At 52.7% G+C, this 57,671-nt stretch carries 50 protein-coding genes (1 of these 50 running past the window's edge); 35 read left to right on the forward strand and 15 right to left on the reverse strand.

What is annotated here, in order from left to right:
- The coding region (locus OGX94_RS07965; protein WP_031493805.1) for an IS5/IS1182 family transposase at window positions 1-241 on the forward strand (241 nt) is incomplete at its 5' end.
- Window positions 242-417: 176 nt separating this feature from the next.
- Here OGX94_RS07965 and OGX94_RS07970 read toward each other — a convergent pair.
- From OGX94_RS07970 to OGX94_RS07980, 3 genes are all read right to left on the reverse strand, one after another.
- Window positions 418-804, reverse strand: a complete 387-nt coding sequence (locus tag OGX94_RS07970) for a hypothetical protein (RefSeq protein ID WP_161623269.1) — start codon at window positions 802-804, stop codon at window positions 418-420.
- A 27-nt stretch (window positions 805-831) separates the two neighbouring features.
- On the reverse strand, window positions 832-2,046 hold the full coding sequence (locus OGX94_RS07975) for a site-specific integrase (protein ID WP_161623270.1): 1,215 nt from the start codon (window positions 2,044-2,046) through the stop codon (window positions 832-834).
- A gap of 138 nt (window positions 2,047-2,184) precedes the next feature.
- Window positions 2,185-2,721 carry a GNAT family N-acetyltransferase gene (locus OGX94_RS07980; RefSeq protein ID WP_257662071.1) on the reverse strand — a complete coding sequence of 179 codons (537 nt, stop codon included), beginning with the start codon at window positions 2,719-2,721 and terminating at the stop codon, window positions 2,185-2,187.
- An 816-nt stretch (window positions 2,722-3,537) separates the two neighbouring features.
- Here OGX94_RS07980 and pgaA point away from each other — a divergent pair.
- From pgaA to OGX94_RS08010, 6 genes are all read left to right on the forward strand, one after another.
- The gene (gene pgaA, locus OGX94_RS07985) at window positions 3,538-6,000 is read left to right on the forward strand and encodes a poly-beta-1,6 N-acetyl-D-glucosamine export porin PgaA (RefSeq protein WP_003825533.1); all 2,463 of its coding nucleotides are present in this window, start codon (window positions 3,538-3,540) and stop codon (window positions 5,998-6,000) included.
- A 9-nt stretch (window positions 6,001-6,009) separates the two neighbouring features.
- Window positions 6,010-8,031 (forward strand): poly-beta-1,6-N-acetyl-D-glucosamine N-deacetylase PgaB, encoded by a 2,022-nt coding sequence (gene pgaB / locus OGX94_RS07990; RefSeq protein WP_003825535.1) that lies wholly within the window; start codon window positions 6,010-6,012, stop codon window positions 8,029-8,031.
- Window positions 8,028-9,362, forward strand: coding sequence for a poly-beta-1,6-N-acetyl-D-glucosamine synthase (gene pgaC / locus OGX94_RS07995; protein ID WP_257662070.1), 1,335 nt, complete (start codon window positions 8,028-8,030; stop codon window positions 9,360-9,362). Before pgaB ends, pgaC begins: the two co-directional genes overlap by 4 nt.
- Window positions 9,359-9,865 carry a poly-beta-1,6-N-acetyl-D-glucosamine biosynthesis protein PgaD gene (pgaD, locus tag OGX94_RS08000; RefSeq protein ID WP_257662069.1) on the forward strand — a complete coding sequence of 169 codons (507 nt, stop codon included), beginning with the start codon at window positions 9,359-9,361 and terminating at the stop codon, window positions 9,863-9,865. The genes pgaC and pgaD overlap by 4 nt, the downstream gene beginning before the upstream one ends.
- A gap of 82 nt (window positions 9,866-9,947) precedes the next feature.
- Window positions 9,948-10,178, forward strand: a complete 231-nt coding sequence (gene yjdI, locus OGX94_RS08005) for a 4Fe-4S mono-cluster protein YjdI (RefSeq protein ID WP_003825544.1) — start codon at window positions 9,948-9,950, stop codon at window positions 10,176-10,178.
- Window positions 10,179-10,189: 11 nt separating this feature from the next.
- The gene (locus OGX94_RS08010) at window positions 10,190-10,462 is read left to right on the forward strand and encodes a GNAT family N-acetyltransferase (protein ID WP_003033869.1); all 273 of its coding nucleotides are present in this window, start codon (window positions 10,190-10,192) and stop codon (window positions 10,460-10,462) included.
- Window positions 10,463-10,504: 42 nt separating this feature from the next.
- On the opposite strand, the gene OGX94_RS08015 is transcribed toward OGX94_RS08010, so the two are convergent.
- On the reverse strand, window positions 10,505-11,434 hold the full coding sequence (locus tag OGX94_RS08015) for a LysR substrate-binding domain-containing protein (protein WP_003825551.1): 930 nt from the start codon (window positions 11,432-11,434) through the stop codon (window positions 10,505-10,507).
- 390 nt (window positions 11,435-11,824) lie between these two features.
- Between OGX94_RS08015 and OGX94_RS08020 the strand changes: the two genes are divergently transcribed.
- The 7 genes from OGX94_RS08020 to OGX94_RS08050 all read left to right on the forward strand — a co-directional run bounded on the left by OGX94_RS08020 (window position 11,825) and on the right by OGX94_RS08050 (window position 20,331).
- Window positions 11,825-12,430, forward strand: a complete 606-nt coding sequence (locus OGX94_RS08020; RefSeq protein ID WP_003825553.1) for an ankyrin repeat domain-containing protein — start codon at window positions 11,825-11,827, stop codon at window positions 12,428-12,430.
- A gap of 15 nt (window positions 12,431-12,445) precedes the next feature.
- Window positions 12,446-13,345, forward strand: a complete 900-nt coding sequence (locus OGX94_RS08025) for an oxamate carbamoyltransferase subunit AllH family protein (protein WP_082190868.1) — start codon at window positions 12,446-12,448, stop codon at window positions 13,343-13,345.
- The gene (gene fdrA / locus OGX94_RS08030; RefSeq protein ID WP_257662068.1) at window positions 13,323-14,870 is read left to right on the forward strand and encodes an acyl-CoA synthetase FdrA; all 1,548 of its coding nucleotides are present in this window, start codon (window positions 13,323-13,325) and stop codon (window positions 14,868-14,870) included. Before OGX94_RS08025 ends, fdrA begins: the two co-directional genes overlap by 23 nt.
- Window positions 14,870-16,288: a YlbE family protein gene (locus tag OGX94_RS08035; protein WP_257662067.1), complete on the forward strand. Its 1,419-nt coding sequence runs from the start codon at window positions 14,870-14,872 to the stop codon at window positions 16,286-16,288. Before fdrA ends, OGX94_RS08035 begins: the two co-directional genes overlap by 1 nt.
- Before the next feature lie 117 nt (window positions 16,289-16,405).
- Window positions 16,406-17,956, forward strand: coding sequence for a hypothetical protein (locus OGX94_RS08040; RefSeq protein ID WP_003825560.1), 1,551 nt, complete (start codon window positions 16,406-16,408; stop codon window positions 17,954-17,956).
- 26 nt (window positions 17,957-17,982) lie between these two features.
- Window positions 17,983-18,933, forward strand: coding sequence for a carbamate kinase family protein (locus tag OGX94_RS08045; RefSeq protein ID WP_197385530.1), 951 nt, complete (start codon window positions 17,983-17,985; stop codon window positions 18,931-18,933).
- Window positions 18,934-18,945: 12 nt separating this feature from the next.
- Entirely contained in the window at window positions 18,946-20,331 is a 1,386-nt protein-coding gene (locus OGX94_RS08050) for an amidohydrolase family protein (protein WP_149334908.1), read from the forward strand.
- A 45-nt stretch (window positions 20,332-20,376) separates the two neighbouring features.
- On the opposite strand, the gene OGX94_RS08055 is transcribed toward OGX94_RS08050, so the two are convergent.
- Window positions 20,377-21,261, reverse strand: a complete 885-nt coding sequence (locus OGX94_RS08055; protein WP_286569016.1) for a nickel/cobalt efflux protein RcnA — start codon at window positions 21,259-21,261, stop codon at window positions 20,377-20,379.
- 120 nt (window positions 21,262-21,381) lie between these two features.
- Between OGX94_RS08055 and rcnR the strand changes: the two genes are divergently transcribed.
- Entirely contained in the window at window positions 21,382-21,654 is a 273-nt protein-coding gene (gene rcnR / locus OGX94_RS08060; protein WP_003825567.1) for a Ni(II)/Co(II)-binding transcriptional repressor RcnR, read from the forward strand.
- A 52-nt stretch (window positions 21,655-21,706) separates the two neighbouring features.
- On the opposite strand, the gene OGX94_RS08065 is transcribed toward rcnR, so the two are convergent.
- Both OGX94_RS08065 and OGX94_RS08070 read right to left on the reverse strand, forming a co-directional pair.
- Complete coding sequence (locus OGX94_RS08065) at window positions 21,707-22,936, reverse strand: amino acid permease (protein WP_008785724.1); 1,230 nt, start codon at window positions 22,934-22,936, stop codon at window positions 21,707-21,709.
- Between the two features lie 142 nt (window positions 22,937-23,078).
- Entirely contained in the window at window positions 23,079-23,534 is a 456-nt protein-coding gene (locus tag OGX94_RS08070) for a multidrug/biocide efflux PACE transporter (RefSeq protein WP_008785723.1), read from the reverse strand.
- 101 nt (window positions 23,535-23,635) lie between these two features.
- Between OGX94_RS08070 and OGX94_RS08075 the strand changes: the two genes are divergently transcribed.
- From OGX94_RS08075 to araE, 5 genes are all read left to right on the forward strand, one after another.
- Entirely contained in the window at window positions 23,636-24,520 is an 885-nt protein-coding gene (locus OGX94_RS08075; protein WP_003825574.1) for a LysR family transcriptional regulator, read from the forward strand.
- A 102-nt stretch (window positions 24,521-24,622) separates the two neighbouring features.
- Complete coding sequence (locus OGX94_RS08080) at window positions 24,623-25,801, forward strand: acetyl-CoA C-acetyltransferase (protein WP_003825576.1); 1,179 nt, start codon at window positions 24,623-24,625, stop codon at window positions 25,799-25,801.
- A gap of 484 nt (window positions 25,802-26,285) precedes the next feature.
- Window positions 26,286-27,122 (forward strand): 5-dehydro-4-deoxy-D-glucuronate isomerase, encoded by an 837-nt coding sequence (gene kduI, locus OGX94_RS08085; RefSeq protein WP_003825578.1) that lies wholly within the window; start codon window positions 26,286-26,288, stop codon window positions 27,120-27,122.
- Window positions 27,123-27,179: 57 nt separating this feature from the next.
- Window positions 27,180-27,941, forward strand: a complete 762-nt coding sequence (gene kduD / locus OGX94_RS08090; RefSeq protein ID WP_257662063.1) for a 2-dehydro-3-deoxy-D-gluconate 5-dehydrogenase KduD — start codon at window positions 27,180-27,182, stop codon at window positions 27,939-27,941.
- Between the two features lie 315 nt (window positions 27,942-28,256).
- Window positions 28,257-29,675 (forward strand): arabinose-proton symporter AraE, encoded by a 1,419-nt coding sequence (gene araE / locus OGX94_RS08095; RefSeq protein WP_003033926.1) that lies wholly within the window; start codon window positions 28,257-28,259, stop codon window positions 29,673-29,675.
- 106 nt (window positions 29,676-29,781) lie between these two features.
- Here araE and OGX94_RS08100 read toward each other — a convergent pair whose 3' ends face one another.
- Window positions 29,782-30,108, reverse strand: a complete 327-nt coding sequence (locus OGX94_RS08100; protein ID WP_191222192.1) for a cupin domain-containing protein — start codon at window positions 30,106-30,108, stop codon at window positions 29,782-29,784.
- Between the two features lie 141 nt (window positions 30,109-30,249).
- Here OGX94_RS08100 and OGX94_RS08105 point away from each other — a divergent pair, with 141 nt between their 5' ends.
- Entirely contained in the window at window positions 30,250-30,957 is a 708-nt protein-coding gene (locus tag OGX94_RS08105) for an aspartate/glutamate racemase (RefSeq protein ID WP_191236323.1), read from the forward strand.
- Here the strand turns inward: OGX94_RS08105 and OGX94_RS08110 are convergent.
- Window positions 30,929-31,864 (reverse strand): LysR family transcriptional regulator, encoded by a 936-nt coding sequence (locus OGX94_RS08110; RefSeq protein ID WP_008785717.1) that lies wholly within the window; start codon window positions 31,862-31,864, stop codon window positions 30,929-30,931. The two genes, OGX94_RS08105 and OGX94_RS08110, sit on opposite strands and share 29 nt — an antisense overlap.
- Window positions 31,865-31,982: 118 nt before the next feature.
- Between OGX94_RS08110 and lysA the strand changes: the two genes are divergently transcribed.
- The gene (gene lysA / locus OGX94_RS08115; RefSeq protein ID WP_126956633.1) at window positions 31,983-33,239 is read left to right on the forward strand and encodes a diaminopimelate decarboxylase; all 1,257 of its coding nucleotides are present in this window, start codon (window positions 31,983-31,985) and stop codon (window positions 33,237-33,239) included.
- A gap of 107 nt (window positions 33,240-33,346) precedes the next feature.
- On the opposite strand, the gene OGX94_RS08120 is transcribed toward lysA, so the two are convergent.
- Together OGX94_RS08120 and galR are read right to left on the reverse strand one after the other, a co-directional pair.
- A complete protein-coding gene (locus OGX94_RS08120; RefSeq protein WP_198579454.1) occupies window positions 33,347-34,357 on the reverse strand; it encodes a LacI family DNA-binding transcriptional regulator in 1,011 nt (336 codons plus the stop codon).
- 13 nt (window positions 34,358-34,370) lie between these two features.
- On the reverse strand, window positions 34,371-35,399 hold the full coding sequence (gene galR / locus OGX94_RS08125) for an HTH-type transcriptional regulator GalR (RefSeq protein WP_003033945.1): 1,029 nt from the start codon (window positions 35,397-35,399) through the stop codon (window positions 34,371-34,373).
- Between the two features lie 597 nt (window positions 35,400-35,996).
- Between galR and aas the strand changes: the two genes are divergently transcribed.
- Both aas and lplT read left to right on the forward strand, forming a co-directional pair.
- Window positions 35,997-38,156 (forward strand): bifunctional acyl-ACP--phospholipid O-acyltransferase/long-chain-fatty-acid--ACP ligase, encoded by a 2,160-nt coding sequence (gene aas, locus OGX94_RS08130; RefSeq protein WP_191222194.1) that lies wholly within the window; start codon window positions 35,997-35,999, stop codon window positions 38,154-38,156.
- Window positions 38,149-39,342 carry a lysophospholipid transporter LplT gene (gene lplT, locus OGX94_RS08135; RefSeq protein WP_257662062.1) on the forward strand — a complete coding sequence of 398 codons (1,194 nt, stop codon included), beginning with the start codon at window positions 38,149-38,151 and terminating at the stop codon, window positions 39,340-39,342. The genes aas and lplT overlap by 8 nt, the downstream gene beginning before the upstream one ends.
- Before the next feature lie 83 nt (window positions 39,343-39,425).
- Here the strand turns inward: lplT and OGX94_RS08140 are convergent, their stop codons facing one another.
- The 4 genes from OGX94_RS08140 to mutH all read right to left on the reverse strand — a co-directional run bounded on the left by OGX94_RS08140 (window position 39,426) and on the right by mutH (window position 42,420).
- Complete coding sequence (locus OGX94_RS08140; protein ID WP_003825597.1) at window positions 39,426-40,466, reverse strand: NADP(H)-dependent aldo-keto reductase; 1,041 nt, start codon at window positions 40,464-40,466, stop codon at window positions 39,426-39,428.
- A 106-nt stretch (window positions 40,467-40,572) separates the two neighbouring features.
- The gene (gene ygdR / locus OGX94_RS08145; RefSeq protein WP_000758660.1) at window positions 40,573-40,791 is read right to left on the reverse strand and encodes a lipoprotein YgdR; all 219 of its coding nucleotides are present in this window, start codon (window positions 40,789-40,791) and stop codon (window positions 40,573-40,575) included.
- A 144-nt stretch (window positions 40,792-40,935) separates the two neighbouring features.
- Entirely contained in the window at window positions 40,936-41,649 is a 714-nt protein-coding gene (locus OGX94_RS08150; protein WP_003033961.1) for a TerC family protein, read from the reverse strand.
- A gap of 75 nt (window positions 41,650-41,724) precedes the next feature.
- Complete coding sequence (mutH, locus tag OGX94_RS08155; protein WP_286569024.1) at window positions 41,725-42,420, reverse strand: DNA mismatch repair endonuclease MutH; 696 nt, start codon at window positions 42,418-42,420, stop codon at window positions 41,725-41,727.
- A 684-nt stretch (window positions 42,421-43,104) separates the two neighbouring features.
- Here mutH and rppH point away from each other — a divergent pair.
- The 11 genes from rppH to recB all read left to right on the forward strand — a co-directional run.
- Complete coding sequence (rppH, locus tag OGX94_RS08160) at window positions 43,105-43,635, forward strand: RNA pyrophosphohydrolase (RefSeq protein WP_257662061.1); 531 nt, start codon at window positions 43,105-43,107, stop codon at window positions 43,633-43,635.
- Window positions 43,636-43,647: 12 nt separating this feature from the next.
- A complete protein-coding gene (gene ptsP, locus OGX94_RS08165; protein ID WP_003825604.1) occupies window positions 43,648-45,894 on the forward strand; it encodes a phosphoenolpyruvate--protein phosphotransferase in 2,247 nt (748 codons plus the stop codon).
- A 190-nt stretch (window positions 45,895-46,084) separates the two neighbouring features.
- Window positions 46,085-46,960: a prolipoprotein diacylglyceryl transferase gene (gene lgt, locus OGX94_RS08170; RefSeq protein WP_003825606.1), complete on the forward strand. Its 876-nt coding sequence runs from the start codon at window positions 46,085-46,087 to the stop codon at window positions 46,958-46,960.
- Between the two features lie 6 nt (window positions 46,961-46,966).
- Complete coding sequence (gene thyA, locus OGX94_RS08175) at window positions 46,967-47,761, forward strand: thymidylate synthase (protein WP_003033990.1); 795 nt, start codon at window positions 46,967-46,969, stop codon at window positions 47,759-47,761.
- Window positions 47,762-47,944: 183 nt separating this feature from the next.
- Window positions 47,945-48,415, forward strand: coding sequence for a prepilin peptidase-dependent protein (locus OGX94_RS08180; RefSeq protein WP_126956637.1), 471 nt, complete (start codon window positions 47,945-47,947; stop codon window positions 48,413-48,415).
- The gene (locus OGX94_RS08185) at window positions 48,406-48,969 is read left to right on the forward strand and encodes a prepilin peptidase-dependent protein (protein ID WP_003825611.1); all 564 of its coding nucleotides are present in this window, start codon (window positions 48,406-48,408) and stop codon (window positions 48,967-48,969) included. Before OGX94_RS08180 ends, OGX94_RS08185 begins: the two co-directional genes overlap by 10 nt.
- Window positions 48,966-49,373 carry a DUF2509 family protein gene (locus tag OGX94_RS08190; RefSeq protein ID WP_003825615.1) on the forward strand — a complete coding sequence of 136 codons (408 nt, stop codon included), beginning with the start codon at window positions 48,966-48,968 and terminating at the stop codon, window positions 49,371-49,373. The genes OGX94_RS08185 and OGX94_RS08190 overlap by 4 nt, the downstream gene beginning before the upstream one ends.
- The gene (locus OGX94_RS08195) at window positions 49,358-49,681 is read left to right on the forward strand and encodes a prepilin-type N-terminal cleavage/methylation domain-containing protein (RefSeq protein WP_003825617.1); all 324 of its coding nucleotides are present in this window, start codon (window positions 49,358-49,360) and stop codon (window positions 49,679-49,681) included. Before OGX94_RS08190 ends, OGX94_RS08195 begins: the two co-directional genes overlap by 16 nt.
- 12 nt (window positions 49,682-49,693) lie before the next feature.
- Entirely contained in the window at window positions 49,694-53,062 is a 3,369-nt protein-coding gene (gene recC / locus OGX94_RS08200; RefSeq protein WP_191222199.1) for an exodeoxyribonuclease V subunit gamma, read from the forward strand.
- A gap of 179 nt (window positions 53,063-53,241) precedes the next feature.
- Complete coding sequence (gene ptrA / locus OGX94_RS08205) at window positions 53,242-56,130, forward strand: pitrilysin (RefSeq protein ID WP_257662060.1); 2,889 nt, start codon at window positions 53,242-53,244, stop codon at window positions 56,128-56,130.
- Window positions 56,123-57,671, forward strand: partial view of an exodeoxyribonuclease V subunit beta gene (gene recB, locus OGX94_RS08210; protein ID WP_003825623.1) — the 5' end (the start) only. It continues 1,997 nt past the right edge of the window; the window shows 1,549 of its 3,546 coding nt (coding positions 1-1,549); it begins with the start codon at window positions 56,123-56,125; its stop codon lies beyond the right edge, outside the window. Before ptrA ends, recB begins: the two co-directional genes overlap by 8 nt.

Raw genomic sequence — 57,671 nt, forward strand, 5'->3', positions numbered from 1 at the left:
GGTAAAAACCTTGAAGCAGCATCCGCGCAAGAACAAAACGGCCATCAACATCGAATACATGAAAGCCAGCATCCGTGCCAGGGTGGAGCACCCGTTTCGCATCATCAAGCGGCAGTTCGGCTTCGTGAAAGCCAGATACAAGGGGCTGCTGAAAAACGATAACCAACTGGCGATGTTATTCACCCTGGCCAACCTGTTTCGGGTGGACCAAATGATACGTCAGTGGGAGAGATCTCAGTAAAAACCGGAAATAACGCCAGAAATGGTGGAAAAAATAGCCTAAATAGGCTGATTCGATGTGTTTGCGGGAAAAAAATCGGCCCAGATCCGCGAAATTTTAATCAGCGAGTCAGCTTGGGAAGAAATGACCTGCTTATTCGCACCTTCCCTAGGCGGCAACCACTGTGCATTAATAATTTATCCTCCCCAGCGTATTCCATTTTCTTCGACAGCGTACGGGATGTTTGGATGCGCTGCTTCCCATACTTTTAGAAATAGGCCTATGTGTTTTGAGCAAGTGCCGGGATAAGCAGATAACCCGTCCGTTGTTTCTATGACACAGGCGTTTGAGTTCTCCTCGGTCAGGTTCTTTGCTGCGGGATAAACAGCGAAAGTATCTATAAAGCGGATTGTTACGGCACCTAGATCGTTGGCATTTACAGGCGGTGCGCCATACAACACGCTAAAAACTAAAATACTCAGCCTAAATATTCTCATACAGATTCCCTTTTCATGGGCAGATTGGTTTTTGATCTCAATACTGCCAGTAGCGAGAAGGCATTGATAATTGGTTTGATAGATCAATACTCGTTAATCGATCGGTTTAATCGATCATCTTTGGTGAGCTTCCACATGGTAAATCGCTTGTACCAGTGACACATAATCGGCTAGTTCTGATAGAAGTGCACCAGAGCTGTAAGTTTTGAATGATTCAGTCTTGCCCCTTTCATGACCGACAATCTGTGCAATCCTATCCTCCGGTACGCCAGCGCGGTCTAAGGCAGTAATGAACATTCCGCGCAGACTATGAAAGCATTGTCTGTCTGTGGCATTGGGTAAAACCTTATCCCGTAGGCGGGTGAATTGCTGGCTGTACCACGGCCCCCTTTTACCATCGAGTCGCTTTATCAAATTTGACTGAGGTAACAGGTACTCGCCTAGCTCGCCTTGCTGGTTCAATTGTTTGCATCTGGTGATGACGCTTTGTAACGCTGGGTGCATTGGTACAACCCGTACGCCTGCTTTTGTTTTAGCTGCTCTCACGCTAAAGCACATGACACCCTCGATTTCTGAGGCGTCAGAGATCCGTAGAGAGGCGATTTCATCTAACCGCATACCTGAGTAAAGCCCGATTAAAATAACGTCCTGTAGATCGTCTGAGGCGTTATTAAGTAGGGTATTTATTTCATCCGGGGTGAATGCTTCATAGCTTTTTATTGTTTGCTTGGCCTCTAGTCTATGCCCGGTAAATGGGGAGGCCGCTGGTATATCGTCGTAGCAACGGCGGGCGTACTCGTACACCGTGTTTAATCCTGATAAATAATTCTGGATAGTCTGCGTGGATTTCTTAGGCTTGAGCGCTCGAATAAATCCCGTTACCTCGGTGCGGCTGATGCCTGTTAGTTCGGTATCAGCAACGTTTAGATACTTGAGAAATAAACGAGAGGCTAGGGCATGTTTGCTTATTGTGCTGGGGCTTCGAGATTGTTTGTACTCGGCAAGGTACTCATTCGTAACAGCCTGTAGCATGACCCTTTGACCTGAAAACGCCTGCGATGATTCTCCTAGTTGTTGTATAGCGTGGATAGCGCGATTTAATAATACCGCTCCGGTATCAATTGCGTGCTTTTCCTTTACGTGGTTCCACTCAACAACTAGGCGGTCTCGAACTACTCTCGCTTTCAGAACGTCTCGTTGCCCTGTGCTTTTCTTAAATAGCTTTCGTCCATCGGTTAAGTGGCGCATATGCCTAGGGACTGATATTTGAAACATCCAAAGGCCTGTTTCATGTTTGTACAGGTACTGGTTCTTGTTGCTGCTACCCATAGCGCTACCCCGTGTGGTGATGTATATTCACCGCACCAGCAATGGGGTTCGGCACTTTCGGCTATACAAGAAAGTACTTTTGTTCGATTCCCTTCGCCCGCTCCAAAATTCTCTCCCTGTAGTTAATCCTTAAAAACGTTAGATAGCGACACCGGAATCCGGTGGTAGCGTGCCGTTACCTTCACCCAGATTACGTTGTAGCAATACCGTATCAAGCCAGAGTCCATGTTTAAAGCCAATGTTCTTTAGCGTGCCGATTTGCGTAAATCCGGCCTGTTGATGGACTTTTAACGATCCCTGATTATTGCTGTCGCCGACGATGGCGATCAACTGCCGATAACCGTGCATTTCGGCCCAGTCAATGACATGGCGGAGCAACGCTTTTCCCGCCCCCTGACGCTGTGCCGTCGGGTCAATGTAAATCGAATCTTCGAGGGTATAGCGGTAGGCATAACGTTCACGGTAGCGGGTGAGGTAGCAATACCCGATGACCTTATCTTCCTGCAGCGCGACGACCCACGGCAGCCCGAGGCTGCGGATTTTTTCCAGACGAGCAAGCATCTCGTGTGCATCCGGCGGGTCAGTTTCAAAGCTGCCGGTACCGTGAATAACATGGTGGGCGTAGATATCGCGTATGGCGTGGATGTGCTCTTCTTCTGCGTTAACGATTTTCATTGTTCAGTCCCTGTTGGCGTCTTTGCCCAGATTACCTGAAAGACTGAGGGGAAGGTAAGTGCAAAAAATTATGCTTCTATCAGTTGCTTGTAATGCAAATAGGCTTGCATATTGTAAGGGGAAATAATTGATTGTGGTTGATATTGTCAATAGTACGCAAGGTTGGTAAATATATTAACAGGTAAAGTAATACACAATTATTCACGCACGTATTTGATTGATTTTCCAAATACCAATTATGGTAGGTTTCGAAAAATGATAAATAAAGTTGTTTGATTTCAACGCATTGTTACTGTATCTAATTCTTCTTGCGTCTGTACCCTTATTTTAATTTCATTGGCCCTGTTTGAGCCCTAAAAATTAAGTTATATTTTGTTGTTAGCAGAGTGCCTATTATCAGATTTTTCTCTGCTCACCTCTCAAAATAGTTACCATGCAAACAGTTGCGCGGTGTGGCTATGCTAACCAGCAATAGTAAGCATCGTCACATGGCGTCATCGGGCAAACTTTGTTTAAATCCAGAATTCAATCCCAAGAGTATTAGGATAATCTAGTCTAAAATGCTTTTTTGCCTAAGGCTTTTCTTATTACGTAGCCACGAACTACGCAGAGTGATAAAATTCACAAGTTTATGCCTCCTATCCAACGATTAGAGGACGAGGCACAGGTAGTCAATAAGACGAAAGAATTAATAGCTTCATAACCCTATTACGAAATAAGCGGTAGTGCATCTTACATGGTCGGCAACTGTCAGGGATTGACCGTAACTTATTGAAAACGCTTATTTTTACTCTGATGTAAGATATAAGGGCAGATATGTTCAGTATGCGTCGACATGCCAACTTCATTAAACGTTTTAAGTCTGTAAGCTGTTTATTTACGGCAAGCGTTCTTTTCCCTATGCAAATCTCAGCAGCAGTATCAGATTATGACGCTTTGGTTATTGAAGCGCGAGGTGGTAATAGTGCGCCGCTATTGCACTACCTTGAGGATCAGGGAAAGAAAAGTGCGCTAACGCCAAATCAGGTTGCCGACTGGCTGCAAGTTTCTGGTTGGGTTGAGAACAACGATAAAACTACCATTGAAATCTGGCAGCGGTATCGTGGGCAGATGGATGTGCCTGCGCGCGGCAAAGTCGCCGCTGCACGTGCGTACCGTAACCAGAAAAACTGGAATGATTCATTGGCGGTGTGGGAAAGCGTTTTACAGGAAGAGCCTGATAACGTGGATGTACGCACCGGCTGGATAATGACGTTGGCGGATGCGCGCTACAACCAACAAGCCCTTACTGAAGCGAATAAATGGGCTCAGGCACATCCGGGCGCAGATTCCGACGCGCTACTTGCCTACGTATATCATTCTCAGGGGAAAAACTGGGATGCGCTTTTGGTTGCCAGCCAGGCGGATGATGTTGATCCAGGCAATAAAAATGCAAAATCCACGCTGCTATCTGCGCTGTCGGCGAACCGCGTTTCCGGACCCGCTTTAAATATGGCGGAGGTCGTTCCCACGGCTGATCCAGTGAAGCGCCGTCTTGAGCTTGATGCGGCGGCCGAAATGGTCCGATCCTCTTATACGTCCGCACGTAATGAAGAAGAACGTTTTATCGTAGCGGATAAAGCGTTGGCCCGTTATGACCAACTATTGGCGGCCTGGAAAGATGAGCCGTCTGCGCAGAATGATGTCCGTCGGGCGAGAATTGACCGTATGGGTGCCCTGTTGGTGCGTAAGCGTACTGCCGAAGTGATTGATGAGTATGACTCCCTTTCTGCAAGCGGTGAAGTACCAAACTATGCAAAACGCTGGGTGGCATCAGCATGGTTAAGCGAACGTCAGCCGGAAAAAACCGAAGCGATGCTGGCGAGCATCTTCTACCCGAATGGACCTATCCCGGTGACGCCGCTCAGTCCTGAGGATCAACAAGATCTGTTCTACGCGCACATTGATAATGAAAACTTCGATGCTGCCAAAAAACAAGTCGATGATTTGATCAAAGAGAGTCCGTATCTGCGGCGTATCTATGGCTCGCCAACGCCGCAGCCTAACGATAACTGGCTGCTCGGACAGTCGCTACTGACGCAATATCATATCGCTGCCAATGAACTGCCAGAGGCAGAAAAGCTCGCAGAGCATCTGGCACGAACAGGCTCTGGTAATCAGGGATTGCGCATATCTTATGCCTCTGTGCTTGAAGCGCGTGGATTGCCGCATGCGGCGGAGAAAGAGCTTAAGCTGGCGGAAGTAATTGAGCCAAGCAACCTGGAGCTGGAACGTCAGCAGGCTTACGTTGCACTGGATCTTCAGGAGTGGAAACAGGCAGATGAACTGACGGATGACGTTATTGCCCGTAGCCCGGATGATGAAGCGACGCTGCGCCTCGCGCGTATTCGTGATGTCCACAAAATGTCGGAAGTGCGTATTAGCGGAACGCAGGGGATCTCGTCCGATAGCCCGGTCAGCGGTAAGAATGACTTCAACATCAACACGGCTATTTACAGTCCGCCGATTAATGACAACTGGCGACTGTTTACCGGATTCAACTTCGCTACCGGTGAATTTGAGGAAGGGAAGGGCATCAGCCGCGATCTGGCGGCGGGTGCAGAATGGACTTCCCGTGATTACTGGGCGGAAATGGAAGTGTCTGGCCGAAATTATGGCGATGGGCAGAAGATTGGCGGGCGTCTATCCGGTTGGCATGACTTCAATGACAACTGGCGCGTTGGTGGTTCGGCCGAGCGCCTCTCTCGCAATACCCCGTTGCGCGCGCTGCGTAGTGGCGTGTATGCCAACGGCGGCGATATGTTTGTTCGCTGGTATCAAAACGAACGACGTGAATATCAACTGTCGTTTGCCGCATCACATTTCTCGGACGGTAACGATCGCATCGAATACGGACTCAGCGGAAAAGAGCGCATGTGGACCACGCCACGCTTCACGCTGGACTTTACGCCGGGCATTGGCGGGAGCACCAACACCAAAGAAAATGTGCCGTATTACAACCCGAAGAGTGATTTTTCGGTTGTCCCTGGCCTGAGCGCAGAGCAGGTTCTTTATCGCCACTATGATACCGTCTGGACGCAGCAAGGTCTGGCTGGCGTAGGTGGCTACTGGCAGCAAGGTGAAGATGCAGGCGCTATCGTCCAGGTGGGATACGGGCAACGGCTTAAATGGAACAACGTCGTAGACGGCGGGGTGATGCTGATTTGGGATAAACGCCCCTATGACGGTAAACGTGAGCGGAATATCTCCCTCGCTTTCGATTTAAATGTCAGGTTTTAAGGATTGTTCATGCTGAAAAGATGCCTGTGGCTTAGCGCATTAATCGCTGGCTGGTTGATGATTACCGCGTGCAGCAGCGCGCACAATACAACGCCTCGCTATGTTCCTCCCGGGGAGAGAACACCGCTGACGGCGGATCATCCGTGGCCGAAAAATAGCTTTCTGGTGCTCGGCTACCATGATGTGGAGGATGGTGCAGCCGACCAGCGCTACCTCTCTGTGCGTACCAGCGCGTTGAGCGACCAAATGGCCTGGCTGCGTGATAATGGCTATCAGCCGATCAGCGTGCAGCAAATTCTGGACGCCCATGACGGTAAAATTGTACTGCCGGAAAAAGCGGTATTACTCACCTTTGACGACGGGTATAGCAGTTTTTATACCCGCGTCTGGCCATTGCTGAAAGCCTACAACTGGCCTGCGCTCTGGGCGCCAGTAGGCAGTTGGGTTGATGCGCCAGCCAACAAAAAAGTCGATTTTGGTGGCTTAATGACCGCGCGAGACAAATTCGCCACCTGGAAAATGGTCGAAGAAATGGGGAAATCGCCGTTGGTGGAAGTCGGTGCGCACACCTGGAACTCGCACTTTGGCGCTGAGGCCAACCCGCAGGGGAGTAAAGAGCCCGCTGTGGCGAACCGCCTGTATGATAAGAAAACTGGCACTTACGAAACGGACGAACAGTACACACGACGTATTAACACGGATATCTCTCTGATCACTAACAAGATCAAAGCGGTGACCGGAAAATCGCCGCGTGCGTGGGTATGGCCTTACGGCGCAGCCAACGGTACAACGTTAAACCTGGCCAAAGAGCATGGCTATAAGATGGCCTTTACGCTTAATGAGGGGTTGGCGAATGCCGCGTTTCTCGACGATATTCCGCGCGTGCTGATCTCTGATAACCCATCCCTTAAGCGCTTTGCCAGTCAGGTCGCTCAGGTCCGTGAACCACAGACGATGCGCGTGATGCATGTCGATCTGGATTACGTGTATGACAAAGACCCTGCTCAGCAGAAGCGAAATATCGATAAGCTGATCCAGCGCGTTTATGACATGCGTATTTCTCATGTCTTCCTGCAGGCGTACGCCGATCCGCAGGGCGACGGGAATATTCGCGAGGTCTATTTCCCCAACCGCTGGCTGCCGATGCGTGCCGATCTCTTTAACTATATCTCCTGGCAGTTACAAACGCGGGCTGGGGTGACGGTGTATGCCTGGATGCCGGTTCTGGCTTTCGATCTCGACGCGTCCATTCCACGCGTAACCGCATGGGATCCGAAAACGGGACGCACTGCTATCAATCACGAAAACTATGTTCGTCTCTCGCCCTGGGACAGCGAAGCGCGCAAACGCATCACTGAAATCTATGAAGACCTGGCGAAGCACGCCAGCTTCAAAGGTATTTTGTTCCATGACGATGCTTTCCTGACGGATTTTGAAGATGCGTCACCGGAGGCGTTAGCCGCCTACCGTGCCGCAGGGCTTCCAGGCAGTATCGAGCAAATACGTAATAATCCTCAGGCGTTCGAGCGCTGGACTCGCCTGAAAAGTAAGATGCTTATTGACTTCACCAAACAACTGACCCGGACGGTGCGTAATATTCGCGGTCCACAGGTGCAAACTGCGCGCAATATTTACGCCATGCCGGTACTGGAGCCTGAAAGTGAAGCCTGGTTTGCACAAAACCTGAATGATTTCCTCAATACCTATGACTGGACGGCGCCGATGGCGATGCCATTCATGGAACAAATCCCGGCCAATGATGCCAACGCATGGCTTGACCGACTGGTGAATGCCGTTGCACAAACCCCTGGGGCGCTGGATAAAACCGTGTTTGAACTGCAGGCACGAGACTGGCGTAAATCCGGGGATCAGGCTGAAATCAGCGGAAAACAAATAGCCGAATGGATGCGCCAGCTGAAATTAAGCGGTGCAGGTAACTACGGCTATTACCCGGATGATTTCATCAGCGACAAACCTGAGATGTCAGAGATTCGCTCGACGTTCTCCTCATACTGGTATCCGCAAAAATGACCGATCGCATTATTGCTTTCCTGATACTTTGCCTGATGTTCAGCCTGCCGTTTGGCGTGGCTGTCATCTTTACAGGTGAAGTGATGTTGAACTTCGTCTTCTTCTGGCCTTTGTTCATGTCTGCTTTGTGGATAAGCGGCGGGGTCTATTTCTGGTTTTACCGTGAACGTCACTGGAAATGGGGAGATGACACGCCACCACCAACTCTGCCGGGGAATCCACTGGTTTCCATTCTGATCCCCTGTTTTAACGAAGGGATCAACGCGCGTGAAACCATTGAGGCAGCACTGGCACAGCGATATAAGAATATCGAAGTGATCGCCATCAACGATGGTTCGACGGATGACACTCACGACGTGCTGGAACAACTGGCAGTGGAATACCCCAGCCTACGGGTGATTCATCTGGCTGAAAACCAGGGTAAAGCGCTGGCGCTCAAGACCGGTGCGGCCGCGGCGCGCAGTGATTACCTGGTGTGTATTGATGGCGATGCGTTACTGGATCGTGATGCCGTTGCCTATATTGTGGCTCCGCTGATCCAGTTCCCGCGCGTTGGTGCGGTGACGGGGAACCCGCGTATTCGAACCCGCTCTACGTTAATCGGTCGTGTGCAGGTCGGTGAGTTCTCTTCCATTATCGGCTTAATTAAGCGTACTCAGCGAGTTTATGGGCAGATCTTTACCGTTTCCGGCGTAGTTGCGGCGTTTCGTCGTCGCGCGTTGGCCGAGGTCGGTTACTGGAGCCCGGACATGATCACCGAAGATATCGATATCAGCTGGAAGCTGCAATTGCGCCACTGGTCGGTATTCTTTGAGCCGCGCGCTCTGTGCTGGATCCTGATGCCTGAAACGTTAAGAGGGCTATGGAAGCAGCGTTTGCGCTGGGCGCAGGGTGGTGCAGAGGTGTTTATCGTTAACATGCGTCGCCTGTGGTCGTGGGAGTTCCGCCGCATGTGGCCGCTGTTTCTTGAGTTCTGTTTTTCTACCGCCTGGTCGTTTGCCTATGCGATCAGTATCGTGCTGTTCCTGTTAGGGCTGATGATCCCGATGCCGGACTCGCTGTATGTACAGCATCTGTTCCCGCCAGCCTTTACCGGACTTATCCTCGGCGTGGTGTGCTTGCTGCAGTTTGCGGTGAGCCTGATGATTGAACGACGCTATGAAAAAGGCATTGGCGCCTCGTTGTTCTGGATTATCTGGTTCCCGGTGGTGTACTGGATGCTAAGCCTGTTCACCACACTGGTCGCGTTCCCGAAAGTGATGCTCAAACGCAAACGTGGCAGAGCGCGTTGGGTGAGTCCTGACCGCGGTATTGGGAGGATCGAATCATGAACCAGCCACTGATCTTCACGGAGCGGCGTTTGCTGCCGCGCATCATCGATGTGTTGTTGACGGCCATCGCATGGGTCGGATTTATCTATTTGATCTATAAAGGGCTGATCACAGCCCTGGCGCATTCACCGTATATGGGGGTGCGACCCTTTTTCACCACGCTGGATACGGTCACGTTTTATATCCTTGTCGCCCTGGTCAACGGCCTGGTGCTGATTGGCTGGGCGAAGTACAACCAGTTTCGTTTTCGGGTCGAACGCCGCAGTCGCAGACCCGGGCTTGAAGACCATGAGCTGGCAGAAAGTTTGCGTATTACCCGGGAGCTAGTTACGGAACTGAACAAGGCGAGGGTGCTGACGGTCCACCATCATGAGAATGGCGAAATCAGTCATATCGATGTGGACAGGGATATTGCCGATAACCGCCTCCCGCCGCCGACGCCTGCGATGCTGGAGTATTTGTCGCCAGAGCCGCAGCCGTCGATACAGAAAAAGCCTGAATGATATTTCTGCTTTCAGCCACTTCCTTCAGCCTCGCATAGGTCTATGATTAGACCCAGACAATAAAAAAATGCGAGGTAATGTCGTGGATAAGGAACTACTGGATGCAGGTTACCGGGCCTATACCGGCGAGAAGATTGACGTCTACTTCAACACGGCGATGTGTCAGCATTCGGGCAATTGCGTGCGGGGAAGCGCGAAGCTGTTTAACCTGAAACGTAAACCGTGGATTATTCCGGATGAAGTGGACGTTGCCACGGTCATCAAGGTCATCGATACCTGTCCGAGCGGTGCGCTGAAATATCGCCAAAAATGAGTGAGGGAAGCATGGAAATTCTTGCAGGCCATAACAAGTTTTATGTCAATGATGCTGAGGGCAACCAGGTTGCCGAGATTGTTTTCGTGCCGACGGGCGAGCATCTGAGCATCATTGAACATACCGATGTCGATCCCAGCCTGAAAGGTCAGGGCGTCGGCAAACAGCTGGTGGCGAAAGTCGTAGAGAAGATGCGCGCTGAAAACCGCAAAGTTATTCCGCTGTGCCCGTTTGCCAAACATGAATTTGATAAAACCCGCGAGTACGACGATATCCGCGCCTGATTATCTTATATGCACTGGAAGGTATAACAGCCATCCGGTGCATCACGCCCGATGCAGTAAATCCTGATAAATCCCCGTCAGTATCCCTTGTGGGCCAAACTCTTTTTTAATCCACTGAGTGACACGACCGGTTGCCGAATGCTGGGTTGCCAAAAGCATTCGTGAATCCTGACGTGGGTTGTGGATCTGCCGTGTCACCAGCAACGACTTTTCCATCGCCTCGCGCACCATATAGTCTGGCAGAAAACCGATTCCCTCCCCCAGGATCTGGCACTGGCACTTGGTATTAAAATCGGGAACCAGAATCGACTCTTGACCGTGTAACAGCCAACCAACCTTCTTGTTGATGGTGTGTGCGGTGTCTTCCACCATGATGTTCGGGTACAGGCGCAGTTGGCTCTCAGAGATGGGTTCAGGCATAAACGCCAGCGGATGATCCGGGGCAATCGCAAATGACCAACGGATCGCGCCGATCTCGGTGTAATCAATTCCGCCACCGTCCAGTAATGTATCGGGCGCGCCAATGGCGATATTGGCCAGGTTATTGATGATCGAATCCCAGACGCCGTTATACACCTCTGTAGTGACGGTTATCTGGCAGGTTGGAAACTGTTTCTTGAGTACCTGCAGCAGCCGCGCCGTATGTTGAGGGGTATACAATAGCTGGTTAATGCAGATGCGCACCCGAGCCTCAATTCCCTGAGCGATGGTATCAATGCTGCGCTTGATGGCGTGGAAATCGTTGAGCAGGTCGGTCGCCTTGCGAAACAGGTAACGCCCGGACTCGGTCAGCTCAATGCTGCGAGTACTGCGGGTAAACAGCACCACGTCGAGACCCATTTCCATGCGCTTGATGGTGTAACTAATTGCCGATGTGGTTAAGCCAAGCTCCTCCGCCGCCTTGCTGAAACTGCTATAGCGGGCAGCCATCGTAAATGCCAGTAGGTTTTCCTCGGTAAATATTGAATTCATCTTTCTCCCCTCCGGCAACAATGCGCATCCGCAACACGATGATTGTTGAATGTATTTGTAATCCTTATACAGAGCAATCAGTTTTGAACAGAATTTAACACTAGTTTTACATTTGGTTTGAAGGCAATCACACTTCTGTATTTTAATTGCAGGCCGCTATCCGTGCAGCATACCGCCTGATTTCCCGGACTACTGATTAGTGGCTAAAAGGGCCACAGCCATAAGGGAAAGATTGCACTACAGCACGTTTTGTCCTCATTGTTAAAATTGATTCAATAATCGATGCGCTAACGATGAATGAAATTTAAGCGGATGTTATTCTCTGCACTCTGTTGCTATTCTCAGGTTATCGGATATTTAAAAAGTCTAAAAAACTGCAGGAGAGCGATTATGTCAGAGAAAGAACTCATTACTGAATTTCTGCTGGCGGCAGAACAGGGCAATGTCGATGGATTAAAATCCTGTCTGGCAAAAAATGTGGATATTAACGCCACCAACCGCCAGGGGCGAACTGCCATTATTATTGCCAGCCTGAATAAACATTATGACTGTGTTTCTTTATTGATTGCTGCGGGTGCCGATATTAATAAACAAGATCAAACTTGTTTTAACCCCTTCCTGATTAGCTGCCTGACGAATGATTTAACGCTGTTGCGTACGGTATTACCAGCTAACCCCGACCTCAATTGCCTGAGCCGTTTTGGCGGCGTCGGTATTACGCCAGCCAGCGAAAAAGGCCATGTCGAGATCGTGCGTGAGCTGCTGCTGCGTACCGATATCAATGTCAACCATACTAATTTTGTTGGCTGGACGCCGCTCCTGGAAGCCATCGTGCTGAATGACGGTGGTGCGAAGCAGCAGGAGATCGTTAAGCTGCTGCTCGACCATGGCGCAAACCCGCACATGACGGATAAATACGGTAAAACCCCGCTGGAACTGGCGCGAGAGAAAGGGTACCACGAAATTGCCGAGCTGCTGATTGCGGCCGGAGCCTGACACAGGAGCGCCATTATCGCTACGCCATTACGGCGATGCGTACGGGCGCTAACCGCAGACGGCGCGTTTCTCACTTTCCGGGGAACGGGACGGGTTGAACAGGTTTTTTCCCACGCGGTAAACCTGTTGATACCCGAACAGCAGCGGATGTTGACGTTACTGAGTGAAGATTGTGATAACGCACCTAACAGCTGTCGGGTGGCGCTGACGCATTGTGAAGACCTGTTTCACCCCGGGGAGCGGGTCAGTTTTAGCGGGTCGGGAATAGTTGTTGGCAATGATAAATGGATAGAAACCGCAGGTTGCCTGCTGTGGCGAATACCACGGTGGACATCTGATGCAGCAAGCCTTGCCGCAGTCGGCTGGCAGCATTGGGAAGAGGTTATCCGCCAACAGCTAAAAAGCGACGACACATTATTTCTGTACCGGGGTGACAATCCGTTTTATCAGGAAATCACCCGTCAATTACTCAACCGCCGACAAACATTACTGACGGCGTTGCGTACAGGAGAAAATATTACTACGGCGGTCAGCCATTTAATTGGTTTGGGGATAGGGCTGACGCCCTCATCGGATGATTATTTAGTAGGTTTAAGCACCATTTTATTTATTCCCGGACATCCGCTGAGGAAATATCGAGACGATTTTTTAGCAGCATTACAACGTGCCGGAAATAATACAACGCTACTCAGCAAAATAACGCTAGAGGAAGCATTTAATCAGCGTTATCGGGAAAGCATCGGACGGCTGCTGAACCAATTTATTACTGAGCAACAACCCGTTTCTACGCAATATATTACTGACATTAAAAATATCGGCTCAAGTTCTGGCTGCGACATGCTGTATGGCATGGCGGATGCCTGCGCCCTGAGCCACAGGTCCGGAGGGAATTATGTCGATCAGGATAGTTGTTAAAAAGAACACGTATTTTGATTCTGTCTCACTGATGTCTATCTCTACGCGCGCAAATAAGCTCGATGGCGTTGAGCAGGCATTCGTGGCTATGGCGACAGAAATGAATAAGGGCGTGCTGAAGAATCTCGGCCTGCTGACGCCTGAGCTGGAAGAGGCGAAAAGTGGCGATCTGATGATTGTCATTAAAGGTGCCAGCGAGGCGGCGAACGACCAGACGCTGGTGGCGATCGACGATCTGTTTACGCATAAAGAGCAGGGTGGCCAGCATGAAGCGCACTATGCCACGCTTGCCAGCGCGAAGAAGCATGTTCCCGACAGCAATCTGGCGGTGATCTCGGTCAATGGCCTGTTTGCCGCGCGTGAAGCGCGTCAGGCGCTGCAAAATAACCTCAATGTGATGCTGTTCTCTGACAACGTCTCTCTTGAGGACGAGCTGGCGCTTAAGCAGCTGGCGCATGAAAAAGGGCTGTTAATGATGGGGCCCGATTGCGGAACCGCCATCATTAACGGTGCGGCGCTGTGTTTTGGCAACGCGGTGCGTCGCGGCAACATCGGAATTATTGGTGCCTCCGGTACCGGCAGCCAGGAGCTGAGCGTACGCATTCACGAATTTGGCGGCGGGATTTCCCAGCTAATTGGCACAGGTGGACGCGATCTGAGTGAAAATATTGGCGGCCTGATGATGCTTGACGCGATTGGCATGCTGGAGGCCGATCCGCAAACTGAGATCATCGCACTTATCTCCAAACCGCCTGCGCCAGCGGTGGCGCACAAGGTGCTGGAACGTGCACGCGCCTGTCATAAGCCCGTGGTGGTGTGTTTCCTCGGACGTGAAGCCGCGCCTGCGGATGAAAAAGGCCTGCAGTTTGCCCGCGGTACTAAAGAGGCGGCGTTGAAAGCGGTACTGCTGACCGGCGTGAAAAAAGAGAGTCTGGATCTGCATCCGCTCAACTGGCCGCTGATTGAAGAGGTTCGCGCCCGTCTGACTCCACAGCAAAAGTACATCCGTGGCTTGTTCTGTGGCGGCACGTTGTGCGATGAGGCGATGTTTGCTGCCATGGAAAAACATGCCGAAGTTTACAGCAACATTCATCCGGATCCGGCGTTCCGCCTGAAAGATCTCAACCGCAGCGTGGCGCATACCTTCCTGGATTTCGGTGATGACGATTTTACCAATGGCAAACCGCACCCGATGATCGATCCCACCAACCGCATTAGTCGTCTGTTGCAGGAAGCGCGCGATCCTGAAGTTGGCGTGATCGTGATGGACTTCGTCCTTGGATTTGGATCACATGAAGATCCGGTTGGCGTGATGCTCGATGCGATCGTTGAAGCCAAAGCGATCGCCGCCGCAGACGGTCGTCCGCTTGAGATCCTCGGCTATGTGCTGGGAACCGATCTTGATACGCCGTCGCTGGAAAAACAGTGTCAGATGCTGACCGACGCCGGGGTTATCTGGGCGAGCAGTAGCACCAACACCGGATTGCTGGCGCGTGAATTTATCTGTAAAGGGGAGGAAGCCTGATGAGCCAGACACTGTTTAACCAGCCGCTGAACGTGATTAACGTTGGCATCGCAATGTTCAGCGATGACCTGAAAAAGCAGAACATACCGGTGACCCAGCTCGACTGGACGCCGCCGGGGCAGGGCAACATGCAGGTCGTGGCCGCGCTGGACGACATTGCCGATTCGCCGCTGGCAGACAAAATCGCGGCCGCTAACCAGCAGGCGCTGGAACGTATTATCCAGTCGCATCCGGTGCTGATTGGCTATGAGCAGGCGATCAACGTCGTGCCGGGCATGACCCGTAACACCATCCTGCACGCCGGGCCGCCAATCCGCTGGGAAAAAATGTGCGGCGCAATGAAGGGGGCGGTAACCGGGGCGCTGGTCTTTGAAGGGCTGGCGAAAGATCTGGATGAAGCCGCGGAACTGGCCGCCTCGGGTGAAATCATCTTCTCTCCGTGCCACGAGCATGACTGTGTCGGCTCGATGGCGGGCGTGACATCGGCATCGATGTTTATGCACATCGTCGAGAACAAAACCTATGGCAACCGCGCATATACCAATATGAGCGAGCAGATGGCGAAGATCCTGCGCATGGGCGCGAACGATCAGAGCGTTATCGATCGTTTGCACTGGATGCGCGATGTGCTGGGACCGATGCTGCGCGATGCTATGAAGCTGGCGGGCGAAATCGATCTGCGCCTGATGCTGGCGCAGGCGCTGCACATGGGTGATGAGTGCCATAACCGCAACAACGCCGGGACGGCGCTGCTGATTCAGGCGCTGACGCCGTGGATTATTCAGACCGGTTATCCGGTTGAGCAGCAACGTGAGGTGTTCGAGTTCGTCCTTAGTAGTGATTACTTCTCCGGACCGACCTGGATGGCGATGTGTAAAGCCGCAATGGACGCTGCGCACGGTATTGAATACAGCACCGTGGTGACGACGATGGCGCGCAACGGCGTTGAGTTCGGTCTGCGTATTAGCGGTTTACCGGGCCAGTGGTTTACCGGTCCGGCGCAGCAGGTGATTGGGCCGATGTTTGCGGGCTATAAGCCGGAAGATTCCGGACGTGATATCGGCGATAGCGCGATCACCGAAACCTACGGCATTGGCGGTTTCGCTATGGCGACGGCACCGGCCATCGTAGCGCTGGTGGGCGGTACGGTCGAAGAGGCCGTTGATTTCTCGCGCCAGATGCGTGAAATCACTCTCGGCGAAAACCCCAACGTCACCATTCCGCTGCTTGGTTTTATGGGCGTACCGACCGCTATCGATATTACGCGCGTAGGCAGCACTGGCATTCTGCCGGTGATCAACACCGCTATTGCGCACAAAGACGCGGGGATCGGCATGATCGGCGCCGGAATAGTTCACCCGCCGTTCGCCTGTTTTGAAAAGGCGATCCTCAACTGGCGCGACCGCTACTGCCAATAACAATAACCGGGGCTAACGCGGTTAGCCCCACAGTAGCGAAGCGAAAAACGTTGCTTACCTGCAGGGCTGGGCGATCTCCGCGATCGCAAACGATGCTTAACCTGTTAAGGATATTCCATGAACAGCATAAAACTAGAATGGAAACGTGGTGACTGGGCGGCTTACTTTGGGCTGATGACCAACAACCTGACTAACCTGCTGACAATGATGGGACTACTCATTTTTGTCGTCGGGATCCCTACCGAAATTGTCTATGGTCGCATTGCGCCTGCCTTTGGTCTGGCGGTGCTGGTGGCCAGCGTCTGCTACGCCTGGTTTGGCCTGCAGATGGCAAAGCACACCGGGCGTAACGACGTAACGGCGCTGCCGTCCGGACCAAGTGCACCGTCAATCTTCACCGTGACCTTCCTAGTGCTGATGCCGGTTTATCAGCAAACCAAAGATGCCAACTTCGCTATCCAGATAGCCCTGGTGTGGTGCTTTGTCGAAGCGTTGATCCTGGTCGGTGGCTCCTTCCTGGGCGAGACCATCCGCAAGATGATCCCACGTACGGTACTGCTTTCTTGTCTGTCCGGCCTGGGGCTGTTGCTGCTGGCGATGAACCCGATGCTGCAGGCATTCGAAGCGCCGACCGTCTCTTTCATCGTCCTGTTGCTGATCTTCATTAACTGGTTCGGTAAGAAGCCGATTTTTGCTCGTATTCCTACCGGTTTGCTGCTGCTGATTGCCGGTACGGCCCTGGCATGGATCTCCGGTTTACAAAGCCCGGAAGCCATTAAAGCGTCGATGTCTTCCTTTGGCTTCAACCCGCCGGAAATTCATGTCGACAGCTTCCTGCAAGGTTTACCGCACGCACTACCGTATCTGGCTTCTGCAGTTCCTTTGGGCCTGGCGAACTATATTTTTGACCTTGAGAACATTGAAAGTGCGCACGCGGCGGGCGATGAGTACAACACCCGTAAGGTCATGATGGCGAACGGCTTTGCTTCCATGCTCGGCTGCATGCTGGGTAACCCGTTCCCGGTGACCGTATATGTTGGGCATGCGGGCTGGAAAGCGATGGGCGCCAGCATCGGCTATACCCTCGCTTCAGGCATCACCATGTTCCTGGTGCCGCTGTTTGGGCTGGGGGCGTTTATGCTCGCCATTATTCCGATGACCGCGATAGTGCCGATTCTGGTGTTTATCGGCGTGGTGACCGCCAACCAGGTGGTGCGAGAAACGCCTAAAGTCGAGGTTCCCGTCATCTTCATCTGTCTTTTCCCGTGGATTGCCAACTGGGCATTGACCATCGTCAACAGCGTGATGGGCGCTGCCGGAACATCCGCGGGGAAACTGGGTAGCGACTTGCTGCACAGCAAAGGTGTCTATTACGACGGACTGGTGCATCTGGGAAGCGGCGCACCGCTGGCCAGCATGCTGTGGGGCTGCGTCGCTATCTTCGCCATTATGAACAAGCCGCTGCGCGGCGCGATTGCCGCAGCCTTTGGCGCGCTGTTATCGCTGTTTGGCGTGATTCACTCCCCTGCGGTTGGCTTTGCGGAAGGCAGCTCGATGATGTTTGTTGTGGCCTACCTGATGATGAGCGGCATGTTTGTCCTCAAGCATGTTCTTGATAGCCGTGAAGCGGTGACTGCGCCTGAGCAGGAACCGACGAAAACGACCTGAATTGCCTGCAAGCGGAAGATAACACTATGAAAGAACTTGTGGTCGTTGCCATTGGCGGCAACAGCATTATCAAAGATAACGCCAGCCAGTCGATTGAACACCAGGCTGAAGCGGTGAAAGCGGTAGCGGATACGGTGCTGGAGATGCTGGCATCGGACTACAACATTGTGCTGACGCACGGTAACGGGCCACAGGTAGGGCTGGATCTGCGGCGTGCGGAAATCGCGCACGAGCGTGAAGGGCTGCCGCTTACCCCGCTGGCAAACTGCGTTGCCGATACGCAGGGCGGTATCGGTTATCTGATCCAACAGGCGCTGAATAACCGCCTGGCGCGGCGCGGTGAGCAGAAGGCAGTTACGGTAGTAACGCAAGTGGAGGTCGACAAAAACGATCCGGGCTTCGCTAATCCGACCAAGCCCATTGGGGCGTTTTTTAGCGAAGCGCAGCGTGATGAACTGCAGCGGGTCAATCCGGGCTGGCGCTTTGTTGAGGATTCGGGGCGCGGCTACCGTCGGGTAGTCGCCTCTCCACAACCGAAGCGCATTGTCGAGGCGGAGGCGATCAAAACGCTGACCCAGCAAGGCTTTGTGGTGATTGGCGCGGGCGGCGGCGGGATCCCGGTGGTGCGTAGCGAGCAAGGGGATTACCAGAGCGTGGACGCGGTGATTGATAAAGATCTCTCCACGGCGCTGCTGGCACAGGAGATCCGCGCCGACATTCTGGTGATCACCACCGGCGTCGAGCAGGTTTGTATCCATTTTGGCAAACCCAACCAGCAGGCGCTGGGTACGGTGGATGTTGCAACGATGACCCGTTACATGCAGGAGGGACATTTCCCGCCTGGCAGCATGTTACCCAAGATCGTTGCCAGCCTGGCGTTTCTGGAGCGTGGCGGTAAACGAGTAATCATCACCACGCCGGAATGCCTGCCTGCCGCACTGCGCGGCGAAACGGGCACCCATATTGTCCATTCCTGAGAGGAGATGTGAATGAAGGAAAGTAACAGCCGCCGTGAATTTTTAAGCCAGAGCGGAAAAATGGTGACCGCTGCCGCGCTGTTTGGCGCGGTCGCTCCGGTCGCGTATGCTGCTAATCCTGTCGGGAACACCTGCGGGTCGAAGAGCACAATGACGATTAACGATAAACACTATTACCTGGATAACGTCCTGCTGGAAGCGGGCTTTGATTACGAAAACTCAGTGGTGGTGCATACCCGTACCGCGCTGCAAACCGTTGAAATCCAGGACGGAAAAATCGTTGCGCTGCGCGAGAATAAGCAGCATCCGGATGCGACGCTGCCGCACTACGATGCGGGTGGAAAGCTGATGCTGCCCGCCATGCGCGACATGCACATCCATCTGGATAAAACCTTTTACGGCGGTCCCTGGCGTTCGCTGAACCGCCCGGCTGGCACCACTATTCAGGATATGATCCGCCTGGAACAAAAGCTGCTGCCTGAACTCCAGCCTTATACGCAGGAGCGCGCAGAAAAGCTGATCGATCTGCTGCAATCAAAAGGCACCTCGATCGCCCGCAGCCACTGCAACATAGAACCGGTTTCCGGGCTGAAAAATCTCGAAAACCTGCAGGCGGTACTGGCGCGTCGTCAGCCGGGTTTTGCCTGTGAAATCGTGGCATTTCCGCAGCATGGCCTGCTGTTATCAAAATCTGAACCGCTGATGCGCGAAGCGATGCAGGCGGGAGCGCATTACGTCGGCGGTCTGGACCCAACCAGCGTCGATGGGGCGATGGAAAAATCCCTCGACACCATGTTCCAGATTGCGCTGGATTACGATAAAGGCGTAGATATCCATCTGCATGAAACCAGTCCGGCAGGCGTGGCGGCGGTGAATTACATGGTGGAAACGGTGGAGAAAACGCCGCAGTTAAAGGGCAAACTGACCATCAGCCACGCGTTTGCACTGGCAACGTTGAACGAACAGCAGGTAGACACGTTGGCGGGCCGCATGGCGACGCAGCAGATTACCATTGCCTCGACGGTGCCGATCGGTACCTTGCACATGCCGCTCAAGCAGCTGCGCGATAAAGGCGTGGAAGTGATTACCGGAACTGACAGCGTAATTGATCACTGGTCGCCGTACGGGCTGGGCGACATGCTGGAAAAGGCAAATCTGTACGCGCAGCTCTATATTCGCCCCAACGAACTCAACCTGTCGCGGGCGTTGTTCCTCGCCACCGGCGATGTGTTGCCGCTTAACGAAAAAGGTGAGCGCGTTTGGCCGAAAGCGCAGGATGAAGCCAGCTTTGTGCTGGTGGATGCCTCCTGTTCGGCGGAAGCGGTCGCGCGAATTTCCCCACGCACCGCGACCTTCCATAAAGGGCAACTGGTGTGGGGGAATGTCGTCGAAAGCTAGCCTGGTTTTACGCGCAGCGGCAATCGCTGCTGCGCTCTCTTAGTGTTAACCGACGATCCCCATATAGCCGTGAATCCCCATATATAAGCCGACCATCGCAATGAGCACACTGGAAAAATAGGGTGCTTTGCGTGCCATCGTGTTAAATCCGCTCCAGCGTTTGGCCGCCTGCTGCACGCTGATTGCCGCTCCCACGCCCACCGTTACCAGCGTCAGTGCCAGCCCGAGGCTAAAGCACAGCACCATGGTGGCACCCAGCGTGAAGGCTTTGAGCTGGATGCAAATCAGCAGCACCGTAATGGCGGCTGGACACGGGATAAGCCCGCCGGTCAGACCGAACAATAATATTTGGCCGTTGGTGACCTCTTTGCCCGCAAAGCGGCGCTGAATATCGGTGGCATGCGCCCGTTCGTGGGCATCCTGATACTCTTTCGAGCCTTCGGTGAGTCCTGCCAGTGCGGCATGGTCGTGATTATGCTCGTGTTCGTGATGGTGATGATCGTCATCGTGGTCATGATTATGGTCGTCATGATCATGGTGGTGGTGATGCCCGTGATCGTGGTCGTGATGCGTCTGGGCCAGCCAGTTCTGCTCTCCCTGCCAGGTTCGCCAGAACATCCAGAATGCGGTCCCGAGAATAATTATCGCCGAGACAAATTGCAGCCAGGGCTCAACGGCTTGGGCGGTAAACGCTTTGCTGATATACATGCCACCGAGCGCAATCAACCAAACTACGGCGGTATGCGACAGCGTTGCTGCCAGCCCCAGCATCACCGCCTGTTTGATGGTCCCCTTAATGGCAATAATAAAGGCCGCCATCATCGTCTTGGAATGCCCCGGCTCCAGGCCGTGTAACACACCCAGTAGAATCGCGCTGGGAATGAAAAACCAGGCGTTGCCTTGCTGAAGAAGCGTAGAAAACTCACCCATGAGAATGATTCTTAGTTGTTTAGTTTCGTCTGATTCTACTCCCCCCCAGTATCAAATACTACCCCCCAGTAGAATGTCGATGGTATTGTCCCTACAGCCAGACGTTAAAAAGGTAAAGTTATGTCACATACGATCCGCGACAAACAAAAGCTGAAAGCCCGAACCAGCAAGATTCAGGGGCAGGTAGCGGCGTTAAAAACCATGTTGGATGAACCGCATGAATGCGCGGCGGTATTGCAGCAAATAGCGGCGATCCGCGGGGCAGTAAACGGATTAATGCGTGAAGTGATTAAAGGTCATCTGACCGAGCACATTGTGCATCAGGGCGATGAAATTAAGCGCGAAGAGGATTTGGATGTGGTCCTGAAAGTGCTGGATTCGTACATCAAATAAGTCAGTTTAACGGCTCATCCGATTACTGGAATGAGCCGTTAAACAACACGTTCTAGCCAAAAAACATCACAGATACGCACAGCAGACCGACAATCAGGGTGATCAGATTACCCACTGAACGGTACGGCTTCAGCGCCGGGATCAGATAGGTAGACAATGTCGGCATGATAAACAGAATCATGGCAATCAGCGGGCCGCTTATCGCGTAAATCATTGAAATGGCATTAGGATTAATGCAGCAGATGATAAACGTGATAGCCGAGACCAGCATGATGGACAGAGCGCGGTTAAAGGCCCGGCTTTTCTTCACACCCACCTGATGCAACGACGTTTTTACTACCTCCGTTGCCCCTTCAATCACGCCAAAGTAGGTGCCGAGGAACGATTTTGACATCGCTACGACGGCAACGATGATCCCGGAAATCGACAGCCATGCCGGTGCGTTTGGCATCATCGACAGCGCGGAAAGAATCGTCACGCCTTCATTTTTCGCGTCTTCGATATAGTTTGTCGGAATCGAAAGCAAGCAGCTGAAGACGAAAAACAGTACGCTCAGGCAGATGATGACGTAGGCTACCTTCATGATTTTTTTGCATTTACCCATGGCCTGCTCGCCGTATTTCTCTCGTCTGTCGATGGCGAACGTAGAGATAATTGGCGTATGGCTAAAAGCGAAAACCATCACGGGAATAGATATCCAAACCTGATGAAGCGTGTGCTGATCGAAAGACATCTGGCCGGTGAGTAGCGTTGGCTGCCAGCTTCCGGTCAGGTAGAGCGAAAGGAACAAAAAGTACGCAATGAGCGGGAACACCAAAAAGCCCATGACCCGAATAGTGGCTTGCCGGCCCATCAGAAAAATCAGGTTCAGCACCAGCACCACGCCAAGGCTGACCAACATGCGGATCCGCAGATCGATAGTGATATGTTTTGCCAGCTGTTCAGTGAGTGAATTGGTTATCGCTACGGCGTAGATCAGCACCACCACAAAGAAGGCAATAAAATAGAGGGTGGTGATCAGGCTGCCAATCTTCTTGCCGTAGTAGTGAGTAACTGCGCCAGTGATCCCTTCACCAGCCGACGTTTTTGAGGACAGGATAAACTGGCACAGCGCCTTGTGCGGCCAGTAGGTTAAAGGCCAGGCGACGAGAGCGGTGATAAACAATACCACCGCGCCTGCAGAACCCAGCTGTATGGGGAGGAAGAGGGTTCCTGCGCCGACGGCAGTCCCATATAGTGCGAAGCTCCAGAGAGTCTCTTCTTTTGACCAAAATTTCGACATTATTTGAACGTATCAACTATAAAATAAACAAAAAGAAGCGCAATTTACCACAAATGGCAGGGGCTGGGGGAGATGTGAACAAGCGGGCGAGTGAATGGGACAATAGCCGGAACCGAGAAGATTCCGACTATTATTTTAATTATCAGGCAGTAACGCGCTGCTGGCGGCGCTTCATAACGCGCTCGCGTAACGTGTCATAAGCCCAGTTATAGAACATGGTGTACGGCAGGAAGAACAAGAAGAAACCTATTTCCAGCGTGAATGCCTGAACCAGGCTGACGTTTAGCACATACGCCACGATGCTCACCCCGATCACAATAAAACCGCTCTCAAAACCTAAGGCGTGAAATGCTCGCACTTTCGCCGTACGTTTTACCAGGTGCGACGGCCACAGACGGTCAAACAGGGCGTTATAAATGATATTCCAGATCATCGCTGTAGTGGCGAGAAGAATGGTCAGTCCGCCCATTTCCAGCACCGAGCGCTGCATCAACCATGCGGTGGTCGGTGCGAGGATCGCGGTGGCAATGCCTTCAAAGCAGACGGCATGAAAAATACGCTCAACTAACGAGCGGCGTTGGACAGTATCGTGTTGCATAACCTAAAACCTTCTTTGATGCCCGGATAACGGAATGGTGGCAATTTTATCGTTTTATGTGATATCTAAAAGATAGTATCCATCGATAAAGTAGATAGCTCATGCGTTATTCTCCTGAAGCATTAACGGCATTTGTGGAGACCGTTTCCTGCGGTTCATTTTCTGCGGCGGCCCGGCGGCTGCGTAAAAGCCAGTCCACTATCAGTACGGCCATTGCGCATCTGGAAGCCGATCTTGGTTTTGCACTGTTTGACCGCTCATCCCGCCAGCCAACGCTGACCGAAGAAGGTAAGCGGGTGTTGGGTTATGTGCAGGCTATTCTGACGGCCAGCGAACGTCTCGATGAGGCGGCGATCTCGCTGTCGGGTGAAACTGAGGCGCGTCTGACCTTTGTGCTGTCTGACACGCTGCATCCGGATGTGCTGGAAGAGTTGATGGTGCAGTTTGATCGCAAGTTTCCCCATACCGAGTTTGAATGCCTGATTGGGGAAGATGAAGACGTGATCGATCTGCTGCAAAAAGGACGCGCACAGGTGGGGTTGATCGAGGCGCGGGAGGATTACCCGACCGACATGGGCGTTACGCGTCTGCCGATGCAAACCTGGATGGGATTATACGTTGCAGCGTCGCATCCGCTCGCGGCTCAAGAAAAACTGCAGTGGGAGCAACTCCACACCTGGCGCGAGCTGCGTCTGAATACCTATCTGGAAAGCGGCACCAACGTGGCGCGCGGTCCCGTCTGGTCTGCTCCTAACTATCTGTTATTGCTGAGTATGGCTGTTCAGGGATTTGGCTGGTGCGCGCTCCCTTGTGCGTTGGTGGAGGAGTTTGCGGCAGAAAAACCATTGGTTCAATTACAACTGCCCGGCTGGCCAAAGGCTATCTCGATCGATCTGTTGTGGAATAAGAAATCACCGCCTGGTGTGGCAGGAAGCTGGTTGCGTGACCATTTGCAGCAGAGTGGCGTTCAGATGACCAATAAGTGATACGAATTTCCTTTGTGATAAAAATCACCGTTTTTAAACAACCTTGATAACTATTTTTAACAATCATCTACTATTGCGGTGTTATTTTGCGCTGAGGTAGTGATGAAAGAGGTTGTGATCGTCGGGGCATTAAGGACACCGATTGGCTGCTTCCAGGGGACGCTGGCGCGCCACTCTGCCGTTGAGTTAGGCAGCATGGTGGTCAAGGCGTTACTGGAACGCACGGGCGTGGACGTTCACGCTGTGGATGAAGTGATCCTCGGACAGGTGCTTACCGCAGGTGCCGGGCAGAACCCTGCACGTCAGTCTGCCATCAATGGTGGGCTACCCAATACCGTTTCCGCCATCACCATTAACGATGTCTGTGGCTCGGGTCTGAAAGCGCTGCATCTGGCGACCCAGGCTATCCAGTGTGGCGAAGCCGACATTGTGATTGCGGGCGGGCAAGAGAATATGAGCCGTGCACCGCATGTCCTTACCGATAGCCGCACTGGCGCACAGCTGGGGAACAGCCAACTGGTCGACAGCCTGGTACATGACGGTCTGTGGGATGCCTTCAACGATTATCACATGGGCGTTACCGCGGAAAACCTGGCGCGAGAATACGGAATCAGCCGAGAATTGCAGGATGCCTACGCGCTGCACTCGCAGCACAAAGCGCGGATGGCAATTGATGCCGGACGTTTTAAAGATGAAATCGTGCCGGTGGTAACGCTGCGTAACGGGCAATCGTTCGTGGTGGACACCGACGAACAACCGCGTACCGATGCCAGCGCCGAGGGGCTGGCGCGTCTGGATCCTACCTTTGACAGGCTCGGTTCGGTAACGGCGGGTAACGCGTCATCCATCAACGATGGCGCCGCTGCGGTGATGATGATGAGTGAGGCCAAGGCGCAGGAACTGAACTTACCTGTGTTGGCCCGTATTCGCGCCTTTGCCAGCGTCGGGGTCGATCCCGCACTCATGGGGATTGCGCCAGTGTATGCAACGCGCCGCTGCCTTGAGCGTGTGGGCTGGCAACTGGCTGATGTTGATCTTATCGAAGCTAATGAAGCCTTCGCCGCGCAGGCATTATCCGTTGGGAAAATGCTGGAGTGGGATGAACGGCGGGTAAATGTGAACGGCGGGGCCATTGCGCTCGGCCATCCGATTGGCGCATCTGGCTGCCGAATTCTGGTTTCACTGGTACATGAAATGGTGAAGCGTCGGGCGCACAAAGGACTGGCAACGCTGTGTATCGGCGGCGGTCAGGGGGTGGCGCTCGCTATCGAACGAGACTAATTTCCCTTCGATTTCTCTGCTTAAACGCCTTTTCTGATGATTTTCTCCTGCATCTATAAAAAAGCCCTCCAACAGGAGGGCAAGGCCAGTTACAGAAACATACACTCTAAACCCTGTCAATATATCAAAACGTTGTTTCATTTCATGTGATTGATAGCGCACTTTGTTAGAAAAGGTGTGTGAATGACGTATGAGCCTGGCTGTATTTTCAATATCTTATCCCTGCCACTAATGATCTGCTTTTTTGTGTTTTTATCTATCTAATTGTTTTAAATGATTTTATTGAAACAAATTTTGCGGTTTATATGCGCTAGCGTGATCGCACTTACACTTTTGATAATAAGATGCGGAAAAAGTGAAACATCGTTTTAGTTATAATTGAAAACACATTCAGGGAGGGATATCATGAGCGCATAAGATAAAACGGAACAGCGTTTTGCTATTCGTTTAAGCATTCACGGTCAATTTATCACTGGAGGTAAATGTGGACGTAAGACAAAGTATCCATAGTGCGCATGCGAAAACCCTGGACACTCAGGGGCTGCGTAATGAGTTTTTGGTCGAAGAAGTGTTTGTCGCAGATGAATACACCATGGTCTACAGCCACATCGACCGCATCATTGTTGGCGGCATTATGCCAGTGGCCAAAACCGTCTCTGTGGGTGGCGAAGTCGGCAAACAGCTGGGCGTAACCTATTTCCTCGAACGTCGTGAGCTGGGTGTGATCAATATCGGCGGCCCGGGCACGATTACCGTTGACGGCCAGTGCTATGAAATTGGTCATCGCGACGCGCTGTACGTCGGAAAAGGGGCAAAAGAAGTGGTCTTCGCCAGTATTGATGCGGCGAAACCGGCGAAATTTTACTACAACTGCGCGCCGGCACACTCGACTTACCCAACTAAGAAAGTCACGCCTGCAGACGTTGCGCCAGTGACATTGGGCGATAACCTCACCAGCAATCGTCGCACCATCAACAAATACTTTGTGCCGGATGTTCTGGAAACCTGCCAGTTGAGCATGGGTCTGACTGAACTGGCACCGGGTAACCTGTGGAACACCATGCCGTGTCATACCCATGAACGTCGTATGGAAGTCTATTTCTACTTCAATATGGAAGAAGATACCTGCGTCTTCCACATGATGGGTCAGCCTCAGGAAACGCGTCATATTGTGATGCACAACGAGCAGGCGGTGATTTCTCCAAGCTGGTCTATTCACTCCGGTGTCGGCACAAAAGCTTATACGTTCATTTGGGGCATGGTCGGCGAAAACCAGGTCTTTGATGATATGGACCATGTTGCAGTAAAAGATCTGCGCTAGTTGCGGGCGACAGCCGTGCCTGCTGCGGTGGGCATTATAAAAAATTAAGGATTTACAATGATTTTGAATGCATTCTCTCTTGAAGGTAAAGTAGCCGTTGTGACCGGTTGTGACACAGGTTTGGGTCAGGGAATGGCGCTTGGTCTGGCTGAAGCAGGTTGCGATATCGTCGGTATCAACATTGTTGAACCGACAGAAACCATCGAACGCGTGACCGCACTGGGCCGCCGTTTTTTAAGCCTGACCGCCGATCTGCGTCAAATCGATGGTATTCCGGCGCTGCTGGAGCGCGCAGTGGCAGAATTCGGCCATATCGATATTCTGGTCAACAACGCGGGTCTTATCCGTCGTGACGATGCGATCGACTTCAGCGAAAAAGACTGGGATGACGTGATGAACCTGAACATTAAGAGCGTGTTCTTTATGTCTCAGGCCGCGGCGAAGCACTTTATCGTTCAGGGTAACGGCGGCAAAATTATCAACATCGCCTCTATGCTTTCCTTCCAGGGCGGGATCCGCGTGCCGTCTTACACCGCGTCTAAAAGCGGCGTAATGGGCGTTACCCGTCTGATGGCGAACGAGTGGGCAAAACATAACATCAACGTCAACGCGATTGCACCGGGTTACATGGCGACGAATAACACTCAACAGCTGCGTGCTGATGAGCAACGTAGCGCAGAAATCCTCGATCGTATTCCGGCGGGTCGTTGGGGTCTGCCGAGCGATCTTATGGGGCCTGTCGTGTTCCTGGCGTCCAGCGCATCTGACTATATCAACGGCTATACCGTTGCAGTAGATGGCGGCTGGCTGGCACGTTAATTCGCTTTCCAGAACCGTTAAACCCTGCCCTCTGGCAGGGTTTTTTTATATTCGGATCATTAAAATCCATATTGTGGTTATAAATTATTCCATATTAAATTTCATAAGTATAAATTTATTGTTTTTAATATTCTTTAATATCAATTAGTTAAATTTAATTGAGTGATTGTCGGTAAATTTTAAAATTGGAATATCCATCACATAACCATGTGGTGTAGCTATTTAATCCATGTTTTTGCCGTTTCCCGCCTGACGCTTCCTGCAAGGGATCCCTTACTTTCAATGGCATGGTTACTCTGTATCTGGCAGGAAAAAATGGTCTCAATAAATAATGATGCTGCTTTAGCGCCGCGCCCAGTGCGCGATACGCGACGTATGAATATGTTTGTTTCTATCTCTGCGGCTGTCGCAGGGTTGTTATTCGGCCTGGATATTGGCGTGATTGCTGGCGCGTTGCCTTTTATCACCGATCACTTTGTGTTGACCAGCCGCCTGCAGGAGTGGGTGGTAAGCAGCATGATGCTGGGTGCGGCAATTGGTGCGCTTTTTAACGGTTGGTTGTCATTCCGCCTGGGGCGCAAATACAGCCTGATGGCGGGCGCGATCCTTTTCGTCGTCGGATCTCTGGGCTCGGCGTTTGCCTCCAGCGTAGAAATGCTCATTTTTGCCCGCGTGGTGCTGGGCGTAGCGGTGGGGATCGCGTCTTACACCGCACCGCTCTATCTCTCCGAAATGGCCAGCGAAAACGTGCGTGGCAAGATGATCAGTATGTATCAGCTGATGGTGACGCTGGGTATCGTTCTGGCCTTTTTGTCCGATACCGCGTTCAGCTACAGCGGTAACTGGCGCGCTATGCTTGGCGTGCTGGCGCTTCCGGCTGTATTGCTGATTATTCTGGTTGTTTTCTTGCCCAACAGCCCGCGCTGGCTGGCGGAGAAAGGTCGCCACATCGAAGCTGAAGAAGTACTGCGCATGTTGCGCGATACGTCAGAAAAAGCCCGCGATGAGCTGAACGAAATCCGTGAAAGCCTGAAGCTGAAGCAGGGTGGTTGGGCGCTGTTTAAAATTAACCGTAACGTGCGTCGCGCGGTTTTCCTCGGAATGTTACTGCAGGCGATGCAGCAGTTCACCGGGATGAACATCATCATGTATTACGCGCCGCGCATTTTTAAAATGGCGGGTTTTACCACCACAGAGCAGCAGATGATTGCCACGCTGGTAGTTGGCTTAACGTTTATGTTCGCCACCTTTATTGCCGTCTTCACGGTCGACAAAGCAGGACGTAAACCGGCGCTGAAAATTGGTTTCAGCGTAATGGCCATCGGGACACTGGTGCTTGGTTATTGTCTGATGCAGTTTGATAATGGCACGGCTTCCAGTGGACTATCCTGGCTGTCGGTTGGCATGACGATGATGTGTATTGCAGGCTATGCGATGAGCGCCGCGCCGGTAGTGTGGATCCTGTGTTCGGAAATTCAGCCGCTGAAATGCCGTGATTTTGGTATTACCTGCTCCACCACCACCAACTGGGTGTCGAATATGATCATTGGCGCAACGTTCCTGACGCTGCTCGACAGCATTGGCGCCGCCGGTACGTTCTGGCTCTATACTGCGCTGAACGTCGTATTTATTGGTATTACGTTCTGGCTGATTCCAGAAACCAAAAACGTCACGCTGGAGCATATCGAACGTAAGCTGATGGCTGGCGAGAAGTTAAGAGATATTGGGGTGTAAGTCAGATAAGCATGCCGGATGGCGGTTCAGCCTTATCCGGCCTGCGAGTGGAGTCTCTTATAGGCCGGGAAAGCGTCAACGCGACCCGGTTTTTTTAATTAGCGCCTTACCCGTGAAGAAAATCTTCGCGAATTGGGGTAAAGGTATCCAGCAGCGTTCCCGGTTTTAAGCAGACGCAGCCATGCATAATGTTGGGCTGTTTATACAGGGTATCGCCCGCCCTAACGATATGTTTCTCTTCGCCGATGGTAAATTCAAACTCACCGGACAACACGTAAGTCAACTGCTCGTGCGGATGATTGTGCATCGGGCCGATTGCGCCTTGCTCGAAGTTCACCTCAACCGCCATCATGTTACCGCCGTGAGCAAGAATGCGCCGGGTAACGCCATTGCCCAGATCGTCAAGCGTGGTCTCTTTATAAAAAATAAACATCCGGCCTTCCTGTAATTAATTAAAACAATGTTTCATTAAAGCTATATCAGAAAATTAAAAAAAGAAATGCACGCCAACAGATGTGGAAAGTTGATCACATCTTTGGTTCACTGGAGAGACAACAACGAGTCAGGGGAAATGATGAAAACGATCGGTCTGTTAGGCGGTATGAGCTGGGAATCTACCATTCCTTATTATCGACTCATTAATGAAGGGGTAAAACAGCGTCTGGGTGGACTGCATTCGGCACAGATTCTGTTGCACAGCGTGGATTTTCACGAGATTGAAGCCTGTCAGTCAAGCGGTGACTGGCAGCGAGCCGGTGAGATCCTCGCGCAGGCCGCCACAGGGCTACAGCAAGCCGGGGCGCAAGGAATTGTGCTGTGTACCAACACCATGCACAAAGTTGCTGAGGCGATTGAAAGCGCCTGTGATGTGCCGTTTCTGCATATTGCCGACGCGACGGGTCGGGCGATACAAAAGCAGCAGATGAGCAACGTGGCGCTACTGGGTACGCGTTACACCATGGAGCAGGATTTTTACCGCGGGCGTTTACAGACTGAATTTGGCATTAGCACGCTGATCCCTGAAGCTGATGATCGTCAGAAAATAAACCAGATTATTTTCGACGAGCTGTGTCTCGGTGAATTCAGCGAGGCTTCCCGCGATTATTACCTGGGCGTCATCGACCAACTGGCGAAACAGGGGGCGCAAGGGGTGATCTTTGGCTGTACCGAGATTGGTCTGCTGGTTCCCACCGAGCTAAGCCCACTACCGGTTTTCGACACCGCGGCAATCCATGCGCAAGATGCGGTGGCGTTTATGCTTTCGGCTGCGGATGCAAAATAGCCTCCAGTGGGTCAATAAGCCTCGGTAGATGGGCCTGCAGATGTGCCGTAAAAGCATCAACCAGCGCCGAGGCGGGGCGATGAAGTGGGTGAATCAGGCTGACTGTAAAGGGTACCGAAATACTGAAGCGGCGGATAACGACTCCGCTGCTGGCGTAATCCAGCGCGGTCAGTGGGTTTACCACCGAGATCCCAACGCCCGCCCGCACCATTGCACAAATTGAAGCAGCGCTATGGGTTTCAATCACCATGCGGCGCTTCACCTGGTGCTCATTAAACAGTGTATCCAGTAGCTGACGGTAGCTGTCGGTGCGCGACAGGCTGATGTAGTTTTCTCCCTGAAAATCCTGCGGCGTTAACACCGCTTTCTTAGTCAGCGGATGGCCCTGCGGCAGCACGCACACTTCATCCAGCGCCAGCAATTCGGTGCGTTTCGTTCCGGCAGGCGTATGCAGCGTTTCCGTTAACCCCAGATCGTGGCGCTGCGCCGACAGCCACTCTTCCAGCAGCGGTGACTCCTGCGGCACTATCTGAATATTGACCTGTGGATAGCGTGCGAGGAATGGCTGCAGCAGCGGCGGTAAAAAAGACTGTGAGAATACCGGCAGGCAAACAATCGACAATTCGCCCTGGCGAAACTCGCGCAGGCTTTCGGCGGCGCTCACAATTCTATCCAGGCCATACCACGAACGTTGCACCTCTTCAAACAGACGTAACCCTTGCACGGTGGGGTGCAGTCGGCCACGCGTGCGTTCAAACAGCGTTAATCCCAGCACTTTCTCGAATCGGGCCAGTTCCCGGCTGACGGTGGGCTGCGAGGTATGTAGCATGCGCGCGGCTTCTGTCAGATTGCCTGCCGTCATGATGGCGTGAAAAATTTCGATGTGTCGCAGGTTAACGGCGGGCATGGGCAATCCTCGAATGAATCAATCCATATCATTTTTGCATAGACTCACGATAAAACGATATTTTTTATTCTTTTCGGGCTGTGGCGTAATCATAAAAAAGCCAATATCGGAGCACACCATGCCACGCCCACTCAATAGTACTGACACTGACCTGACCGCCGACAACCTGCTGCGCCTGCCTGCCGAATTCGGCTGCCCGGTGTGGGTCTATGATGCTCAGATTATCCGCGCGCAGATTGCCAAATTGAGTCAGTTTGACGTGGTGCGTTTCGCCCAAAAGGCATGTTCGAATATTCATATTTTGCGCCTGATGCGCGAGCAGGGCGTGAAGGTTGATTCCGTCTCGCTTGGCGAAATTGAACGTGCGCTGGCGGCAGGCTTCGTACCGGGGAAAGATGAAATCGTCTTTACCGCCGATATGATTGATGAAGCGACGCTCGCGCGGGTGCATGAATTGAGCATTCCGGTAAATGCCGGGTCGGTGGATATGCTGGAACAACTGGGCCAGGTCTCGCCGGGCCATCGCGTGTGGCTACGCGTAAACCCTGGCTTTGGACATGGGCACAGCCAGAAAACCAATACCGGCGGTGAAAACAGCAAGCACGGGATCTGGTATAGCGATCTTCCCGCGGCGCTGGAGGTGATTCAGCGCTATAAGTTAAAGCTGGTGGGGATTCATATGCACATTGGCTCCGGCGTAGACTACGGCCATCTGGAGCAGGTGTGCGGCGCAATGGTGCGCCAGGTGGTTGAATTTGGTCAGGATCTGGAGGCGATCTCCGCGGGCGGTGGTTTATCAATCCCGTATCGCGAAGGGGAAGAGGCGATCGATACCGATCATTACTTTGGATTGTGGAACGCTGCGCGTGAACAGATTGCTAAACACCTGGGCCACCCGGTCGCACTTGAGATAGAGCCAGGCCGTTTTCTGGTCGCGGAAGCCGGTGTGTTAGTGGCGCAGGTACGTAGCGTAAAAGAGATGGGGAGCCGCCACTTTGTGCTGATCGATGCGGGCTTCAACGATCTAATGCGCCCGGCCATGTACGGTAGTTATCACCATATCTCAGCGCTGGCAGGGGATGGTCGCTCTCTGGAACACACCCCGCAACGGGAAACCGTGGTAGCCGGGCCGCTGTGCGAATCTGGCGATGTGTTTACCCAGCAGGAGGGCGGAAATGTGGAAACCCGACTGTTGCCTGCGGTGGTGCCGGGCGATTATCTGGTGCTGCATGATACCGGGGCGTACGGCGCGTCAATGTCGTCAAATTACAATAGCCGCCCGCTGCTGCCGGAAGTTTTGTTCGATAACGGCGTGGCGCGGCTAATTCGCCGTCGCCAGACCATTGATGAGCTGTTAGCGCTGGAATTAATCTGATTACAGCGTTGTGAAATGCCGGATGGCGCTACGCTTATCCGGCCTACGATATTAACTGCGGGGCCTGTAGGCCGGATAAGGCGCTTGCGCCGCCATCCGGCATTTGATTACTTAAAGTATGGCCCGAGCGTTACTGAGTCACGTAGTACCAGTTTGCCGGTAAACGGTGGGATTGGCTCGACGCTCTCGCCGTTGGCCAGCCGGATAGCCTGGTCGATTGCCGTGGTTATCATTGTATCAATCGGTAGATATACGGTAGACAGCCCTGGCTCCAGCCATTTGGCGCTGGGCGCATCATCAAAACCAAACAGTGAGACGTCCGTTGGGATCCTCAGACCGGCCTGATGTAACGCTTTTGATGCGCCTAATGCCATGTCATCGTTACAGGCGAACAGGGCGCTAAATTTCACCCCTTCCTCCAGCAGTTCACGGCAGGCCTCATAGCCTCGCGTCATCGTGGAGTCGCCGTATTTGACCTTATCGGGATCCCAGGGAATACCGTTTTTTTCCAGCGCTTTACGATACCCCATCAGGCGTGATTTACCGGTAGGCGTATGGCCTGGCACAGTGATACAAGCAATATCTCTATGGCCCTGGGAGATCAGATAATTGACCGCCTGATAGGCCGCGTCTTCCTGTTCAAAGAAAATTGCGCGATCGCGGGCCTGGCTGACATCACGGTTGATGACCAGCAAGGGCATAGCAATGCTGTTCATCAACGACATAATCGCCTTTTCACTCATATAGCGGGTATAGAGAATAATGGCGTCGCACTGCCTGTCCGCCAGCATTTGCACGGCTTCCTGCTCACGCTCTGGTGTGTCGTGGCCGTCGGTGACGATCAACTGCTTGCCGTGAGATTCCGTCTGGCGTGAAGCCTGTTGCAGCAGGCGGCCAAAGTAGAATCCATCAAATGTGGAAACTACCAGACCAATGCTGTTGCTGGTGCGGTTTGCCAAAGAGCGCGCTAAAAAATTAGGCCGATAATCAAGTGCCTGCATGGCCTTAAACACTTTCTGGCGCGTGCTCTCTTTTACCTGACCCGTGCCATTCAGTACGCGCGAAACGGTCGCTTTTGAGACGCCAGCGTGTCGTGAAACGTCCAACATCGTAGTCATAACGCTATCCTGGTTAATCGTTTGACGATGAATTCCCCGGCTCTGTCAGCGTCGAAACGGAATGGCGACGCACCAGAGTTGGGTTAAAAACGTGGGTAATTTCAGGCACGGGACGCTTCTCCGCCAGCGCGAGCGCCAGTTCGGCAGCCTGGGTTGCCATCGTCACGATCGGGTAGCGCACCGTGGTCAAACGCGGGCGCACGTAGCGGGAAACCAGCACATCATCAAAACCAATCAGCGAGATTTCTCCCGGCACATCAATGCCGTTATCATTCAATACGCCCATGGCACCAGCCGCCATTGAGTCGTTGTAGCAGGCTACCGCAGTGAAGTTTTTGCCACGGCCAAGTAACTCGGTCATAGCCTGTTCACCGCCGCTTTCATCCGGTTCACCAAACGTTACCAGGCGATCGCTGACAGGAATATTGCTCTCTGCCAGCGCGTCGTAATAGCCTTGCAGACGATCTTCCGCATCTGAAATCGTATGATTGGAGCACAGATAGCCAATGCGCGTATGGCCTTGTTGAATGAGGTGTCGGGTCGCGAGCCAGGCGCCGAAACGGTCATCAAGGGCAACGCATCGTTGTTCGAATCCCGGCAGAATTCGGTTAATCAATACCATGCCGGGGATTTGCTTCATGAGTGATGCCAGCTCAGCATCCGGGATAATTTTTGCGTGGACAACAAGGGCTGCGCAGCGGTGGCGAATGAGCTGTTCAATCGCCTGTCGTTCCTTCTGTTCGTTATGGTAGCCGTTACCAATCAGTAAAAAATTACCGGTGTTATAGGCCACCTGCTCGACAGCTTTAACCATTGCCCCAAAGAATGGATCGGACACATCTCCCACCACCAGACCGATGGTCTCTGTGGATTGTTGTGCCAGCGCACGCGCATTGGCGTTGGGGTGGTAGCTGAGTGATTCCATTGCACTTGTTACGGCCAGGCGCGATGCTTCGCTGGCTTTAGGGGAATCATTGATCACTCGAGAAACGGTGGCGACTGATACACCAGCTAGTCGGGCTACATCCTTTATGGTCGCCATGATAGTACCTGTTGTGGGTAAACGCTTACATTCCGTCAGTGTTACGGAAAATGGCTGGCTGTTCAAGCAGATTGCCTGTCAGAACGTCGCAAATGTGAGCGCACACGAGCGAAGTAAGACAGAAAATAGAAAATGCTAATTTTTGCTTACACTTTGCGATGTGCTGTTGCGATTGTTCGCTGGTGAGGGAACTGAGCAGATTGCTAGAGTTGAGATCCCAGAGGTATTGATAGGTGAAATCAACTTTCGGGTTGATCACTAGAATTACACCAGCCTGCGCAGATGCGCAGGTTTTTTTTTACCTTCAGCCTATCTGTAACAGTAACCGATAATTTACACAACTCGTTGCATTTGGGTTCATTCCTTTGCGTTTTCGCACTGGCGTATCTGGCTGCTGACGACCACAATCAAGATCCCAGAGGTATTGATTGGTGAGATTATTCGGTACGCACTTCGTACCTGTCTCTTGCACCAACCTGCGCGGATGCGCAGGTTTTTTTTCGGATTGTATTTACCAGTTACCTGTCGCGCCCATTCCCCAACTCGTATACTCTCCCACCATTGATGTTTATATAATTAATGGCACAGGGAGTTGAGATGCTATTTGGCTTTTTTCGTAATCTGTTTCGCGTGCTTTTCCGCGTTCGCGTCACGGGCGATGTCAGCGCGCTACAGGGAGAACGCGTTCTAATCACTCCCAACCATGTCTCATTTATAGACGGCATCCTGTTGGCGCTCTTTTTACCGATTCGTCCCGTCTTCGCTGTTTACACCTCTATCAGCCAGCAATGGTATATGCGCTGGCTAACTCCGCTGATTGATTTCGTACCGTTAGATCCAACTAAACCGATGTCGATTAAACATCTGGTTCGTCTGGTCGAACAGGGCCGTCCGGTGGTTATTTTCCCGGAAGGACGTATTTCGACCACTGGTTCGTTGATGAAAATTTATGACGGCGCGGGGTTTGTTGCCGCTAAGTCGGGGGCGACGGTCGTTCCTGTCCGCATTGAGGGCGCAGAACTTTCCCGCTTTAGCCGCCTGAAAGGTTTGGTTAAACAGCGACTCTTCCCGCGCATCCGCTTACACATTCTACCGCCGACTCAACTGCCGATGCCGGAAGCACCGCGTGCTCGCGATCGCCGCAAAATCGCCGGAGAGATGCTGCATCAAATTATGATGGAAGCACGCATGGCGGTTCGTCCGCGTGAAACGCTATACGAGTCGCTGTTGGCGGCGAAATACCGTTTTGGCGCGGGCAAAAACTGCATTGAAGATGTCAACTTTACCCCTGACAGCTACCGCAAGCTGCTGACAAAGACGCTCTTTGTGGCCCGTATTCTGGAAAAATACAGCGTCGAAGGTGAAAAAATCGGCCTGATGCTGCCAAACGCGGGGATCAGCGCGGCGGTTATTTTTGGCGCCATTGCGCGTCGACGCATTCCGGCCATGATGAACTACACCGCGGGCGTGAAAGGATTAACCAGCGCCATTACTGCGTCTGAAATCAAAACGATCTTCACATCCCGACAGTTTCTTGATAAAGGCAAACTCTGGCATTTACCGGAACAGCTCACCCAGGTGCGTTGGGTTTATCTGGAAGACTTAAAAGCTGATGTGACCTTCAGCGATAAGCTGTGGATTTTCTCACATCTGCTGGCACCTCATCTGGCGCAGGTGAAGCAACAGCCGGAAGACGCTGCGGTGATCCTCTTTACTTCTGGTTCAGAAGGCCATCCGAAAGGCGTGGTTCACAGTCATAAAAGCATTCTGGCGAACGTTGAGCAGATCAAAACGATTGCCGATTTCACCGCCGATGACCGTTTTATGTCGGCGCTGCCGCTGTTCCACTCCTTTGGCCTGACGGTGGGATTATTCACGCCGCTACTGACTGGCGCAGAAGTGTTTCTTTATCCCAGCCCGCTGCATTACCGCATTGTGCCAGAGCTGGTATACGACCGGAACTGCACCGTGTTGTTTGGTACTTCAACGTTCCTCGGCAACTATGCGCGTTTTGCGCATCCGTACGATTTCCACCGCCTGCGCTATGTGGTGGCGGGAGCGGAAAAACTTCAGGACAGCACAAAGCAGCTGTGGCAGGAGAAATTTGGCCTGCGCGTTCTTGAAGGCTATGGCGTGACGGAATGTGCGCCGGTTGTGTCGATTAACGTACCAATGGCGGCAAAATCGGGAACGGTAGGGCGCATCTTGCCTGGTATGGATGCTCGACTGTTGGCCGTTCCGGGAATTGAGGACGGTGGGCGTTTACAGCTGAAAGGTCCTAATATTATGAGCGGTTATTTGCGCGTCGAAAAACCTGGCGTGCTGGAAGTGCCGACAGCAGAGAATGCGCAAGGTGAGATTGAGCGCGGCTGGTATGACACCGGAGACATCGTGCGCTTTGATGAAAACGGCTTTGTACAGATTCAGGGGCGCGCTAAGCGTTTCGCTAAAATTGCCGGAGAGATGGTTTCGCTGGAAATGGTTGAGCAACTTGCGTTGGCGGTATCTGCAGACAAAATGCACGCCACGGCGATCAAGAGTGATGCCAGCAAAGGTGAGGCGCTGGTGCTGTTCACTACCGATAGCGAACTTACGCGTGAAAAACTACAGCAGTATGCGCGGGCGCACGGCGTACCTGAACTCGCTGTACCGCGTGATATTCGCCACCTGAAGCAACTCCCATTACTCGGCAGCGGTAAGCCGGATTTTGTTACGCTGAAAAGCTGGGTCGATGAGCCGGAAAAACAACATGAGTGAGTCAGTGCACACTAACACTTCAATCTGGTCCAAAGGGATGATGTCCGTTATCGCCGCACAGTTTCTGTCGGCGTTTGGCGATAACGCGTTGCTGTTTGCTACGCTGGCGTTGCTGAAGGAGCAATTTTATCCGGACTGGAGTCAGCCGATCCTGCAAATGGTGTTTGTGGGCGCTTACATCCTTTTTGCCCCCTTTGTTGGACAGGTGGCGGATAGCTTTGCCAAAGGCAGAGTGATGATGTTCGCGAACGCTCTGAAATTGCTGGGCGCGGCGAGTATTTGCTTCGGCATTAATCCGTTTCTTGGGTATACGCTGGTGGGAATCGGCGCGGCGGCGTATTCACCAGCCAAGTATGGCATTCTCGGTGAACTGACTACCGGCGACAAACTGGTGAAGGCTAACGGCCTGATGGAAGCCTCCACCATTGCCGCGATTTTGCTCGGTTCTGTCGCCGGCGGCGTTCTGGCCGACTGGCACGTAATTGCCGCGCTTTCTGCCTGTGCCCTGGCCTATGCTGGCGCGGTGGTGGCTAACCTGTATATCCCGAAACTGGCCGCGGCTCGTCCTGGCCAGTCCTGGCATCTGGGGAAAATGACGCGCAGTTTCTTCTGTGCGGCTTCATCGTTGTGGCGCAACGGTGAAACACGCTTCTCGTTGGTGGGAACCAGCCTTTTTTGGGGCGCGGGCGTTACGCTGCGTTTTCTGCTGGTGCTGTGGGTCCCGGTGGCGCTCGGCATCACCGATAACGCCACGCCGACCTACCTCAATGCCATGGTAGCGATCGGGATTGTGGTCGGTGCGGGTGCGGCAGCGAAGCTGGTAACGCTGGAAACCGTTTCGCGCTGTATGCCTGCGGGGATCCTGATTGGCGTCGTGGTGCTGATTTTCTCTCTTCAACATTCGCTGCTTCCGGCCTACGCATTGCTGATGCTTATCGGCGTGTCGGGTGGCTTCTTTGTGGTGCCGCTGAATGCGTTGCTGCAGGAACGGGGTAAGAAAAGCGTCGGCGCAGGTAATGCGATAGCGGTACAAAACCTGGGTGAAAACAGCGCGATGCTGTTGATGCTCGGTATTTACTCACTGGCGGTGCTGGTGGGGATCCCGGCTGTTGCGATTGGTATTGGATTTGGTGCGCTGTTTGTGCTGGCGATTGCGGCGCTGTGGATTTGGCAGCGCCGCCATTAGTCTGTTGTATGCTGTTGCCGTATCAGGCCTACAGGGAAGTTGTCTGTAGGCCTGATAAGCGTAGCGCCATCAGGCGCTAACTGTTACGGTGCAGGATAGGTATACACCTGATGCACCGCTTCAATCTCTGCCAGTACTTCTTCGCTCAACTCCAGATGCAGACTTTCAACGTTGGTTTTTAGCTGCTCCATCGTCGTGGCGCCCAGCAAAGTGCTGGCGACAAACGGCTGACGACGCACGAATGCCAGCGCCATTTGCGCGGGATCCAGATTATGGCGTTTCGCGATATCCACATAGGCCGCAACGGCTTTCTGCGTCTGCTCGCCGCTGTAGCGCGTGAAACGGCTAAACAACGTATTGCGTGCACCGGCAGGTTTCGCGCCGTTCAGGTATTTCCCGGTTAACGTACCGAAGCCCAGGCAAGAGTAAGCCAGCAGCTCAACGCCTTCATACTGGCTCACTTCAGCCAGTCCAACCTCAAAGCTGCGGTTCAGCAGGCTGTAGGGGTTCTGGATGGTGGCGATGCGTGGCAGATCGTGTTTGTCCGCCAGGTGCAGATAGCGCATCACGCCAAACGCGGTTTCATTAGAAACGCCGATGTAGCGAATTTTCCCGGCGCGCTGAAACTCGGCCAGCGCGTCCAGGGTATCGAGAAGGGAAACGACTGGCGCGGAGTCTGTCCAGCTGTAGCCTAACTTACCAAAGCAGTTGGTCGGGCGCTGCGGCCAGTGAACCTGATACAGATCCAGATAATCGGTTTTTAGTCTTTTCAGGCTGTCGTGCAGCGCTTCACGGATATTTTTACGGTCCAGCGCCTGATTCGGTCGAATGCCGCTGTCGTTGTTACGTGATGGTCCGCTGACCTTAGAAGCAACGATCAGCTTTTCGCGGCTTCCGTGTTTGGCGAGCCAGTTACCTACGTAGGTTTCGGTGAGACCCTGGGTTTCAGGACGCGGCGGTACCGGATACATCTCGGCAACGTCGATCAAATTAATGCCCTGTGCTACGGCATAATCGAGCTGTGCATGTGCGTCGGCTTCGCTGTTTTGTTCACCAAACGTCATTGTGCCCAGCCCCAGTGTACTGACTTCCAGCGAGCTGTGGGGTATACGGTGATATTGCATAGCCGTTTCCTTTTTATAATCACGACATAAGGATTATAAAAATGGCTGAGGGAAGAGAAAAAGGGAAGTAAAATTGTTAAGGCCAGCGCGCTGCTGACCTCAACCATCAGCGTTCAATGATTTGAGACACATCATCGCGGTTAATCTGCATCGCATTGCCCTGCTGGTCGTGATAGCTCACCAGACCGGTATCATCGTCAATTTCTGGTTTTCCATCGGTCAGGATCATTCGACCATCTTTTGTCGCCATTACATAATCGCTGCTGCATCCGGAAACGGCAAAAGCCAGTCCTACGGCGGAAATCAAAACTGCCCATTTTTTCATCTGCTTATCCTCACATGGCCTGCGTCTGACAATAGTTTAGTAATAACGCGAAGTTGTGCAGGGTGAAAGCAGTAAAATCTTAAACTGTGAGAAGGGGTAGGTGTGGCTGGCATTCGCTCCCCTTGCGGGGAGCGATGGATTTCATCAGAGCGGATTTTTTTTATTACGCCACAGGTTCAGGGTCTCTACCGCGATAGAGAAGAACATGGCGAAATAGATATATCCTTTCGGAACATGGACGTCGAAACTTTCCAGAATCAGCGTAAAACCGACCAGAATCAGAAACGAGAGCGCCAGCATTTTTACCGAAGGGTGGCGATCGACAAACTCACCAATCGGGCGAGCAGCAAACATCATGACGCCTACGGCAATCACCACCGCCGCCATCATGATAAACAGATGATCGGACAAGCCTACCGCAGTAATCACGGAATCCAGACTGAAGATAATGTCTAACAACATGATCTGTACAATCGCACCCAGAAAAGAGGATACGCGAGTTTTCAGACCTTCTTCCTCACCTTCAATGGATTCGTGGATCTCTTTACTGGCTTTCCAGATCAGGAACAATCCCCCCAGCAGAAGGATCAGGTCGCGTGCTGATATCGCCTCGCCAAACAGCTCGAATAACGGGTTTGTCAGCCGCGTTACCCAGGCGATAGAAGCCAGCAGTGCCAGACGCATGATCATCGCCGCCGCCAGCCCAATACGTCGAGCATGATTGCGTTGCGCTGTCGGGAGTTTGGCTACAACCAGAGAAAGGAAAATAATATTGTCGATCCCAAGAACGATCTCCAGCAGCGTCAGCGTACCGAGCGCAAGCCAGGCGTTAGGATCGGTTATCCATGCAAATAACATCGAACAAAGTCCTGCCAAAAAAAAGAAGCGGTAATTATAGGCCCGTAACGCGGCGGGTGAAAGGCCGGACGGTGCCTATTGCGCCTGGAACAAGAAATGTCGCTCAAGCAATGCGCGGGTGAAGTTCTTTTTCAGGTAAAAGCCGCGTGGCAGGGTCAGGATGGGGTCGCCGTTGGCGCCAATGGCCTCGGTAAGCGCGCGGGCGTTGGCGGCTTTAGGACGCAGTTGCAGTACTTCCCCATGGCGAGCGGTGATGCGTTCGACATGACCTAACACAATCATGTCCATTAACTCTTCCCAGTCCAGACGCAATTGCCGGTCTTCTTCCTCATTCGGGCTCCACAGCAGGGGAGAGCCGACGCGGCGCTCAGCCAGAGGAATGCTGCGTTCGCCTTCTACCGGGATCCACAGAACACGTTTGAGTTTGTGCCGTACATGGCTGGTTTCCCAGGTGACGCCGGTATTGCCGGTTAACGGCGCCACACACACAAAGGTGGTTTCCAGCGGTCTGCCAAGACTGTCCACAGGGATCGTTTTCAGCTCCACGCCCAGCGCCGCAAAATCCTGCTCTGGTTTACTGCCCGCGCTGGCACCGAGCCAGATTTCCAGCAGGACGCCAATCCAGCCTTTATCGCGCTTAAGATCCTTCGGCGTAATGATTCCCGCCATTGCCGCTAATTCTCCTAACGCGTAGCCCGAAAGCTGCCGTGCCTGGCTCAGCAACTGGGCTTCAGATTCAGGGGGAGAAAGCAACGGACGGAGTTCTGGCATCGGGTTAACCCTTAGGTGAAAAAATGAGCAGTGATTTTATACCGTATGGACAGAGTTTATCTTTTTCCACATGCTTTATTCAATTCTATGATTTATATTGGTTTTTAGATTCACGTTCGCAGAGTTGCGCAACAGCGAAGCGGGTTTTCCAATTCTGGTCACTGACAATGAACAGGATCTTACACCATGTTATCCACAGAAAGATGGGATAACTGTGAAAAACCCCCACTACTGTTTCAATTTACAGCCTTGACGTGCGACGAAAATCGAATTTTCACACAAATTGTGCCTAACTTATTGGCATAATCTGTGGATAAAACCAACGCTGGTCGATCTTTCATCAGCGTGAAGATCGTATGCGTGATGCACATCACATTTCTGTGTGTTTATCTGCGTGGATCGGTTTTAACTTTATGAATGTATAAGAGTATTTTTGATATGTGACGAATGTCTTATTCGGACTGTTCTGGGTTTTCCCATAGTAATTCCGTACTTCTTCACAACTATATCCACAGAAAAGGTGAATAAAATCGCCTTGCTTGCCCTTCTTCTGTTTATAACTCGGCCTTTAACTGTGAGTTATTCAATTGTTATTAGAATATCGCACCCTTAACAGAGTGGTTTACCGCCCCTCAGGAGTGTGAAACAATCGTTTGTATATAAGGTTTATGTTGAGGTAGTCCGGTGATTGATGACGATGGCTACCGCCCGAATGTAGGGATAGTAATTTGTAACCGCCAGGGGCAGGTCATGTGGGCCCGGCGATTTGGTCAGCACTCCTGGCAATTCCCACAAGGTGGGATCAATGCAGGAGAGACAGCAGAGCAGGCGATGTACCGGGAACTCTTTGAAGAAGTGGGTCTCAGTCGTAAAGATGTACGGATCCTTGCTTCTACTCGTAACTGGTTGCGTTACAAGTTACCGAAACGTTTGGTGCGTTGGGACACGAAGCCGGTTTGTATCGGCCAGAAACAAAAATGGTTTCTTCTGCAATTGGTCAGTAGCGATGCTGAAATCAATATGCAAACCAGCAGTACACCTGAGTTCGACGGCTGGCGCTGGGTGAGTTACTGGTATCCGGTTCGACAGGTGGTGTCATTTAAACGCGATGTCTATCGCAGGGTGATGAAAGAATTCGCAAGTGTTGTCATGACGCTTCAGGAGAGCACTCCTAAACCGCAAAGCGCACCTGCGTACAGACGTAAAAGAGGTTAAGCTACGCAAATTATGCTCACCCGCCTGCGCGAAATAGTCGAAAAGGTGGCCAGTGCTCCGCGTCTGAACGAAGCGCTGAATATACTGGTTACCGACATCTGTCTTGCGATGGATACCGAGGTCTGCTCGGTCTATCTGGCCGATCACGATCGACGTTGTTATTACCTCATGGCGACCCGGGGACTAAAAAAACCACGTGGTCGCACTGTCGCACTCGCGTTTGATGAAGGTATCGTTGGCCTGGTTGGCAGGCTGGCGGAACCTATCAACCTCGCCGATGCGCAAAAACATCCCAGCTTTAAATACATTCCTTCGGTAAAAGAAGAGCGTTTTCGTGCATTCTTAGGCGTACCGATCATTCAGCGTCGCCAGCTTTTAGGTGTGCTGGTGGTGCAGCAGCGTGAGCTGCGTCAGTACGATGAAAGTGAAGAGTCTTTCCTCGTCACGCTCGCCACGCAAATGGCGGCCATACTTTCGCAGTCGCAGCTAAACGCGCTGTTCGGTCAATACCGTCAAACACGTATCCGTGCGCTGCCTGCCGCTCCCGGTGTGGCAATAGCCGAAGGTTGGCAGGATGCGACGCTGCCGCTGATGGAACAGGTCTACCAGGCTTCAACGCTGGATCCAGTGCTTGAACGCGAGCGACTGACTGGTGCGCTGGAAGAGGCGGCGAACGAATTCCGCCGCTACAGCAAGCGTTTTACCGCTGGGGCGCAGAAAGAAACGGCGGCGATCTTTGATCTTTACTCGCACTTGCTTTCCGATACCCGTCTGCGCCGCGAGCTGTTTGCGGAAGTGGATAACGGTTCGGTGGCCGAGTGGGCGGTTAAAACGATCATCGAAAAGTTTGCCGAACAGTTCGCCGCGCTGAGCGATAACTACCTCAAAGAGCGGGCCGGAGATTTACGCGCGCTGGGCCAGCGTCTGCTGTTCCACCTTGATGACTCTATCCAGGGGCCGAATGCCTGGCCGGAACGCTTTGTGCTGGTGGCGGATGAACTTTCAGCAACCACGCTGGCGGAGCTTCCTCAGGACCGGTTAGTTGGCGTGGTTGTCCGGGACGGCGCAGCCAACTCTCATGCGGCAATTATGGTGCGTGCGCTGGGTATCCCTACCGTTATGGGGGCCGATATCCAGCCGTCGGTGCTGCATCGCCGTACGCTGGTGGTGGACGGTTATCGCGGTGAACTGCTGGTCGATCCGGAACCGGTATTGATCCAGGAATACCAGCGTCTTATCAGTGAAGAAATTGAGCTGAGCCGCCTGGCGGAAGACGACGTCAACCAGCCAGCACAGCTGAAAAGCGGCGAGCGCGTGAAGGTGATGCTCAATGCGGGTCTCAGCCCGGAACATGAAGAAAAGCTGGGTAGCCGAATCGACGGCATTGGCCTCTATCGCACCGAAATCCCGTTCATGCTGCAAAGCGGATTTCCTTCGGAAGAAGAACAGGTTGCGCAGTATCAGGGGATGCTGCAAATGTTTAACGACAAGCCGGTGACCCTGCGTACGCTGGATGTCGGCGCCGATAAACAGCTGCCCTATATGCCGATCAGTGAAGAGAACCCGTGCCTTGGCTGGCGAGGGATCCGCATAACGCTCGATCAGCCGGAGATCTTTTTGATCCAGGTTCGCGCTATGCTGCGTGCGAATGCGGCAACCGGAAACCTGAGCATTTTGCTGCCGATGGTAACCAGCATCGATGAAGTGGACGAAGCGCGACGTTTGATTGAACGCGCCGGACGCGAAGTGGAGGAGATGATCGGTTACGAGATCCCGAAACCGCGCATTGGCATCATGTTGGAAGTTCCGTCGATGGTGTTCATGCTGCCGCATCTGACAAACCGGATAGACTTTATATCGGTCGGAACCAACGACCTTACCCAGTACATACTGGCCGTCGATCGTAACAACACACGGGTAGCCAGCATTTATGACAGCCTGCATCCGGGGATGTTGCGTGCGCTGGCGATGATTGCGCAGGAAGCCGAAAGAAGCGGTATCGATTTGCGCCTGTGTGGTGAAATGGCGGGCGACCCGATGTGCGTGGCTATTCTGATCGGTCTCGGTTTCCGTCATTTGTCGATGAACGGTCGTTCTGTCGCTCGCGTAAAATATCTGCTGCGTCATATCGATTTTGATGAGGCGCAAACGCTGGCGCAGCGCAGCCTGGAGGCACAGATGGCAACAGAAGTACGCCATCAGGTAGCGGCCTTCATGGAGCGTCGTGGCATGGGGGGCTTGATTCGCGGGGGATTGTAGGTCTGACAAGCGTAGCGCTATCAGGTATTACGGGGGATAGAGATTACCTATACAGATCTTTTACATCTTCCCGGCATCCGCTTCTAACCCCTTGTGCTATCATTCGCACCTTTGGAGCGCCTGCATTATGCAGGCGCGCTTATCAATTGCTGTCTGACTTCAGCGAAATAACAAGAACTTGTGGTGACAGATGACCAGTAGCTATCTGCATTTTCCGGATTTCGATCCGGTCATTTTCTCAATCGGACCCGTCGCGCTTCACTGGTACGGCTTAATGTATTTGGTGGGGTTTATTTTCGCGATGTGGCTGGCGACGCGCCGCGCGAATCGTCCGGGCAGTGGCTGGACCAAAAATGAAGTAGAAAACTTACTGTATGCGGGCTTCCTCGGGGTTTTCCTCGGTGGGCGTATTGGTTACGTACTGTTCTATAACTTCCCGTTATTCCTCGATAATCCCCTGTATCTGTTCCGCGTCTGGGACGGCGGTATGTCCTTCCACGGTGGACTTATCGGTGTGATCCTGGTGATGATTATCTTCGCCAAACGCACTAAGCGTTCGTTCTTCCAGGTTTCTGATTTCATTGCCCCGCTGATTCCGTTTGGCCTGGGTGCTGGGCGTCTGGGCAACTTTATCAACGGTGAGCTGTGGGGACGCGTTGACCCGAACTTCAAGTACGCCATGCTGTTCCCGGGCTCCCGTACCGAAGATATTTTACTGCTGCAAACTAACCCGCAATGGCAGTCTATTTTTGATACCTACGGCTCGCTGCCACGCCACGCCTCACAGCTTTATGAGATGGCGCTGGAAGGCGTTGTGCTGTTTATCATTCTGAACTTGTACATTCGCAAACCACGCCCGATGGGTTCGGTATCCGGTCTGTTCCTGATTGGTTATGGCGCGTTTCGTATTATTGTTGAATTCTTCCGCCAGCCGGATGCGCAGTTTACCGGCACCTGGGTACAGTACATCAGCATGGGGCAGATCCTCTCTATCCCGATGATTGTCGCAGGCATTATTATGATGGTTTGGGCGTACCGCCGCAGCCCACAGCAACACGTTTCCTGAGGAACCATGAAACAGTATTTAGAACTGATGCAAAAAGTGCTGGATGAAGGCACACAGAAAAACGACCGCACCGGAACCGGAACGCTTTCCATTTTTGGTCATCAGATGCGTTTTAATCTGCAGGAAGGGTTCCCGCTGGTTACGACTAAACGCTGCCATTTACGCTCGATCATTCATGAGTTGCTGTGGTTCTTGCAGGGCGATACTAACGTTGCCTACCTGCATGAAAACAACGTCTCAATCTGGGACGAATGGGCGGATGAAAATGGTAATTTAGGCCCGGTTTATGGCAAACAATGGCGCGCGTGGCCTACGCCAGATGGTCGCCATATCGACCAGATCACCACCGTGCTAAACCAGCTGAAAAATGATCCGGACTCTCGTCGCATCATCGTTTCCGCATGGAACGTCGGTGAGCTGGATAAAATGGCGCTGGCACCGTGCCATGCGTTCTTCCAGTTCTACGTGGCGGATGGCAAGCTCTCCTGCCAGCTGTATCAGCGTTCGTGCGATGTGTTCCTCGGCCTGCCGTTTAACATTGCCAGCTACGCTTTGCTGGTACACATGATGGCGCAGCAGTGCGATCTGGAAGTGGGTGATTTTGTCTGGACCGGCGGCGACACGCACCTGTACAGCAACCATATGGATCAAACGCATCTGCAGCTTAGCCGTGAACCTCGCGCGCTGCCGAAACTGGTTATCAAACGTAAGCCTGAATCAATCTTTGACTATCGCTTCGAAGACTTCGAAATTGAAGGCTACGATCCGCACCCGGGTATTAAAGCGCCGGTAGCTATCTAACCTGTTTCAGGCTGTCACAACCGACGCCCATGAGCGTCGGTTTTTTTTGTCTCAAATCGCGTTTTTCGGCGTGGATTCCTGAAATATTGCAACGGCCTGTAACGCGCTAAATATTCCCCATAGCTCGCCGTAGAAACCGAATTTCCCGCTCGTTATTCATTTTCCTCACGCCATACTGGCGACATGAAAAAACAACAAGGTTACACGCTTCTCGAAACTCTGATTGCGATGCTGATTGTCGCGGCGCTTGGTGCATCTGGGCTGTATGGTTGGCAGCGCTGGCAGCAACAGCAGCGGCTGTGGCAGACAGCCTGCCAGGTGCGGGACTACCTGCTGCAACTGCGTGAAGATGCTAACTGGCGTAACCGCGATCACGTGATAAGCGTGATTCGGGATGGCACATCATGGTGTTTTGTCAGCTCTGCGGCTTCGCAAACCACGTGTCGACCCGTTTCGTCTTTGGTTTTTACACCGCCCTGGGATGACGTCGAAATGGCAGAGATAACACCTTCACTGGCCTTTTTTGGACTGCGCAATACGGCATGGGCCGGACATATACGCCTGAAAAATACGGCAGGGGAATGGCGCGTGGTGGTGTCTGGCTGGGGACGAATCAGGCTTTGCGAGCGCGATGAGGCCAGATTATGTCAGTAAACGAACGGGGATTTTCACTGCTGGAGATGCTCATTGCCATGGCGATTAGCAGTATTTTATTGCTTAGCTCAGCGCGATTTTTACCGGCGCTACAGCGAGAGATTCTGCGTAACACCCGCCAGTTAGTACTGGAAGATGAAATATGGCAGCGGGTCTACACCGTGGCGAAGCATCTTCAGCGGGCGGGGTATTGCCGGGGAAACTGTGTCGGAGAGGGACTGGTGATATCGGCTAAGGGAGACTGTGTTATTGCCCGCTGGGATGCCAACAGCAATGGCGTTTGGGAAAGCAGTCCCGTGAAAGAGGCTGATTCTATTGGGTTTCGTTTACAGGACAAGGTGTTGGAAACCGTGCGTGGAGCCACCGGCTGCACTGGCAAAGGATGGGAGAAAATGACCGATCCGGCCACGATGAAGATTGAGGCATTCCAGGTTGAAAGGCTGAATTTCAGCGGATATTCCCCGCTTCTTACGCTGCGTTTGCGTGGAGTGAGCAATGACCAACCACAAAAAGTTGTTGAAGCGATCTACAGCGTTACGGGATTCAACCTATGAACCGTGAGAGAGGCGTATCCTCTCTGACAATGGTCCTGTTGCTGCTGGTGCTCGGTAGTCTGCTGCTGCAAGGCGTTAGCAGACAGGAGGCCAGTTTTGCTGCGCGTGTGGTCACACAAAGTCAGGCGCTGCAGCGTCAGGCGGTAGTGCAATCCGCGATGGAATGGGGGCGTACGCAGCCCTGGCGCTTACAACCCGCCGTACAGTGTCGGCGCGTTCCTACGCAGGATGCCGCGGTTTGCCTGCGTCTGCTTACCAATAATTTTGTGCTGCTTATTGCCCACTATGAAGAGATATCGTTATGGCGTCAGGGGGCGGTTATTGATGGCAACATAGAATTCTCGGCGCGTGGCTGGAGCGATTTTTGTCCGCTAAAGGAGCAGACGTTATGCCAGATCCCCTGAACAGACAGCGTGGCTTTAGTCTGCCGGAAGTGATGCTGGCAATGGTACTAATGGTAATGATTGTGACCGCGTTGTCAGGATATCAGCGGGTGCTAATGAACAGCTTTATCATCAGAAACCAGTATCAGCAACTCTGGCGCCACGCCTGGCAGCAAACCCAGCTGTACCCGTTTTCATCGCCTGTGAACTGGCAGGTTAACCGAATGCAGACAACGAGAGCGGGATGTGTCAGCATCAACGTTATAATTTCTTCACCCCTCGGCAGGCAGGGTCAGATGACGCGTCTGCATTGCCCGAATCGTCAGTAGTCAGGAGTCGCTATGTTAAGGGTCTACCACTCCAACCGTCTGGATGTGCTGGAAGCGTTAATGGAATTTATCGTTGAGCGCGAGCGGCTGGACGACCCCTTTGAGCCTGAGATGATCCTGGTTCAAAGTACCGGTATGGCGCAGTGGCTACAAATGACTCTTGCACAGAAGTTTAGTATTGCCGCCAATATCGATTTTCCGCTGCCCGCGAGTTTTATCTGGGATATGTTTGTGCGCGTGCTGCCGGATATCCCGAAAGAGAGTGCGTTCAGCAAACAGAGCATGAGCTGGAAGTTGATGACGCTGTTGCCACAATTGCTGGATAGCGATGACTTCGCATTGCTACGCCACTATCTGACGGACGACACTGATAAACGTAAGCTTTTTCAGCTTTCCTCGCGCGCGGCTGACCTTTTCGACCAGTATTTAGTCTACCGCCCTGACTGGTTGACCCAGTGGGAAGCGGGGCGACAGGTTGAGGGACTTGGCGAGTCTCAGGCCTGGCAGGCACCGTTGTGGAAAGCGCTGGTGGAATACACCGCGGAATTGGGCCAGCCGCGCTGGCATCGTGCCAATTTATACCAACGATTTATTCAGACGTTGGAAAACGCGTCCGAGTGCCCGCAGGGACTGCCTTCTCGCGTCTTTATTTGCGGTATTTCGGCGCTGCCGCCGGTTTATTTGCAGGCATTGCAGGCACTGGGTAAGCACATTGATATTCATCTGCTGTTTACCAACCCTTGTCGCTACTACTGGGGGGATATTAAAGATCCTGCCTGGCTGGCGAAGCTGATGGCACGTCAGCGTCGGCACAGCTTTGAAGAACGGCATCTGCCGCTGTTTCGTGATAATCAGAAAGCCGAAGGATTATTTAACAGCGATGGCGAACAGGATGTGGGTAACCCGATGCTGGCCTCGTGGGGCAAGCTGGGGCGTGATTACATTTATTTGCTTTCGGAGCTGGAAAACAGTCAGGAACTGGATGCGTTTGTCGACATTACACCTGACAACCTTTTGCATAATATTCAATCAGATATTCTGGAACTCGAAAGTCATGCCGTAGCGGGCGTTACGCTGGAAGAATATTCCCGTAGCGACAATAAACGACGGCTTGAGCTGAACGACACCAGCGTGACTTTCCATGTCTGCCATAGCCCACAGCGCGAGGTGGAAATTCTTCATGACCGGCTGTTGGCCATGCTGGAAGCGGACCCAACGCTGACGCCGCGCGATATTATCGTGATGGTGGCGGACATCGACAGCTACAGCCCATTCATTCAGTCGGTCTTTGGTAGCGCGCCAGCCGAGCGTTACATACCTTATGCAATATCTGACCGTCGGGCACGCCAGTCTCATCCCGTCTTACAGGCCTTTATCAGCCTGCTGTCGCTGCCGGATAGCCGTTTTGTCTCAGAGGATGTCCTGGCGTTACTGGATGTTCCCGTGCTGGCGGCGCGTTTCAACATTGATGAAGAAGGGTTGCGCTATCTTCGCTTATGGGTCAATGAATCCGGGATTCGTTGGGGAATTGACGACGATAACGTGCGTGAACTGGAACTTCCACCTACAGGTCAGCATACCTGGCAATTTGGTTTAACGCGTATGCTGCTCGGCTACGCGATGGAAAGCTCGCAGGGCGAGTGGCAATCGGTATTGCCTTACGATGAGTCCAGCGGCCTGATTGCCGAGCTGGTAGGGCATCTGGCCTCGCTGCTGATGCAGCTTAATCTCTGGCGTAGGGGGCTAGCGCAGGAACGACCGCTGGAAGAGTGGCTACCCGTTTGTCGGGAAATGCTTAATGATTTCTTCCTACCGGACGCGGACACCGAAGCGGCGATGACGCTGATTGAACAGCAGTGGCAGGCCATTATTACCGAAGGTTTAGGGGCTGAGTACGGCGATGCTATACCGCTCTCTCTGTTGCGTGATGAGCTAGCCCAGCGCCTTGACCAGGAACGCATCAGCCAGCGCTTCCTGGCGGGGCCCGTTAACATTTGTACGCTGATGCCGATGCGCTCCATTCCGTTCAAAGTGGTGTGCCTGCTGGGTATGAACGATGGGGTTTATCCGCGTCAACTTGCGCCGCTGGGCTTTGATTTAATGAGCCAAAAACCGATGCGAGGTGACCGCAGTCGTCGCGATGATGACCGCTATTTGTTCCTCGAAGCATTAATCTCAGCACAGCAGACGCTCTACATCAGCTACATTGGCCGCTCTATTCAGGATAACAGCGAGCGCTTCCCGTCGGTGCTGGTGCAAGAACTGATGGACTACATTGGACAAAGCCATTATCTGCCGGGCGATGAATCGTTGACCTGCGATCAAAGCGAGGCAAGGGTAAAAGCGCACATTACCCGTTTGCATACCCGTATGCCCTTTGATGCACAAAACTATTTGCCGGGCGAACAGCAAAGCTATGCCCGGGAATGGCTGCCTGCGGCGAGTCTGTCAGGAAAAGCGCACACGGATTTTGTGCAGCCTCTTCCCTTTGAAATGCCAGAAACGCTAACGCTGGAAACGCTGCAGCGGTTTTGGGCACATCCGGTACGCGCCTTTTTCCAGATGCGTTTAAGGGTCAACTTCCGCTCTGAAGAGAGTGAGATCCCGGATACGGAACCTTTCATTCTTGAAGGGTTGACCCGCTACCAGCTTAATCAGCAATTGCTTAATACGCTGGTTGAAGAGAACGATGCTGAACGACTGTTCCGCCGTTTTCGTGCGGCGGGCGCGCTACCCTATGGGCCGTTTGGCGAAATTCTGTGGGATACGCAACGTCAGGAAATGCAGTCGCTGGCTGAACGCATTATCGCCTGTCGTCAGTCCTGTCAGAGCATGGAAATCGATCTTAACTGTCACGGCGTGCAAATCACCGGCTGGCTGCCGCAGGTGCAAGAGGATGGTTTGTTGCGCTGGCGCCCATCTTTGATAAGCATTGCGCAGGGTGTGCAACTTTGGCTGGAACATCTTGTCTATTGTGCCAGTGGCGGTAGGGGAGAGAGCCGATTGTTCCTGCGTAAAGACGGAGAATGGCGTTTTCCGCCGCTGGATGCAGAACAGGCGTTGCTGTACCTGTCGCAACTCATTGAGGGGTATCGGGAAGGCATGTCGTCACCGTTGATGGTATTACCCGAAAGCGGTGGTGCATGGATAAAAACCTGTTATGACGCCGCAAATGATGCAATGTTAGATGACGATGCAACGTTGCAAAAAGCGCGCAGTAAGTTTCTGCAAGCCTATGAAGGCAACATGATGGTACGTGGCGAAGGTGATGATATCTGGTATCAGCGTCTTTGGCGTCAACTGGATGCTGATACTCAGGAGGCTATTGTTTTACAGTCTCAGCGCTACCTGTTACCGATTTTTCGCTTTAATCAGTCATGATGATTGTATAAAAATTGCGCAATTTGATGGCTTCCACTATGATGCGCATTCTGTCACGGACTGATTCTTACAAAGAGAAGATGCTGGCTCGTTCAGCACAGAGTCTTGCCCTGTTCAGACCACGTATTCATACGTGCTTTGCAGTGAACAGGTGAATACGTTAATGATGAGGTTTGTGAATGCCCCGCAGCACCTGGTTCAGCGCATTACTGTTGTTCGTCGCCCTTTGGGTTCCCGTAAGTCAGGCAGATACCGGTTGGCAGCCTTTAGCTGAAACCATCCGTAAAAGCGATAAAGACACCCGTCAGTATCAGGCCGTGCGCCTTGATAACGGCATGGTTGTGCTGCTGGTATCCGATCCTCAGGCCGTGAAATCCCTTTCTGCACTGGTAGTCCCCGTGGGCTCGCTGGAAGATCCGGACGATCATCAGGGGCTGGCGCACTATCTCGAACACATGTGTCTGATGGGCTCGAAAAAATACCCACAGCCGGACAGCCTGGCTGAATTCCTGAAAATGCACGGCGGTAGCCACAATGCCAGTACTGCGCCTTATCGTACGGCCTTCTATCTTGAAGTCGAAAACGACGCGCTGGTGGGGGCGGTAGATCGCCTGGCGGATGCTATTGCCGATCCATTGCTGGATAAAAAATATGCCGACCGCGAGCGTAACGCGGTTAACTCCGAGCTGACGCTGGCGCGTACCCGAGACGGGATGCGTATGGCGCAGGTGAGCGCTGAGACCATCAACCCGGCGCACCCTGGCTCGCGTTTCTCTGGCGGGAATCTCGAGACATTAAGCGATAAACCGGGCAACCCGGTGGTGCAGGCATTACAAAAATTTCATGAAAAGTACTACTCTGCTAACCTGATGAAGGCGGTGATTTATAGCAATAAACCGCTGCCAGAGCTGGCGCGGATAGCGGCTGACACCTTTGGGCGCGTACCGAACAGGAATATCGCAAAGCCTGAAATTACCGTACCGGTCGTCACTGATGCGCAAAAGGGCATCATCATCCACTATGTTCCGGCAATGCCGCGTAAAGTATTGCGCGTCGAGTTTCGTATCGATAACAACAGCGCGCAGTTCCGCAGTAAAACCGATGAACTGGTGACCTACCTGATTGGCAATCGTAGCCAGGGCACGTTGTCTGACTGGCTGCAAAAGCAGGGCCTGGTTGAGGGTATTCGCGCGGACTCCGATCCGGTGGTCAACGGGAACAGCGGCGTATTAGCCATTTCCGCGACGTTAACCGACAAGGGGCTGGCGAACCGCGATGAAGTTGTCGCGGCAATCTTTAGCTACCTCAATTTGTTACGCGAGAAAGGTGTCGATAAACGCTATTTTGACGAGCTGGCGCACGTGCTGGATCTCGATTTCCGTTATCCCTCCATCACCCGTGATATGGACTACGTGGAATGGCTGGCTGATACTATGATCCGCGTTCCCGTCGAGCATACGCTGGATGCGGTGAATATTGCTGACCAGTACGATGCGAAAGCCGTTGAGCAACGTCTGGCAATGATGACGCCGCAGAATGCGCGTATCTGGTATATCAGCGCGAAAGAGCCGCATAATAAAACCGCTTATTTTGTCGATGCGCCTTACCAGGTGGATAAAATCAGCGACAAAACCTTTGACGACTGGCAGCAAAAAGCGCAGGGCATTGCGCTGTCGTTACCGGAGTTGAACCCCTACATTCCGGATGATTTCACGCTGATTAAGACGGATAAAAAATACGCTCATCCTGAGCTGATCGTTGATGAGCCGGATTTACGTGTGGTGTATGCCCCGAGCCAGTATTTTGCCAGCGAGCCAAAGGCTGACGTCAGCGTGATCCTGCGTAATCCGAAAGCCATGGACAGCGCCCGCAACCAGGTCTTATTCGCACTTAACGATTACCTGGCAGGGATTGCGCTCGATCAGTTAAGTAACCAGGCATCGGTAGGTGGAATTGGTTTCTCTACCAACGCTAACAATGGGTTGATGCTTAACGCCAACGGCTACACCCAACGTTTGCCGCAGCTTTTTCAGGCGCTGTTGAGCGGCTATTTCAGCTACACCTCAACGGACGAACAGCTGGAACAGGCGAAATCCTGGTATGCCCAGATGATGGATTCCGCAGAAAAGGGTAAAGCTTACGATCAGGCTATTATGCCGGTGCAGATGCTTTCTCAGGTGCGGTACTTCTCCCGCGACGAGCGCCGTAAACTGCTGCCTTCCATCACCCTGAAAGAGGTGATGACCTACCGCGACGCCTTAAAAACCGGTGCGCGACCTGAATTCCTGGTCATTGGCAATATGAGCGAAGCTCAGACGACGAGCATGGCGCGGGATATCCAAAAACAGCTAGGTGCGAACGGGTCACAGTGGTGTCGCAACAAAGATGTGGTTGTGGACAAGAAGCAGTCCGTCATCTTTGAAAAAGCAGGCAGCAGCACGGATTCAGCGCTGGCCGCGGTATTTGTGCCAACCGGATACGATGAATACGCCAGTTCAGCCTACAGCGCTATGTTAGGTCAGATTGTTCAGCCGTGGTTCTATAATCAGCTGCGTACTGAAGAACAGTTAGGCTACGCCGTATTTGCATTCCCAATGAGCGTTGGCCGTCAGTGGGGAATGGGGTTCCTGCTGCAAAGCAGTGATAAGCAGCCGTCTTACCTCTGGGAGCGTTATAAAGCGTTCTTCCCGACGGCGGAAGCGAAGCTGCGGGCGATGAAACCTGAAGAGTTTGCGCAAATTCAGCAGGCGATTATTGCGCAAATGCTGCAGGCGCCGCAAACGCTGGGGGCAGAAGCCTCACAGTTAAGCAAAGATTTTGATCGCGGCAATATGCGCTTCGATTCACGTGATAAAATAGTGGCTCAGATTAAACTGCTGACGCCGCAAAAACTTGCCGACTTCTTCCATCAGGCGGTGGTTGAGCCGCAAGGCATGGCGATATTGTCACAGGTTTCCGGCAGTCAGAATGGGAAAGCAGAATATGTGCACCCGGAAGGCTGGAAAGTGTGGCAGACCGTCAGCGCGTTGCAGCAAACCTTACCCCTGATGAGTGATAAGAATGAATGATGCCGCTGAGTCCCTTGATCCACTGTGCTTGCCCCTGACGGGCGAGCGTCTGATTGAAGCCTCTGCGGGCACCGGTAAAACCTTTACCATCGCCGCCCTGTATTTACGTTTACTGCTTGGACTGGGCGGCTCTGCCGCCTTTCCTCGTCCTCTGACCGTCGAAGAACTGCTGGTGGTCACCTTCACCGAGGCGGCTACCGAAGAGTTGCGTGGTCGAATTCGTAGCAATATTCATGAACTGCGAATTGCCTGCCTGCGTGAAACCACCGACAACCCGCTATATGCCCGTTTGTTAGATGAAATTGCCGATAAAAAACAGGCCGCGCAGTGGCTGCTATTGGCTGAAAGACAGATGGATGAAGCGGCGGTGTTTACCATCCACGGCTTTTGTCAGCGTATGCTCAGTCTCAACGCCTTTGAGTCAGGCATGCTGTTCGAACAGCAGCTGATAGAAGATGAATCGCTGCTGCGCTATCAGGCTTGCGCGGACTTCTGGCGTCGGCACTGCTACCCGCTGCCCCGCGACATTGCGCAGGTGGTTTTTGAAACGTGGAAAGGACCGCAAGCGCTGTTGAGAGATATCGATCGCTATCTGCAGGGGGAAGCGCCGGTTATCAAGGCCCCACCGTCTGATGATGAAACGCTGGCCTCCCGGCATGAACAAATTCTCGCACGCATTAACCAGATCAAGCAGCAATGGCGTGATTCTGTTGATGAGCTGGATGGCCTGATGGAAGCCTCCGGAATTGACCGGCGTAAATTTAATCGCGGTAATCAGGGCAAGTGGATCGAAAAGATCAGCGCGTGGGCGCAGGAAGAAACACAAAGTTACCAGCTTCCTGACGCGCTGGAGAAATTCTCACAGCGTTTTCTGGAAGAGCGCACCAAAGCGGGTGGGATAACCCCTCAGCACCCGCTGTTTGTCGCTATTGATGAACTGCTTAGCGAACCGTTAACTCTCCGCGATCTGGTGATCACCCGGGCGCTGGCGGAGATCCGCTCGGCAGTTGCCGAGGAAAAACGTCGCCGCGGCGAGCTGGGTTTTGACGATATGCTCAGCCGTCTGGATGCGGCGTTGCGCAGTGAAAGCGGCGATGCGCTGGCGACGGCTATTCGTACTCGTTTTCCAGTCGCCATGATCGATGAATTCCAGGATACCGATCCACAGCAGTACCGTATTTTTCGTCGGATCTGGCAGCATCAGCCGGATACCGCACTGCTGCTAATTGGTGATCCGAAACAGGCAATTTACGCGTTTCGCGGCGCGGATATCTTCACCTATATGAAGGCGCGCAGCGAAGTCAGCGCACACTATACGCTCGATACCAACTGGCGTTCGGCCCCCGGCATGGTCAATAGCGTGAATACGCTTTTCAGCCAGATGGACGACGCCTTTATGTTCCGCGAAATCCCTTTCAGCCCGGTAAAATCCGCAGAAAAAAACCAGGGGTTACGGTTTGTTTTACGCGGCGAAACGCAGCCCGCTATGAGTATGTGGCTGATGGAAGGAGAAAGTTGCGGCGTAGGCGATTATCAGAGCT

Origin of the sequence: Citrobacter sp. Cpo037, from assembly GCF_030332945.1 — a bacterium.
GTDB classification, from domain to species: domain Bacteria; phylum Pseudomonadota; class Gammaproteobacteria; order Enterobacterales; family Enterobacteriaceae; genus Citrobacter; species Citrobacter portucalensis.

What these genes read in the sequence shown, in the direction of transcription:
- OGX94_RS08080 (WP_003825576.1), top strand. Translation starts at nt 24,623, where the DNA reads ATGAAAGAGGTTGTGATCGTCGGGGCATTAAGGACACCGATTGGCTGC.
- OGX94_RS07975 (WP_161623270.1), bottom strand. Translation starts at nt 2,046, where the DNA reads ATGGGTAGCAGCAACAAGAACCAGTACCTGTACAAACATGAAACAGGC.
- ygdR (WP_000758660.1), bottom strand. Translation starts at nt 40,791, where the DNA reads ATGAAAAAATGGGCAGTTTTGATTTCCGCCGTAGGACTGGCTTTTGCC.
- ptsP (WP_003825604.1), top strand. Translation starts at nt 43,648, where the DNA reads ATGCTCACCCGCCTGCGCGAAATAGTCGAAAAGGTGGCCAGTGCTCCG.
- OGX94_RS08120 (WP_198579454.1), bottom strand. Translation starts at nt 34,357, where the DNA reads ATGACTACGATGTTGGACGTTTCACGACACGCTGGCGTCTCAAAAGCG.
- OGX94_RS08185 (WP_003825611.1), top strand. Translation starts at nt 48,406, where the DNA reads ATGTCAGTAAACGAACGGGGATTTTCACTGCTGGAGATGCTCATTGCC.
- OGX94_RS08190 (WP_003825615.1), top strand. Translation starts at nt 48,966, where the DNA reads ATGAACCGTGAGAGAGGCGTATCCTCTCTGACAATGGTCCTGTTGCTG.
- OGX94_RS08100 (WP_191222192.1), bottom strand. Translation starts at nt 30,108, where the DNA reads ATGTTTATTTTTTATAAAGAGACCACGCTTGACGATCTGGGCAATGGC.
- lysA (WP_126956633.1), top strand. Translation starts at nt 31,983, where the DNA reads ATGCCACGCCCACTCAATAGTACTGACACTGACCTGACCGCCGACAAC.
- kduD (WP_257662063.1), top strand. Translation starts at nt 27,180, where the DNA reads ATGATTTTGAATGCATTCTCTCTTGAAGGTAAAGTAGCCGTTGTGACC.
- OGX94_RS08010 (WP_003033869.1), top strand. Translation starts at nt 10,190, where the DNA reads ATGGAAATTCTTGCAGGCCATAACAAGTTTTATGTCAATGATGCTGAG.
- OGX94_RS08050 (WP_149334908.1), top strand. Translation starts at nt 18,946, where the DNA reads ATGAAGGAAAGTAACAGCCGCCGTGAATTTTTAAGCCAGAGCGGAAAA.
- pgaD (WP_257662069.1), top strand. Translation starts at nt 9,359, where the DNA reads ATGAACCAGCCACTGATCTTCACGGAGCGGCGTTTGCTGCCGCGCATC.
- pgaB (WP_003825535.1), top strand. Translation starts at nt 6,010, where the DNA reads ATGCTGAAAAGATGCCTGTGGCTTAGCGCATTAATCGCTGGCTGGTTG.
- fdrA (WP_257662068.1), top strand. Translation starts at nt 13,323, where the DNA reads ATGTCGATCAGGATAGTTGTTAAAAAGAACACGTATTTTGATTCTGTC.
- OGX94_RS07980 (WP_257662071.1), bottom strand. Translation starts at nt 2,721, where the DNA reads ATGAAAATCGTTAACGCAGAAGAAGAGCACATCCACGCCATACGCGAT.
- OGX94_RS08020 (WP_003825553.1), top strand. Translation starts at nt 11,825, where the DNA reads ATGTCAGAGAAAGAACTCATTACTGAATTTCTGCTGGCGGCAGAACAG.
- recC (WP_191222199.1), top strand. Translation starts at nt 49,694, where the DNA reads ATGTTAAGGGTCTACCACTCCAACCGTCTGGATGTGCTGGAAGCGTTA.
- OGX94_RS08070 (WP_008785723.1), bottom strand. Translation starts at nt 23,534, where the DNA reads ATGCAACACGATACTGTCCAACGCCGCTCGTTAGTTGAGCGTATTTTT.
- OGX94_RS08110 (WP_008785717.1), bottom strand. Translation starts at nt 31,864, where the DNA reads ATGCCCGCCGTTAACCTGCGACACATCGAAATTTTTCACGCCATCATG.
- OGX94_RS08075 (WP_003825574.1), top strand. Translation starts at nt 23,636, where the DNA reads ATGCGTTATTCTCCTGAAGCATTAACGGCATTTGTGGAGACCGTTTCC.
- OGX94_RS08180 (WP_126956637.1), top strand. Translation starts at nt 47,945, where the DNA reads ATGAAAAAACAACAAGGTTACACGCTTCTCGAAACTCTGATTGCGATG.
- OGX94_RS08140 (WP_003825597.1), bottom strand. Translation starts at nt 40,466, where the DNA reads ATGCAATATCACCGTATACCCCACAGCTCGCTGGAAGTCAGTACACTG.
- lgt (WP_003825606.1), top strand. Translation starts at nt 46,085, where the DNA reads ATGACCAGTAGCTATCTGCATTTTCCGGATTTCGATCCGGTCATTTTC.
- rcnR (WP_003825567.1), top strand. Translation starts at nt 21,382, where the DNA reads ATGTCACATACGATCCGCGACAAACAAAAGCTGAAAGCCCGAACCAGC.
- aas (WP_191222194.1), top strand. Translation starts at nt 35,997, where the DNA reads ATGCTATTTGGCTTTTTTCGTAATCTGTTTCGCGTGCTTTTCCGCGTT.
- OGX94_RS08065 (WP_008785724.1), bottom strand. Translation starts at nt 22,936, where the DNA reads ATGTCGAAATTTTGGTCAAAAGAAGAGACTCTCTGGAGCTTCGCACTA.
- OGX94_RS08195 (WP_003825617.1), top strand. Translation starts at nt 49,358, where the DNA reads ATGCCAGATCCCCTGAACAGACAGCGTGGCTTTAGTCTGCCGGAAGTG.
- lplT (WP_257662062.1), top strand. Translation starts at nt 38,149, where the DNA reads ATGAGTGAGTCAGTGCACACTAACACTTCAATCTGGTCCAAAGGGATG.
- OGX94_RS08055 (WP_286569016.1), bottom strand. Translation starts at nt 21,261, where the DNA reads ATGGGTGAGTTTTCTACGCTTCTTCAGCAAGGCAACGCCTGGTTTTTC.
- OGX94_RS08035 (WP_257662067.1), top strand. Translation starts at nt 14,870, where the DNA reads ATGAGCCAGACACTGTTTAACCAGCCGCTGAACGTGATTAACGTTGGC.
- mutH (WP_286569024.1), bottom strand. Translation starts at nt 42,420, where the DNA reads ATGCCAGAACTCCGTCCGTTGCTTTCTCCCCCTGAATCTGAAGCCCAG.
- galR (WP_003033945.1), bottom strand. Translation starts at nt 35,399, where the DNA reads ATGGCGACCATAAAGGATGTAGCCCGACTAGCTGGTGTATCAGTCGCC.
- pgaA (WP_003825533.1), top strand. Translation starts at nt 3,538, where the DNA reads ATGTTCAGTATGCGTCGACATGCCAACTTCATTAAACGTTTTAAGTCT.
- OGX94_RS08015 (WP_003825551.1), bottom strand. Translation starts at nt 11,434, where the DNA reads ATGAATTCAATATTTACCGAGGAAAACCTACTGGCATTTACGATGGCT.
- OGX94_RS08040 (WP_003825560.1), top strand. Translation starts at nt 16,406, where the DNA reads ATGAACAGCATAAAACTAGAATGGAAACGTGGTGACTGGGCGGCTTAC.
- OGX94_RS08045 (WP_197385530.1), top strand. Translation starts at nt 17,983, where the DNA reads ATGAAAGAACTTGTGGTCGTTGCCATTGGCGGCAACAGCATTATCAAA.
- ptrA (WP_257662060.1), top strand. Translation starts at nt 53,242, where the DNA reads ATGCCCCGCAGCACCTGGTTCAGCGCATTACTGTTGTTCGTCGCCCTT.
- OGX94_RS08150 (WP_003033961.1), bottom strand. Translation starts at nt 41,649, where the DNA reads ATGTTATTTGCATGGATAACCGATCCTAACGCCTGGCTTGCGCTCGGT.
- araE (WP_003033926.1), top strand. Translation starts at nt 28,257, where the DNA reads ATGGTCTCAATAAATAATGATGCTGCTTTAGCGCCGCGCCCAGTGCGC.
- pgaC (WP_257662070.1), top strand. Translation starts at nt 8,028, where the DNA reads ATGACCGATCGCATTATTGCTTTCCTGATACTTTGCCTGATGTTCAGC.
- OGX94_RS08105 (WP_191236323.1), top strand. Translation starts at nt 30,250, where the DNA reads ATGAAAACGATCGGTCTGTTAGGCGGTATGAGCTGGGAATCTACCATT.
- thyA (WP_003033990.1), top strand. Translation starts at nt 46,967, where the DNA reads ATGAAACAGTATTTAGAACTGATGCAAAAAGTGCTGGATGAAGGCACA.